The sequence below is a fragment of the Deltaproteobacteria bacterium genome (assembly GCA_021737785.1).
Lineage (GTDB): Bacteria > Desulfobacterota > DSM-4660 > Desulfatiglandales > Desulfatiglandaceae > AUK324.
This window is the reverse complement of the sequence record JAIPDI010000012.1, coordinates 57,672-103,476: the sequence shown is the minus strand read 5'-3', so window position 1 is coordinate 103,476 and position 45,805 is coordinate 57,672. Positions and strand designations below refer to the sequence as shown.

Annotated in this window: 39 protein-coding genes, 1 tRNA gene and 1 pseudogene (1 of these 41 running past the window's edge); 19 read left to right on the top strand and 22 right to left on the bottom strand. The window is 54.0% G+C overall.

Annotated elements, in window-relative coordinates; all coding sequences use genetic code 11:
• Window positions 1–339: 339 nt before the first annotated feature.
• The gene (locus tag K9N21_08240; protein MCF8143891.1) at window positions 340–1,269 is read right to left on the bottom strand and encodes a hypothetical protein; all 930 of its coding nucleotides are present in this window, start codon (window positions 1,267–1,269) and stop codon (window positions 340–342) included.
• Window positions 1,270–1,563: 294 nt separating this feature from the next.
• Between K9N21_08240 and K9N21_08235 the strand changes: the two genes are divergently transcribed.
• On the top strand, window positions 1,564–2,274 hold the full coding sequence (locus K9N21_08235; protein ID MCF8143890.1) for a cyclic nucleotide-binding domain-containing protein: 711 nt from the start codon (window positions 1,564–1,566) through the stop codon (window positions 2,272–2,274).
• Between the two features lie 33 nt (window positions 2,275–2,307).
• On the opposite strand, the gene htpX is transcribed toward K9N21_08235, so the two are convergent.
• The 4 genes from htpX to K9N21_08215 all read right to left on the bottom strand — a co-directional run bounded on the left by htpX (window position 2,308) and on the right by K9N21_08215 (window position 7,416).
• Window positions 2,308–3,240: a zinc metalloprotease HtpX gene (gene htpX / locus K9N21_08230; protein MCF8143889.1), complete on the bottom strand. Its 933-nt coding sequence runs from the start codon at window positions 3,238–3,240 to the stop codon at window positions 2,308–2,310.
• Window positions 3,241–3,297: 57 nt separating this feature from the next.
• Window positions 3,298–4,236 (bottom strand): sugar kinase, encoded by a 939-nt coding sequence (locus tag K9N21_08225; protein MCF8143888.1) that lies wholly within the window; start codon window positions 4,234–4,236, stop codon window positions 3,298–3,300.
• A 131-nt stretch (window positions 4,237–4,367) separates the two neighbouring features.
• A complete protein-coding gene (locus K9N21_08220; GenBank protein MCF8143887.1) occupies window positions 4,368–5,813 on the bottom strand; it encodes a GTPase/DUF3482 domain-containing protein in 1,446 nt (481 codons plus the stop codon).
• Window positions 5,806–7,416, bottom strand: a complete 1,611-nt coding sequence (locus K9N21_08215) for a DUF2868 domain-containing protein (protein MCF8143886.1) — start codon at window positions 7,414–7,416, stop codon at window positions 5,806–5,808. The genes K9N21_08220 and K9N21_08215 overlap by 8 nt, the downstream gene beginning before the upstream one ends.
• Window positions 7,417–7,982: 566 nt before the next feature.
• Between K9N21_08215 and K9N21_08210 the strand changes: the two genes are divergently transcribed.
• Window positions 7,983–9,029 (top strand): tyrosine-protein phosphatase, encoded by a 1,047-nt coding sequence (locus tag K9N21_08210; protein ID MCF8143885.1) that lies wholly within the window; start codon window positions 7,983–7,985, stop codon window positions 9,027–9,029.
• An 87-nt stretch (window positions 9,030–9,116) separates the two neighbouring features.
• Here K9N21_08210 and K9N21_08205 read toward each other — a convergent pair whose 3' ends face one another.
• From K9N21_08205 to selB, 5 genes are all read right to left on the bottom strand, one after another.
• Complete coding sequence (locus K9N21_08205; GenBank protein MCF8143884.1) at window positions 9,117–9,368, bottom strand: cytoplasmic protein; 252 nt, start codon at window positions 9,366–9,368, stop codon at window positions 9,117–9,119.
• Window positions 9,368–10,012 (bottom strand): lactate utilization protein, encoded by a 645-nt coding sequence (locus K9N21_08200; protein ID MCF8143883.1) that lies wholly within the window; start codon window positions 10,010–10,012, stop codon window positions 9,368–9,370. The genes K9N21_08205 and K9N21_08200 overlap by 1 nt, the downstream gene beginning before the upstream one ends.
• A gap of 2 nt (window positions 10,013–10,014) precedes the next feature.
• Window positions 10,015–11,088 carry an XdhC family protein gene (locus K9N21_08195; protein ID MCF8143882.1) on the bottom strand — a complete coding sequence of 358 codons (1,074 nt, stop codon included), beginning with the start codon at window positions 11,086–11,088 and terminating at the stop codon, window positions 10,015–10,017.
• 400 nt (window positions 11,089–11,488) lie between these two features.
• Window positions 11,489–12,262: a putative selenium-dependent hydroxylase accessory protein YqeC gene (yqeC, locus tag K9N21_08190; GenBank protein MCF8143881.1), complete on the bottom strand. Its 774-nt coding sequence runs from the start codon at window positions 12,260–12,262 to the stop codon at window positions 11,489–11,491.
• A gap of 73 nt (window positions 12,263–12,335) precedes the next feature.
• Entirely contained in the window at window positions 12,336–14,240 is a 1,905-nt protein-coding gene (gene selB / locus K9N21_08185) for a selenocysteine-specific translation elongation factor (protein MCF8143880.1), read from the bottom strand.
• Between the two features lie 496 nt (window positions 14,241–14,736).
• Between selB and K9N21_08180 the strand changes: the two genes are divergently transcribed.
• A tRNA-Asn gene (locus K9N21_08180) sits at window positions 14,737–14,811 on the top strand.
• 52 nt (window positions 14,812–14,863) lie between these two features.
• Window positions 14,864–15,145, top strand: coding sequence for a GIY-YIG nuclease family protein (locus K9N21_08175; protein MCF8143879.1), 282 nt, complete (start codon window positions 14,864–14,866; stop codon window positions 15,143–15,145).
• 219 nt (window positions 15,146–15,364) lie between these two features.
• Here K9N21_08175 and K9N21_08170 read toward each other — a convergent pair whose 3' ends face one another.
• From K9N21_08170 to K9N21_08155, 4 genes are all read right to left on the bottom strand, one after another.
• Window positions 15,365–15,925, bottom strand: coding sequence for an acyltransferase (locus tag K9N21_08170; protein ID MCF8143878.1), 561 nt, complete (start codon window positions 15,923–15,925; stop codon window positions 15,365–15,367).
• A gap of 181 nt (window positions 15,926–16,106) precedes the next feature.
• The gene (locus K9N21_08165) at window positions 16,107–16,703 is read right to left on the bottom strand and encodes a class I SAM-dependent methyltransferase (GenBank protein ID MCF8143877.1); all 597 of its coding nucleotides are present in this window, start codon (window positions 16,701–16,703) and stop codon (window positions 16,107–16,109) included.
• A 10-nt stretch (window positions 16,704–16,713) separates the two neighbouring features.
• Window positions 16,714–17,565, bottom strand: coding sequence for a sulfotransferase (locus K9N21_08160; GenBank protein ID MCF8143876.1), 852 nt, complete (start codon window positions 17,563–17,565; stop codon window positions 16,714–16,716).
• Between the two features lie 313 nt (window positions 17,566–17,878).
• On the bottom strand, window positions 17,879–18,616 hold the full coding sequence (locus K9N21_08155; GenBank protein ID MCF8143875.1) for a FadR family transcriptional regulator: 738 nt from the start codon (window positions 18,614–18,616) through the stop codon (window positions 17,879–17,881).
• Window positions 18,617–18,912: 296 nt separating this feature from the next.
• Between K9N21_08155 and K9N21_08150 the strand changes: the two genes are divergently transcribed.
• The 4 genes from K9N21_08150 to K9N21_08135 all read left to right on the top strand — a co-directional run bounded on the left by K9N21_08150 (window position 18,913) and on the right by K9N21_08135 (window position 23,475).
• A complete protein-coding gene (locus K9N21_08150) occupies window positions 18,913–20,409 on the top strand; it encodes an AMP-binding protein (protein MCF8143874.1) in 1,497 nt (498 codons plus the stop codon).
• Window positions 20,410–20,530: 121 nt separating this feature from the next.
• Window positions 20,531–21,556 (top strand): TRAP transporter substrate-binding protein, encoded by a 1,026-nt coding sequence (locus tag K9N21_08145; GenBank protein ID MCF8143873.1) that lies wholly within the window; start codon window positions 20,531–20,533, stop codon window positions 21,554–21,556.
• A gap of 126 nt (window positions 21,557–21,682) precedes the next feature.
• Window positions 21,683–22,180, top strand: a complete 498-nt coding sequence (locus tag K9N21_08140) for a TRAP transporter small permease (protein ID MCF8143872.1) — start codon at window positions 21,683–21,685, stop codon at window positions 22,178–22,180.
• Window positions 22,177–23,475 (top strand): TRAP transporter large permease, encoded by a 1,299-nt coding sequence (locus tag K9N21_08135; protein MCF8143871.1) that lies wholly within the window; start codon window positions 22,177–22,179, stop codon window positions 23,473–23,475. Before K9N21_08140 ends, K9N21_08135 begins: the two co-directional genes overlap by 4 nt.
• Before the next feature lie 243 nt (window positions 23,476–23,718).
• Here K9N21_08135 and K9N21_08130 read toward each other — a convergent pair whose 3' ends face one another.
• Window positions 23,719–24,030, bottom strand: coding sequence for a hypothetical protein (locus K9N21_08130; protein MCF8143870.1), 312 nt, complete (start codon window positions 24,028–24,030; stop codon window positions 23,719–23,721).
• A gap of 375 nt (window positions 24,031–24,405) precedes the next feature.
• Here K9N21_08130 and gpmA point away from each other — a divergent pair, with 375 nt between their 5' ends.
• The 9 genes and pseudogenes from gpmA (at window position 24,406) to K9N21_08085 (ending at window position 33,513) form a co-directional block, all read left to right on the top strand.
• A complete protein-coding gene (gpmA, locus tag K9N21_08125; GenBank protein MCF8143869.1) occupies window positions 24,406–25,161 on the top strand; it encodes a 2,3-diphosphoglycerate-dependent phosphoglycerate mutase in 756 nt (251 codons plus the stop codon).
• Window positions 25,162–25,506: 345 nt separating this feature from the next.
• Window positions 25,507–26,214 (top strand): PilZ domain-containing protein, encoded by a 708-nt coding sequence (locus tag K9N21_08120; protein MCF8143868.1) that lies wholly within the window; start codon window positions 25,507–25,509, stop codon window positions 26,212–26,214.
• Between the two features lie 125 nt (window positions 26,215–26,339).
• A complete protein-coding gene (locus tag K9N21_08115) occupies window positions 26,340–27,293 on the top strand; it encodes an HD domain-containing protein (GenBank protein ID MCF8143867.1) in 954 nt (317 codons plus the stop codon).
• 233 nt (window positions 27,294–27,526) lie between these two features.
• Entirely contained in the window at window positions 27,527–28,213 is a 687-nt protein-coding gene (locus K9N21_08110; GenBank protein ID MCF8143866.1) for a GntR family transcriptional regulator, read from the top strand.
• A gap of 40 nt (window positions 28,214–28,253) precedes the next feature.
• Window positions 28,254–29,276, top strand: a complete 1,023-nt coding sequence (gene dctP / locus K9N21_08105) for a TRAP transporter substrate-binding protein DctP (GenBank protein ID MCF8143865.1) — start codon at window positions 28,254–28,256, stop codon at window positions 29,274–29,276.
• Between the two features lie 161 nt (window positions 29,277–29,437).
• Window positions 29,438–30,013 carry a TRAP transporter small permease gene (locus K9N21_08100; GenBank protein ID MCF8143864.1) on the top strand — a complete coding sequence of 192 codons (576 nt, stop codon included), beginning with the start codon at window positions 29,438–29,440 and terminating at the stop codon, window positions 30,011–30,013.
• A gap of 30 nt (window positions 30,014–30,043) precedes the next feature.
• Window positions 30,044–31,380: pseudogene (locus K9N21_08095) on the top strand (TRAP transporter large permease).
• A 59-nt stretch (window positions 31,381–31,439) separates the two neighbouring features.
• On the top strand, window positions 31,440–32,972 hold the full coding sequence (locus K9N21_08090) for an acyl--CoA ligase (protein ID MCF8143863.1): 1,533 nt from the start codon (window positions 31,440–31,442) through the stop codon (window positions 32,970–32,972).
• Between the two features lie 43 nt (window positions 32,973–33,015).
• Complete coding sequence (locus tag K9N21_08085) at window positions 33,016–33,513, top strand: response regulator (protein ID MCF8143862.1); 498 nt, start codon at window positions 33,016–33,018, stop codon at window positions 33,511–33,513.
• A gap of 123 nt (window positions 33,514–33,636) precedes the next feature.
• Here K9N21_08085 and K9N21_08080 read toward each other — a convergent pair whose 3' ends face one another.
• Window positions 33,637–35,187, bottom strand: coding sequence for a methylmalonyl-CoA carboxyltransferase (locus tag K9N21_08080; protein MCF8143861.1), 1,551 nt, complete (start codon window positions 35,185–35,187; stop codon window positions 33,637–33,639).
• 289 nt (window positions 35,188–35,476) lie between these two features.
• Between K9N21_08080 and K9N21_08075 the strand changes: the two genes are divergently transcribed.
• Entirely contained in the window at window positions 35,477–36,472 is a 996-nt protein-coding gene (locus tag K9N21_08075; protein ID MCF8143860.1) for an ACP S-malonyltransferase, read from the top strand.
• Window positions 36,473–36,480: 8 nt separating this feature from the next.
• On the opposite strand, the gene asnB is transcribed toward K9N21_08075, so the two are convergent.
• From asnB to K9N21_08050, 5 genes are all read right to left on the bottom strand, one after another.
• A complete protein-coding gene (gene asnB, locus K9N21_08070) occupies window positions 36,481–38,409 on the bottom strand; it encodes an asparagine synthase (glutamine-hydrolyzing) (protein MCF8143859.1) in 1,929 nt (642 codons plus the stop codon).
• Entirely contained in the window at window positions 38,387–39,613 is a 1,227-nt protein-coding gene (locus K9N21_08065; GenBank protein MCF8143858.1) for a glycosyltransferase, read from the bottom strand. The genes asnB and K9N21_08065 overlap by 23 nt, the downstream gene beginning before the upstream one ends.
• Window positions 39,614–39,690: 77 nt before the next feature.
• Complete coding sequence (locus tag K9N21_08060; protein ID MCF8143857.1) at window positions 39,691–40,404, bottom strand: class I SAM-dependent methyltransferase; 714 nt, start codon at window positions 40,402–40,404, stop codon at window positions 39,691–39,693.
• Window position 40,405: 1 nt separating this feature from the next.
• Window positions 40,406–41,749: a murein biosynthesis integral membrane protein MurJ gene (gene murJ, locus K9N21_08055; protein ID MCF8143856.1), complete on the bottom strand. Its 1,344-nt coding sequence runs from the start codon at window positions 41,747–41,749 to the stop codon at window positions 40,406–40,408.
• 116 nt (window positions 41,750–41,865) lie between these two features.
• On the bottom strand, window positions 41,866–44,025 hold the full coding sequence (locus tag K9N21_08050; GenBank protein ID MCF8143855.1) for a glycosyltransferase: 2,160 nt from the start codon (window positions 44,023–44,025) through the stop codon (window positions 41,866–41,868).
• A 202-nt stretch (window positions 44,026–44,227) separates the two neighbouring features.
• Here K9N21_08050 and K9N21_08045 point away from each other — a divergent pair, with 202 nt between their 5' ends.
• Window positions 44,228–45,142, top strand: a complete 915-nt coding sequence (locus K9N21_08045) for a glycosyltransferase family 2 protein (protein ID MCF8143854.1) — start codon at window positions 44,228–44,230, stop codon at window positions 45,140–45,142.
• A gap of 190 nt (window positions 45,143–45,332) precedes the next feature.
• On the opposite strand, the gene K9N21_08040 is transcribed toward K9N21_08045, so the two are convergent.
• Window positions 45,333–45,805, bottom strand: partial view of an NAD-dependent epimerase/dehydratase family protein gene (locus tag K9N21_08040; protein MCF8143853.1) — the 3' portion only. It continues 454 nt past the right edge of the window; 473 of the gene's 927 nt are visible here — the last part of the coding sequence; its start codon lies beyond the right edge, outside the window — the gene reads right to left on this strand; its stop codon occupies window positions 45,333–45,335.

Below are 45,805 nucleotides of genomic sequence, written 5' to 3'. Positions count from 1 at the left end.
AGACTGTTCTTGGGGCTGGAACAGACTGTATTGTAAAGCCCTGCTGCCGTCCCCAGGAGCTGTATTCGGTTTTTGTCCCGCCTCCTGGGCGGGAGGCAGAGACCCCCACGGGAAAACTTCTTCGCACGTTGCAGAGAAGGTACAGACAAAGAGTCTAATGGCGCTCATAGCCCTATGTCCGGCAGTTGAAGCAGCGCGGCGTAGCGCATTATTGGCGGCGGTATTGTTCAGGTCTTGAAAGGATACAAGAGAGGGCACCCGCCGAATCTGACGGGGATTATGGATACAAGGGGCCTTTTTGTCAAGAAGGGAGAATAAGAGGCCATTTGGAATGCCATTTCAGCGATCTCCGACATCTTGTTGAGCAACGCCTTTGTCGATTTCCCATCGCGGGGTCAAGAGGGAAAGCCACTGCTCCGGATATTTTCCGACAATCGCCTCGTACTTTTGATTGATCAAAGTCATTATCCTGACACAGTCTCCCTTACGGTCACCACTTCCGGAAAAATGATAGGGCCCGTCAAATGCCATCAAATAGGTCCCATCGGGCTGCCTGATGGAAAAGGCAAACACAATGGGTGATTCATACCACAAGTGGAGCCTGGCGGGTCCGTCGGCCGTTTGGCCGGGCTTCCCAAAAAACGGCACGATGAGAGGGCTGGAAATATCTCTTTGATCCGCCACCAGGGCCAGGATTCCATTCTGTTTCAGGTGAGCACCGATCCGATAGCTCAGTCCCCTGCCGGGATAAAAGCATTTGAACCCCCCCTTTTTTTCACGTATCCCGGCCAACCATCGATCCGTATAAGGGTTGTGCTGGCGCTTTAAAACAGTGGCCACATTATAGCCCAGTCGCGAACCCAGAACGCCCAAATATTCCCAGTTTCCCAGATGGGCGGTTATGATCAGTACGCCCCTTTTTTCACCCAGGGCCTCGACCACCGCCCTGGGGTTTTCTGACTTGACAAAGACCGCCAGGTTTTCTGCATATAATCGATCCAATTGCAGATATTCAAAGGCGAGGGCGGCGATGTTTTTAAAAAGCCCTTTTACAATGCGGGCCTTTTCAAAGGGCGACAGGGGCGCTTCACTGAACATAATATCCAGATTGTGATAGGCCCGTTTCCTGTCCTTCCTGTCGAGTCTAAACAAGACCGTTCCTGAAACAGCGCTCAAGCGACTGACAATGGTTTTTGGCAGTTGGGAAAAAATGGTTCCCAGGGCCATAACCACCACCGCCTCCAAAATAAAAGCGATTGTCCGTGCCAAAGTTTTTTTCCTCTTGTCCATGAGATATCTTTTGAATTCGCTGTCTTGAGTTGACCTCGGATTTCGGTCGCCTCCTATCCCGGTCAGCCTCAGGAAAGACCGCATCCCCGTTCTTCAGTGAGCGTTGAATGATATGTCAGGTTGATTCATTTTTCAAACATAAGGAGAATGGCCGGGGGATCGGCGACGCCGCATTGACACAACAGCTTGATTCCCTTATATTCACTCCCGGAAGTCCAGGGAGCCGGTTCCCGTTTGTTCTGAAAGGCCTGCCGCTATTCTCAGAGGAGACACATGAATTTTACCCCGCTGGAAGACTATATCAAGCAAAATTGCAGTGCCGATGTTGACCTGAAAGATCCCGCCTTTCAAATGCAGCGCTACAGAAAGAATGACGTTATCTTCTCCGAGGGGTCCAAGGGGACTGCTGCCTATGTACTCAAAGCCGGGCGGGTTGAAATATCGGTCAAGGCCAGGGGGAGAAAGGTGGTCCTGACGGTATTGCGGGAGCAGTCCGTATTTGGAGAGATGGCCCTCATTCTTGAAGCGCATAAGCGGACGGCAACGGCAACGGCGCTTGAAGATTCGGAAATCGCCAAGATCCCCAAGTCTGTTTTCGACAACTGCATGAAAGATTCCCCCAAATTTATTTCCACATGTCTCATTGCCATTGCCCGCCGCCTGCAGGACACCACGGACAAGGCATCGACAAACCCGGACATCTTCATGGGCGTAGCCCAGATCCTGAACCTTTTCTGGGAGCATGGCCAACGAGAGCTTTCCTATGAAAAGACCATTATGGCGCTATGGAAGGCCCTGTCAAAAGGGAAGGCGCAAATCACCAGCGTCATCACCATGATGGAAAATCTGAATCTCCTGCGGGTTCAGGACGGCGAGGATGCGGGTAAGACCATCCGCCTTATCGGTGAGAAAAACTTCATGGAAAGGGCGATGAGCATACACCAGTTGCTTGAGAATTATTCGACTGCTGATGAAAACGTATAGGTAACCTCCTGAGACCCTTCACCGGCTGCTAAACTATTTTCCCGACAGATGCCGCCACATGGCCTCTGCCTGTCTTTTACCCCTGTTCTCCTCCCCCGTTTCAACAGGCAGATCCGGACTGCCCCCCCTGAGACGGGCGATCCGTTCCTCAAGGGGCGGATGGGTGGAAAAGAGGTGCATGAGGCTCCCCCCGGACAGGGGGTTCACAATGAACATGTGGGCCGTGGCCGGTTTGGCCTCTCTCATGGGAAGCCTTCGGGATGCGGCCCCCAGTTTTTCAAGGGCGTTGGCCAGACCTTCGGGATTCCCCGCAAGCTGCGCCCCGGTGTCGTCGGCCAGATATTCCCGAGACCGGGAGATGGCCATCTGAACGACCATGGCCGCGATGGGCGCCAGAATGGACATGATGATCAGGCCGACCGTACCCAGCCCGCCGCCCCCCTCCTCATCGCTGGATCCTCCTCCCAGGAAGGCCGACCAGCGGGCCATGGAGGCCAGGATCATAATGGCGCCCGCCATGGTGGCCGCAATGGAACCGATCAGGATGTCCCGGTTCTTGATATGAGACATTTCATGGGCAAGCACGCCGGTGGCCTCCTCGTCATTCATGGTCTTGAGCAGACCTTCGGTAACGGCGATGACCGCGTGCTCAGGATCCCTCCCCGTGGCAAAGGCGTTGGGGGATTGCTCGGGGATGATATAGACCCGGGGCATGGGGAGGCCCGCAGTGTGCGCCAGTCGGCTCACCGCATTGTAGAGGCCGGGGAAATCGTTGGGACCCACCTCCTGTGCCCGGTACATTTTGAGAACGATCTTGTCTGAATACCAGTAACTGAAGAAATTCATCCCCATGGCCAGAACAAAGGCCAGGATCATCCCCTGTTTACCCCCGAAGAGACCTCCGATAAAAACAATAAGGGCCGTCATGACACCCAGCAAAAGGGTCGTCTTGAACCAGTTACCCATATATTTTCTACCTCCTTATTGATATTGACTAAAAAATAAGCTGTCCAATGGGGTTCGTCAACAGAAACGGCCCTCAACTTCACCGGACTCCAAGAAACCTTCGATCTCCCGGTCGGTTGGAATCCCACGCCATCCGCCGCCGTGTCGACATTTCAGTGCGGCAGCCGCAGCAGCAAATGACATACAGCGCGCCATGTCCCAGGCCTGAAGCAACCCGTAGATATATGCCCCGTGATAAACATCGCCCGCGCCCGTGGTGTCCTTTGCGGCCACCGGAAATGCGGGCTGCCGGATAAACCCTTCCCGGCCCAGCCCGATGGAACCGTTGACCCCCAGGGTGATCACCGCCTCCCTCGGTCCCATGGCCCTCAGTTCCATCAGGGCCGTTTCATAGGAGCGGCCGTTGACCAGGGAATCTCCAAATGCCTCCGATGCAATCAGCACATCAACCTGCTTCACCAGATCCAGACTTCCCTCCCTGAGGGTCCCGGCATCCATTACCACGGTCATGTTCCGCTGCCTGGCGAGTAGCGCCGCCGCCTTCCCGGCATCCTTCATCAACCCGTCCAGGTGCAGGATCCGGGCATCGGAAAATGGATCCAGAGACACCTCTTCCGGGGTGAGCTCGGGCGCGCTGCTGCGGTGCCAGAAGATGGTCCGCCGACCTTCTCCCCTGGTGACGGCGATAAACGCAAACTGGGAGGCGAGGCCGGGGGTTATCTTCAAACAGGATGTGTCCACCGCCTCCTTTTTCAGGGTATCGACGATCTGAACGCCGAATGGATCATCTGAGATGCTTCCCAGAAAGGAGGTGGGGATCCCGGATCGCGCCAGGGTGACCAGGGCCGTGGCCGCGGGCCCGCCGCAACTGGTAAACAACCCTTCCAGCTCTGTCTTGCTGTCCTCGGCCGGATACCCTGAGACATGGCCCACATAATCCACGCATGCCTGCCCCAGCCCGACCACCTGAATCCGTTCCGATCTTCTCTCTACCATCCCTGCACCCACAGCTCTTCAATTGTGCCGGATCACGGGAGAGACCCTCGCCTTCCGCATTCCGCGTTCCACGTCCTTCCAGCCCGACCGCAGGGTTCATTCATGCCCTGAGCCTGACATCGGGCCTCATATCACCTCTTTCTGATCACCCCGTACCGCTGTTCACTGCGGGAGATGTCGAGCAACACCTGTTCCAGCATCTCATAGAGGGCCTTCCGTGACGATGTCTTCTGCTGATCGTCACTGCCGCGGATGGCAGCATAAAATGCCTGGCAGATCTTGCGATTTGTGTCACTCCATTCCACCGTAAATCCGGCCTTGTCCGTCCCTTTGGGCCCATGTTCCTCAACGGGCAAATCCCGGCGTCCATGGGCCCAGTTGATGATGTGCGAATAATAGATCAGGGCGCGGTCCAAAAGGACATAAACAAACTGGATGTTTTCTATCGGCCCGATCTGGATCTGCTCACCACCCAGGCTCAGGCCCTTGACTTTGATCCTCGCCAGGCGTTTCCCCCCTCCCAGACCCATCCACCCGGCCCCTAAGAGACCCCCTATTGCGGTAAAGATGCCAAAGGTCAGGCCGGCCGCCGCAATGTCCAGAACCGCGCCCGCGGCGCCTCCTGCCATTCCGGCCGCCGCAATCAGCTGTCTCGGGGCAAGGCCTAAGAATTGCCAGGTTTTTTTGCTGAAAAGGTTTTCGTTCAGAATGGAATGGGCCGGGAGGGAATAATTGAAGATGTTGTGCTTGAAGAGCTTCCGGATCTTTTGATGCGCCTTTTCTTCAATTTTTTCAATGGCGGCTGCATATTCCTTCTGGAGCCTCTCCCTGAGAGATTTTTCGCTGGTGGTTTCCGTGAAAGAGCGGGTAACAGAATAGGTCAGGGCCTTTTCCAGCAAATCGCAGATGATTTGAGCGGCCAGGGCATTGCGCTGTTGCCAGTCCTCCTTGAATGCGGAGATGACCCTCTCCAGCGCCGGTCCCCAATCCTGATCAATTCCCTTCAGGCTTTCAAGGAGTTCGATCCGTTCCGCATAGGTCGCCTTATTGGCATTGAATACCCGAACCGCATTAAAATTTTTCCGAAACTCGCCCTTCCACGTCTCCAGGTAGGCGGTTTCATCCTCCTTGCAGTTGATGACCGCCATGCGGGGGCGTCCGGTCAGGCGAAGGACTTCCATCTCGGCCAGGTCCACGTTCCGGACCGGCCTGGACCCATCCACCACATAGATCACCCCGGCGCCCCCGGCGATCGGTTCCAGCAGTTTGAAATCATCTCTGAAGTCCGGATCTCCGGCATGGGTTTCGAGATAGGCGGGAAGGATATTTCCGGGCTCGCCCCGGTAATCTTTCATCCAGGTCAATGTCTTTGTCGGATTCTGGAAACCCGGGGTATCGATAAAGCGGATGATCTCCTTTCCATCGATGATAACCGGGAAGGCCTGACACGCAACGGTCTCTCCGGGATAGGGGGTGACCCGAACCGTGTCGTCTTCGGCCAGCGTGGATACCACCGCAGACTTCCCTTCATTGGGATGTCCCACAATGGCAAATTCAGGAATACGATCATCACTCATCGGCCGCCAGTCTCTCCACCCCGAGATAGGGATCTCCCAGTGCCGTCAGCTTTCCATGCCATATCTTCCATTCCTCCGCTTTCACCGCAGTGAAAACAGACCCCCCTCTGGGCCTCCCGATGAGGCCTACCCATATCATGGTCGTGTCTCCCGATGCTTTCCGCAGGTCCTGGATAAAGCGGAGGGTCTCCCTGATGGGCGGTTGCCAGGCCTCCTGTACGATCAAGAGGTGGTGCAGCACTCCCTTTTGCCGCATGAGAGAGATCTCCCGGAAGATCTTCTCATCTCCATTGACGTCTTCACCGAACCTGAATGTCTCCTCAATGGAACCTCCCAGGCGTTTGGAAACGATGCTCTCTAGATCGCCGTCCCGTAAGGACTCAAAAATATCGTCGGGAATGAGCGCGACAATAGACTTCCGGACCATGGCTTCTGCAGGATCCGGGGACGGAACCCCGGCCGGCAGGGCAGCATCCGTCACGCCGGGCCCGGATCCCGCAGGGGCCGGAAAACGCCCCTCTGTGGAGACCCGAGGCGTGGTCAGCCGATGCAACAGCCTGGTACAGTCTGCATGACCCAGATCGATCCGGGAAAGCGCCCTTCTTTGAAAGATAAGGCCCATCCCCAGCAGTATCAATCTCGGCGCCAGACCATAGGTAAAAACAGCCAGGGCCAGAAAGGGCCACCAGGAGACCAGATCGAGGGTCGTCAGATGGTAGATCCCCTCTTTCAATACCATGTGACTTCCCTCTATCTGTGAGAGGGACGGGTGGGCCACATCCGCCGGCACAATCCAGGACCAGGGAAGGGCGATAATCTTCACCAGCCTGAACACGGCCTGTGCGCTGAACTGAATGGTCGATTGCCATCCAAAGGCGATATCCGATCCCACTACCTTCAAGAGGGTGGCCGCCAAAGCGCCGACATTAAACCCCACGCCGAATATCTGGGACAGGATAAACACAGGCCAGTAAAAGAGTGCGCCATAAACCTGTCTCTTCCCCCTGATGAGGCCGGTGACCGCTTCGAGGCTGCCCCGTTTTGAGCCTTGAAGGCCTTTGAGCGCATCCTGTTTTATCCTGACGATCAGTCTGGTCATGAGGCCGCTGACCAGGGTGAAGATGACCGAGCCGCGAAAGGGAGATCGGCGCATCCTTCGAAAGATATGGATGCCGATGAGAAACAGGAGCGCCAGGCACTGGGAGAGAACCAGCCCTGCAAGATACAGCGAGACGTTCAGGGGTTCGGTTCCTTGATAGTTCAGCAGCGAAAAGGCCAGTCCCCCCCCTGAAAAAATCCCTAGGATCAGGAATCCATACCCCATGAGGCGGTAGATATCGGCGAACACCTCCCCGGGCAAAGGCCCTTTCTGCTCGCGGGCAGCCGTTTCCATGTCCCTTCGCGCTTGCAGCCACGATCGAATAATTTGTTTCGGAGGCGCCTTCCCCTTTTCCCCGTACACCGGTCTGATCGTCTGCAGATAGATCTCCCGATCCCGTTCGGCGAGAGCGGCCTGGGCAGATTCCTCTTGTTCACGCGCATCGCGCTGAAGGAAATATTCCAGATCGATGAGGTCCTTCATCAACCATGTTGGTTTTCGCATCCGAATCTTTCTCCGCCCGCCGGCTCACAACTCATCCATAAACCTCTCCATGCTCCGGTCTCTGGCATAAGCCGTTGTTTTTTTAAAAAGAACTATAGGGAAATTGTGACCGCGTGTCAAACTGCATAAATCCGGATATCCACTTCCTGGATGAGATAAACGGGATATGAGAATCTAAAGCGGATACCAGCAACCAAAACGGCTCTGTACTGTCCCGTCATTCCGGCATGCCCTTGGCCGGAATCCAGTCCCCCGTATTTCTGGATTCCGGCTGGAATCGTGCCGGAATGACGGAAGGCTGAGCATGCAGTGGAAGGATGGCCATTTTTTCTTGTTTTTCATGACAGAAGACCAGGGAATAAGGGTCTAAGTCTGAAACTTATCTGCGCCATGGGGGAAGTTGGTGCCTTATCCATAAGTGCGTAAGGGTCGCTTTCTCCCGCTCCGGGGCGAGACATTAAAATGGAAACACATTGCTCGGCGCCCAAATACGCTCATGCAGACAATTGGTCTTGACTTAGCGCCTTCTTTGCCTTAAAGCCTGTGTCAACTTACGGGAAGGAAGGGTGCGGAAACACACCTGTTCAGCGGTATTGAAAAAACAATTATCCGTCATATCCGGAATCACCCTCCAAAGGCTGGGGCAGGATTCGGTTCGAATATGCTGGGACACAGAGCGCCCGGAACACGGCGTTGCCGTTTATTCGGCAAGTACGCCTTCTGTACCCGTTTCCGGTTTCAACCCTGTCATCAGGGTTGCCGGGACGACCCGGGCCGAGATCCGCGGATTGAATCCGGATCTCCGCTATTACTTCCGGGTGGTGCCCGACGGCGAAAAGGGACGCGTGATTGCCGAGCGGAAGGTGGACCTGGAAGGGGCTTTCAATTTCCGTGATCTGGGAGGCTATGAGACCACGGACGGCCGGCGCATCCGATGGGGGAAGGTCTTCCGTTCGGACAGTCTGGCAAGGCTCACCCAGAGGGATCAAGCGAAGGTGGAGCGCCTGGGACTGCGGCTCGTAGTCGATTTCCGCACCCTCAACGAAGTAGAAAAATCTCCGGACCTTCTGCCGCAAAGCAGGTCCCTCTCCTACCTGAATCTACCCATTACCCATGGGGAGTTTGATTTTGTGGGTGCTGTGGAGCGGATCAAGAAAGGGGACGATACCTGGCTCACACCGGGCTTTATGAAGAGGGGGTATCTCCAGAACCTGGATGAATTCCCTCATATATGGGGAGAGGTCATCCAGCGCCTGACACGGCCTGAAAACCGCCCTCTCCTCTTTCACTGCACCGGGGGAAAGGACCGGGCCGGGACCTGCGCCGCGCTCATCCTCCTCGCCCTCGGGGTTCCTGAGGAGACGGTGATAGAGGATCACCAGCTCTCAAACATCTTTATCGCGAATCTGATCAAAAAAGTTTATGCGCGGATCGCGGCCTATGGTGTGGACCCTCAAAAACTCTCCCCCTATTTCACGGCCCCCCGGGAATGCATCGTCTCTCTCCTTGGGCATCTCCGCGAGACCTACGGCTCTCCTGAGGATTATCTGAAGAAAGCGGCGGGATTGACCGGCCATAGCCTGAACCTGCTCAGGCAATCGCTTCTGGAATAAGATGAACATGCCCGGCATTTGATCCGATGGCGCACCGGATCTCGCTCCTCTCCATCCGGGGGAGGGCGTCAACCCCGGGCTGAAGAGTTACCTCTTGTCTTTAAGAAAGTAGCGGTGGTATTCCTCCTCACTCAGATAGGTCTTCAATAACCGCGCGAGCAGATCAAAGAGTTCTTCCATATCTTTGTGGGAGATCCGCTCCCTGATAAGGGCCATGAGATCGTCATCGGAAAATTTCTGCAGGTAGCAGATCAAGGTTGATTCATCCAGTTTTCGCTCAAGACCGAACCCCGCCGGACCCGTATATGTTTCCACAAATTGGTGATGATGTGTTGTCATCAGAATCCCAGGGACGCATTGATCAGGACCACCGATATATCGGTTAACATGGGCCGGCGGTGAAGGATTACCGTGGCGCGGCAGATCCGCTGGGGGGCGTTGCAGTCGCTGCAGATACCGGTCTCGGCGCAGGGGGTTTCCATGCCGAGGCTCCTGGCCCGCATCGGGGCGGCCACCTCCTTTATCCTTCTGAGCGCCGATTCGAGGTCCGGCCTCACCTTGTTCATGCCGGCGACGATGCAGACCTTTTTCGGACCGAAGGTCATGGCATTGGTGCGGTTGCCGATGCCGTCCACATTGATGATCTCGCCCGTGACGGATATTGCATTGGCGCTGCAGAGGAAACAGTCGCACCTCCCCTGTTGGAGTCGGATCTCCAGATCCTCTTCCTTGGTCAGTCCCTTCTGCCAGTGGTCATACAGGGTCTTCCCTTTGGCCCTCAGCGCCTCCACGATTCCCAAGGACCGCGTGGTGTCCGACCCGCCGAATCCGAAATCCTCATAGTCTGAAATCATCCTGAGAAGCAGGTCCCTGGCCTCATCCCGCGAAGAGACAAAGTGCGCGTCAAACCCGTGCTTCTTCAGGTTGCTGACGCATTGTCCCCCCAGTTTCTCCCAAAGCCACGACTGGTAGTCATTTTCCATAATTATTTCTCCTTTCCTCTCCTCACCTGGATGAGCTCGGCCACAATGCTCACGGCGATCTCTGCAGGCGTCTCTGCCCCGATCTCGATCCCAATGGGGGAATGGACCCTGTCAAGGTCCTCTTGTGTGAAACCTTCGGCTGACAGGGCCTCATAAATCAGATCCCGCTTCTGCCTGCTGCCGATCATGCCGATATACCGGGCCTCTGTTTTCAGCGCCTGGGCCAGGACCGTCTTATCCCCCATATGCCCCCGCGTTACAATGACCACAAAGGAGGCATCGTCCACGGCCAAACGTTCCACGGCCCCTTCAAAGGGGATACACCGAACCTCCCCTGCCTCCGGGAAATGGCCGGGATCGGCGAAATCCTCCCTGTCGTCAATGACCGCCACATGAAAGCCGACGCCGGCTGCCAGGGGAACGATCTGCCTGGATACATGGCCGGCCCCGAACACATAGAGGAACGACCTGGCTGCAATCGGCTCCATCAAGACCTCTGTCATCAGGCCGGAATCGTCCGGCATGGAGGAAACAGACAGATGCCCGGATGCCAGGATCTTCTTTCGATCGTGCAAAACGGCCTCTGCGATGCCCTGAGCACCTGGCAGAAGCCCTGACACCTCACCGCTATTCCCGAATAAAACCTTGGGTACGGCACCGTGTTGCCATCGTTTTGAATCGAGGAGGGTGATCAGGAGGCTGCTTTGGCCCTTTCGCAGGCCCTCTCCGGTCCTTTGAAACAGGGTGACACAGATTGGATCACCGGCCGCAACCGGTTCCAGAAAGACCTCCACCCGGCCTCCGCAGAGCATGTCGGTGGCAGCCACATCCGTCCCGTCGAGTGAGAAATGAAGACGGGTTGGAAGCCGGGTCTCAAAGACCTTCCTGGCCTCCGCGAGTGTCCGGGCCTCGAGAATGCCCCCGCCGATGGTCCCCACAAACGACCCGTCATCCTTAATCAGACACTTGGTCCCGATCCCCCGAGGCGACGGGCCCGCCTGCCGGATGATGGTCGCCAGAACCCCGGACCGCCCTTCCTTGAAAAGTTTTTCAATCCCCTTATATATCTCGTCCATATGGTATTCCCGAATCGGAATTGCGAATCTATTAATCCCTGAGGCGGTCTCACAGCCGCAACCCAAAAGCTATGGGTGCAGATCCCGGCGATTTTTGAGCGCGCGTGGGGGTCTCTTTCTCCCGCCCAAGGGTGGGACATTAAAATGGGACCATAATGCTCGGCGACCGCCCCAGGGCTTTGAATACCTTTTTGGAAAGGCAGCAAGAACGACCGTTATGTGAAAGCCTGCTCTTGGGGCTGTAACGAACCGCAGTTTAACGCCATGCTGCCGTTCCCACGAGCTGTTGCAAGTTTTTGTCCCGCCGACAGCGGGAGAAAGAGACCCCCACGCGCTGGCTGGTAAGCCACCAACTTCTCCGCATCATGCAGAGAAGTTATCTCCAAAAATTCCAAATTCGTCACTTCACTGTCAGCACCCGGTAGGTACTTTTCACCAACGATCCGATGATGACCCGTTCGATGGGTGCAGGGGAGGGCCGAAGCAGCCGGAAGGCCAGGTCATCCACATCCTGATCCAGACCGAGAAGGTCTGCTTTATTCAAGAATGCGATCCTTCTGGCAGAATCCGGGGTTCCTTTAAACAGACCCATCGGCGACCGGAAGACCCCGGCAAGGGCGGTCGGGGAGAGCGTATCCCCGTCATCAAGGCCTGTCAGATCTCTGAAAAGCCCCGGTCTGAAAATCACTCCAGGATGGAGCGGCATGCCCAAGGCCTCCAGGCCCGTCATGGCGATTACCAGGGTCGCGGAAGCGGGGATGACAGGCTCATGTGCGGCCGGCGCTTTAACCGGCCTGCCTGCGGCCCCGTCCGCCTCTGCAATTAAAAAGTCGACCTCGGGATCTTGAAAGAGGGCGTCTGCCGTGTCACGGTCTATCCCTTCCACCTTGCCGGTGTTCAGAAACCGCTGGGCCACACAGACGTGTCCCTTTTCTCTGAGGTCTTGTTTGAGACGGTTGAAGTCCCGCGAACCGGGAGGGAAGAACACCCGGCAGGGGGCCATTTCGGCTTCCTTGCGCCGGATCTTGGTGGTTGTCGTGGTAACGACGCGATTTCCGGCTGCCAGAAGCTCGTCGGCCAGGGCAAAACAGAGGGAGGTCTTTCCGCCTCCCCCCACAACAGCCACATGTTCCCTCGGCCTGAGACCCAATGCGGCAATCAACCTGTTCATCATGCCATGTTCATGAATTAAGACCGATGAACCGCCTTCCATAAATCTCTCGATCTTTCCCAGTCCCCCGGGTCTCCTATTTTTTTCTGAGCACCCTGCTGTCCCCGACCCTCACCGTGATCTGCCTCAGATCAAAGTACTCGATGAGGGGGATGGTATATTTCCTGGAGGTCCCGGTCATCTCCTTGAACTGCGGCGTCGTGATCTCGCCGTGGGTTTTCAAAAAGGCCACCAGTTTTTCCTCCAATGCATCCACCGCCTTCCGATCAAAATAGAGATCTTCCTTGACCTTCAGAAGGTGTCCATCCTTGACCATGACATCCAGGACCTCTGAGGCCGTGTTCCCGGGAAATTCCTCTTTCAGCTCTTTGAAGTAGGGGGGCTCCAGCCCGCTTTTGGCATAGATCGTCTCCAGCTTCCGGCGTGCCTCTTTCTGGTCCTGGGCCAGGGTAACCTTGTGCGTTTTCAGCCGAACGACCTCTTTTTCCAGAACGATTTCCCCCTCCTGCGAGAGCATATTGACCAGATAATTGAATAATTTCGGGTTCTTGGCGGTTGACGTTCTAGACCGCAGTTCTTCCTTGATCAACCCGGTCTTGAGGGGGAAATTCTTATGGAATGTTGCGATGGTCTCCAACACCTCATCCTTGGCCTTCTGCAGAAAATCGGCATGGATGAGGAGGGCACGTTCTTTGTCAAACTGGATGATGCGTTTTTGGGCCTTCAGGGCCTTGAGCGGCTCTGCCAGCTTTTTCCTGCTCAAATTGGTAAGAAAGGAGAGTTCCGACTCTTCCACGCCATGGAACCGGCCCAGGGCCACAAACAGCTCCACCGACTCCTTTTCCCCCCCGGTATGGAGCGATTTGAGCTGGGACAGGACCGACTCGGAAAATCGCTTTTTCTTGCTCGGCAGGGGATTCAGGATTTCACCGCCGCCGATGGTCTGGACCGGCGAATAACTTCTGAGCACATAGTGGTCTCCCTTGAGGACCGCAGTGGGTGCATCCAGACGGATCTGGGCGAAACAGGTATCGCCGGGGTTCAGTTCATCCCTGTCCAGGAGGATCAGGGTCGAGATAATTTCGGCTGTTCCGGCATGAAAGCGTACCTTTGCCCGGTTTTTCAGCTTGCGCGGTGCACTCGGCAGATGATCAAGGACCACGTCCACCATGTACGTGGGTCTGAGGGAATCCTTGGTGGCCACGATATTTCCCCTGTTCAGCATCATCTTTTCAATCCCTTGCAGATTGATGGCCGTCCTCAGACCTGCTCCCGCCTCTGTGACCTCTTTATTGTGAATATGAAGCCCCCGAATTTTGGAGGAAGTCCCCTGGGGGTAGACGGTCACATCGTCCCCCGTTCGAATCGTCCCTGAGATGCTGGTTCCGGTAATGACGGTGCCGAAGCCCTTCATGGTAAATACGCGGTCGATAGGAAGCCGGAAGAGGTGCCCGGTGTCCCGTTCAGGGATCTGCTCCACCAACCGGCCAAGGGTCCGGGTCAATTCATCCAGGCCTTGTCCGGTGACAGAGGAAACCTCAACCACAGGCGCATCGGCGAGGAAACTATTTGAAAGATATTCCGAGACATCTTCTCTCACCAGATCAAGCCAGTCAGGATCCACCATGTCGATCTTGGTCAGGACAACCACGCCGTGCTTGACTTTCAACAGCTGGCATATCTCCAAATGTTCCCTGGTCTGTGGCATGACGCCTTCGTCAGCCGCAATGACCAGGGCCACGATGTCCACACCCGTGGCCCCCGCAACCATGTTCTTGACAAATTTTTCATGACCGGGCACGTCCACGATTCCGAGGAGTTGGCCCCCCGGCAGTTCCAGATGGGCAAAACCGAGCTCGATGGTGATGCCCCGGGCCTTTTCTTCCTTGAGGCGATCCGTATCGATCCCGGTGAGGGCCTTTATGAGAGAGGTCTTGCCGTGGTCAATATGCCCCGCTGTACCTAAAACAATCTGCTTCATTACAACCCCTTGCCTTAAAATATAAAAACCGCTCGCCGGAAGCGGACCCGATCCCCGGAAGGGTGTTTTGTGTTCAAAATAGTATGGGACAGGCTTTGGTGTCAAGCCGATTAGCAGAGGACCTCTTGAAAAATTTGATTGACTGAAGCGTACAGATTTGATATAAAAAATTTTTTCAGGAATCCTGAGCCATGTCTCCCATAGCGCAGTGGCAGCGTCCTGCTGGCAGCGGGATTAACCATGTGGTCGGTAAAATCAGAAATTGTTCCTCGGTAGTCCCGCTGGGGCGGGATGGTAGAGTCCCGCCGATGGCGGGATTAACCACTTGGTCTTTTAAAATTGTTCCTCGGTAGTCCCGCTGGGGCGGGATGGTAGAGTCCCGCCGATGGCGGGATTAACCACTTGGTCTTTTAAAATTGTTCCTCGGTAGTCCCGCTAGGCGGGATGGTAGAGTCCCGCCGATGGCGGGATTAACCACTTGGTCTTTTAAAATTGTTCCTCGGTAGCTCAGTGGTAGAGCGGGTGGCTGTTAACCACTTGGTCGGCGGTTCGAGTCCGTCCCGGGGAGCCAAAAAATATGAAGCCTGGCCTTACCAAAGGCTGGGCTTTTTTTGATTTAGGACATGCCCTCCTGGGTCTACATCCTTCAGAGTGATTCCACTGGCAGATACTATTGTGGACAGAGCAGCGACCCGGATCGCCGCCTCCGGCAGCACAATGATCCGGAATACCAGCTATCCAAGACCACCAAGCGCTTTCCCGGACCATGGAAGCTGGTCTGGAAGCAGGAATGCCTGGATAGGGGTGAGGCAACTCGATTGGAGCGAAAAATCAAAAAGAGAGGTATCTCACGTTTCATTAATTCTCAGGGAGTCGGTAGAGTCCCGCCGGAATGGCGGGATTAACCACTTGGTCGGCATGGTCGAAGCGAAGCTGAGATCCCGCTGACAAGCGGGATTCGAGTCCGTCCCGGGGAGCCAGAAATGCCAAGGCCCAGCTTTATTGGAAGCTGGGCCTTTTTTTCACAATTTCAATTTGACGGTGGAGGTACGTTTGCCTGCTGAATGCCTCATCCGATCGTTATAGGCTCAGACTTTTTGGAATGTTGAGCTCAACAGGACATTTTATGCTATCTTGAAGTGTTCCTTTATGATCTTTTCTCTAAGGTCAGGCGGCAGATTGAGCGTATCAAGACGATCGGGATGGTGAAGAAGGACCTCTTTTAGCTCATGGGTTGTCTTGATGACCCTGGCTGGATTTCCGGCAACAACCGAGTTGTCCGGAATCTCTCCTTTGACCACGGAGTTTGCCCCCACCACGCAATCCGACCCAATGGTCGTGCCCGGCATAATAACAGCGTTCATACCGATAACACAGTTATTCCCGATTCTGATCCTTCCCAGGATCTGGGCATTAGGACACTCATCACGTATGACCCATGCCTCCCCGACATGGGTGATGAATTGGACCCCGCCCGCAATCCCCACGTGATCTCCAATCTCGATGAGGTATGGTTCAGTAGAGAAATTTTCAGTGAGAATAAGGCAGTCACGGCCGATCGATACGCCTCTGGACCGAAGTTTTTGAATCCGCCGACGATTATGGTCTTTCCAATCCTGTTGCAGGCCGCCCTTTCCCTTGAGCCAAGCGACCAATGTCTTTGATATCACATCCGGTATCTTCATAAGGGAAGACTGCCTTCATCGAGTGAATCATGCGCCTGATAGAACACGGGCATAACCATCGTAAGAATAATCAAAAATGGTTGCTATTAGTTTTAATCTACACAAACAGCGTGTTCCCCAAGCCATAAGACACAAAGCGCATTCCCATGAACCCCTGAAGGGCGTACCGCGACCATAGCGGTTAAGGCATGATGCCGGAACCGATGAAGCGGGGTGGGTTCAGGATGCTTCGCAAGGTGGTTCTCTCAAGCCCCTCGAGAAAGACTTCGCGGAAGGCCTGTTCGCTGAAGCGATAGTAATCCCCAGGATAATTGTGCAGCCCCAGCGTCAAGGTCGAATGCTGCAAAGCCCACCCATCAGCCGGATGCAGCCACCGGGGAAGTATCGCCAGCCAGCGGCGGATTACTTTTTCATGACGTCCCTGGCCATAGCCGGGGGCGCCAATCACGATAAGGGCCCGCGGACGGGCCACCCGGCGCATTTCAGTCAGCGAACGCCAGAAGAACGGGTCGTGCTCCAACACGGAATTGGACAGTACCGCGTCGAAGTGGCGGTCGGGAAAACAGGTCATGGCATTGGCATCCCCGGAGAGAATGGTGAAATTGCCATAGCGGGAAGCCCCGGCTTTGTTGATGCCGATTTTCTCGGTCGCACGGGCCAGTGCGGGCAGACTCAGCAGTGTCGATGCGTCAGGGGTAGCTCCGATCTCCAGGACGCGTCCGCGAATAGCGTGTGCACGGCATATCTGGTTGAATGCATGAAATATTTTCTGGTGCATAGGGACGCAATCAGCTGCCGAAGGGAGTTGCAACCTTACGGAAAAGACTCTTTCCCAGTACCCGGATGCGACTATTCGGTTTCTTCAGCTCATATCCATACTCTCCAGCCAGGCGGCTGACAAGTTCCGAACAGGCCACAGCGGATGCTCCTTTCGAACCAGGACGCGTTTCCCTTACAACGACTCCGAGGATGTGGGCATCGGCCTCTATTTCGAGAAAGCCGAAAATCGCTTTCGCCTCCCTTGCAGGATGGGCGCATAAATCCTCATAGCGCAATGTATGCATCCGTCCGTTGATGCGCCGCTTCAACCGCTGGACCTGCTGCTCGTGAAAAGCCCAGCGCTCCACCTTTTCCCGGTCCGAGAGGCCCAGCCAGAAGTCGCCGTTGGGCGTGCGATTGAACCGGTTTGAACTCGCCGCCACGGCAAAAGGATGCCGTACGATGTGCAAAAAACGGGCATCCGGAAAATGCTCCAGAATGAAAGCGATGATCTTCGGATCCGTGTGCTGAAACGGCTTTTTGTCACCCAGCCACTGCAGGTGTGGTTTGCGCATCGAGGGGAGCCATGGATTGCCTGTTTGCATGACGTTATGCTGGACAACCTCGAAATTCTCCTGTGGCGGCCGATCCCTGCGGAGCAGATGCCCACAGGTCTCCAGTGTGATGCGCATCCCCCGGTCGGAATCCCAGGGGTGCGCCTGCATAGGTCGACCCAAGTGAAGCTGATAAAGTATCCAGGCGATATCGGACTCGTGGGACACAAACACCCTGGGATGCACATTCAGGATGCGCACCAAATGCGAAGTACCCGACCGTTTGTTGCCGATGATAAATACCTGGCGGGGGCTTGACGGGTGCATGGACGTTCTCTATCCCATTGTCAGGTTCGTCAGGGGGAATGGCCTTTTCATTGGCGGAGTATAGTGGGATGTTCCGTATGGGGCAAGGAAAATCTGAGCGTTCCGCATCGCGGGATTGTTGATCTGATCTGCAGGCCTGGAATGCGGAATCAAAAAAACACCTAAGGCGGCCTAACAGCCGCAACCAAAAAGATGTTGGTGCAAATCCCGGAAATTTTCAGAGCGCTTACCCATAAGGCACCAGCTTCTTCGCATGGTGTCCCGCAAGGCGGGATTACAATCAAAGATTCTGATATCTCTCGCAGCGGCCCATTCACGGGGCCTTTTCAAGAGAAAATCTCTCCCGGTAGATTTTTTCCATTTCGATCAGGCTATCGGAAAGCCTATTGAGATGCTGTTTCATCTCCCGGGATGCGGCCTCCCCGTCGCCCTTGATGACGGCATCGATGATGGCGCGATGCTCTCCGGGGTTATGCAGGGCCTCATGGTCGGGTTCCACGGCAAGGACAACTTCTGCGGTGAGCTTGAGCATGGATCTGACAATCGCCTCAAAGAAATGGTTGCCGCAGATCTGGGCCAGGACATGATGAACCTCTGTAAGTCTGGCGATTCTCTCCGCGTAGGATATGGGGGTTATGAATTCCTCTTTCTCTGCCTTCTCCAGCAGTTTCTGGTACGCAGGGGTAATGTGGAGCGCGGCCAGTTGCGCGACCTTGGGTTCGACATGGGACCTGACCTGGGCAACCTCTGCCATGGAAACCGTGTTTGCCAGAAACAAATCAAGAAAGGCGTTTCCCACCTGACTGAACGACAGATCGGTTACAAAGGCGCCCCCTGCAGGCCCCTGGCGCATGACAACAAAACCGCTGAGTTCCAGGGCACGAATTGCCTCCCGAATCACGCCTCTGCTGACCTGAAATTGCAAGGTGAGTTCACGCTCTGAAGGCAGTTTATCTCCAGACTTAACAGCGCCTTTGAGAATCGCCTCTTTAAGCTGAATCAACACGTCCTCGAAGACCCTCGAAGTCTTTATAGGCTTGAAATTGGGCATTCTGTACCTGAATATTCGGGAAAAATAAAAAAAAGATGTTGAAATAGCAAGTTTGGCTTGACATTAAATGTTAGACCATATAAGCTCCGATCCTGTCAAGATGATTTTCGTAATTTATTTCTTTTTCCCAAGCTTAGTTGACTCACAACTTTATTACTTGGCCTCATCAGCCATTCTTTTGAATTTTTTATAATTTTTTGCGCCAATAATCCAGCAAAAATTCAAACCTTCCCATATGTCTACGTTTCAAGGTCATCGTCTCCATGGGAGGTCCGTGGCAGGAAGGCTTTTTAACAATGAATATCGCAAGAAATCTGGAGCGTTCGGCACACTTTTTTCCATCCCGTCCGGTTATCAGCGAGGGCGACTCTGATATAAGCTTCGCCCGCCTCAATGATCGGGCAAACCGCATCGCAACGGGGCTGATCCGCCTGGGAATCCAGCCTGGGGACCCCGTCGCCCTCTGCGCCCCCAACTCAGGGGACTGGCTGGCCTTTTATTTCGGGGTGTTGAAGGCGGGTGCAGTGGCGGTGACCATGTCCAGTCTCCTTAAAGCGAGTGAGCTGGCTACGTCCATAAACGACTCTCTTCCGAAGATCATTTATGCGCACGAAAATAAGCTGGATGATCTGAAAGGAATGAAGCGGCCCGGTGTCCTGGAGAAAATTATCTGTCCGGGCGGAGATCTGGACCTGGCCGGCTTGGCTGACGCAGGTTCAGGATCATTCAAGGCCTTGGAACGGGATAGGTCGGATACCGCAGCGATCCTCTTTACCGGCGGTACTACAGGAATTCCCAAAGGGGTTCTTCTCAGCCACGAGAACATTTACACGGCCATCCAGAATGTGGTTTTCAATGAACGGTCCAACGAAAACGACCGGGCCCTCTGCTTTCTTCCCTTCAACCATGTATTCGGGCAGATGCACATCATGAATGCCACCATATTGAGCGGGGGTTGTCTGGAACTGCTCCCATCATTTGATATGGAGAAGATCTTGAATGCCATGGCAACCGGACGGGTGACCAAACTTTTTGCGGTGCCCACGGTGTATGTCCGTCTTCTCTCATTGGATCGTATTAAAGAGAAATTGGGATCCGTCCGCTACTGCTTTTCAGCAGCGGCCAGCATGGCCGCAGAAGTCGTTCGTCACTGGAAAGACGAGACAGGGCTGTCGATTCATGAGGCCTATGGCATGACAGAGAGCGCGTCCATGGTTACCTACAACCATTATTTACGTCATGTGGTCGGTTCCGTAGGAACCCCTGTTTCCGGGGAGGAGGTCCAGATACGAGATCTTGAAGGAAATATCAAAGAAACAGGGGAAGAAGGCGAGATCTGCATTCGCGGGCGGAATATCATGAAGGGGTATCTGAACAAGCCTGAAGAAACCGCCTCTGTTTTCTGGGACGAATGGTTCAGGAGTGGTGATCTCGGCCAGATGGACGATCATGGATACCTGTATATCGTAGACCGGTTGAAGGATATGATCATTACCGGCGGTGAAAATGTTTATCCCCGGGAAATCGAAGAAGTTCTCTATACCCTGCCGGAGGTGGAAGAATGCACGGTGATCGGACTTCCGGACAATGAATGGGGGGAACGGGTTACCGCCGTGATCATTCCCAAGCCCGGCATGAAGATCGATGCGGCCGAGTTTTCGTCCCGGTTAAAAGCCAGGCTCTCCCCGTTTAAGGTTCCAAAGGAATATCGTATCGTTAAAGAGTTCCCCAAGAGCGCAGCCGGTAAAATATTGAAACGGGAACTCAGAAAAAAATATCTCAAGGAGAATTGAGTTATTGAAAAGCTGAGGAGTTCAGGAACTTGGGAGCGTTTTCAATCTTAGGGAGTATTGGGTCTCTTTGTGTGGGCATTGCGGCGATGCCGCTATGAAAAAAACAAAAGGAGGGTGCAAGATGAAGAAAACAACAGTATTGGCGGCGTTTATGGTGGCGGTTTTTGGTATCATAGTCGTTCTACCCCCGGCGCTTGTCGGGGCCGAGACAATAGAACTGAAGTTTGCCACGGCCTTTTCCCCCAAGCATACCATGCAGACAAAGGTATTCGAACCCTGGGCCGAAAAAATCAGCAAGATGACGAATGGACAGGTCAAGGTAACCTTCTTCCCCGGCGGCGCCCTGGGAAAGACCCCGGATCATTATGCGCTGGCGGAAAAAGGGATCGCGGACATCGTCTATATCCTGCATGATTATACCCCCGGCCGGTTCCCCATGACCTCGGTGTTCGAGCTCCCCTTTATGGTTCCCTCAGCCCAGAAGACCTCAGTAGCCATGTGGAAGGTTTATGAGCAGTTTCCTGAGTTTCAAAAAGAGTATGGGAAGGTGAAACTCCTTGCGCTTTTCTGTCACGATCCCGGTGGATTCAATTCGGTTAAAAAGCCGATAAAAACCATCGAGGATTTCAAGGGGATGAAATTCAGGACCGCAAATCCGCACGTGACCAAGGCGCTCAAATTGTTCGGCGCAGTCCCGGTCAATATGCCGGTAACCGATACCTACACGGCCCTTGAAAGAGGCGTCGTGGATGGGACCGTCCTTCCGTGGGAGGGCAATTTTGTCTTCAAACTGGCCGAGCTCTTAAAATATGGGACAGAGGCCGATTTTTACACCATGACCATGATGGTGGTCATGAACAAGAAAAAATATGATTCCCTGCCGGATGATGTAAAAAAAGCGATTGACCAGACAACGGGAATGGTCATGTCGGAAGAGGCCGGAAGGGTGTACGATGCGGTAAGGCCTGTCATGAAAAAGCTCTGCATGGATAAGGGGATGGAAGCCATTCAGCTCTCTCCTGAGGAAAGAAACCGGTTGAAGGAGTTGTCCTTGCCCCTCAGGGCTGAATGGATAGAGGATATGGATAAAAAAGGTCTTCCGGGAAAGGCCGTATTGGATGCCGCGGTGAAACTGACCGGCGAATAGGCGGCCCATTGTCAAGCAGATAGGGTGCGGGATGCAAGACGATCCGGGAAGAGGGCAATCCAAAGAATTGTCCTCCTCTCCGGATCGTTATTTCGCGCCGGAAAGGGGGACTTAAGAGGCATGAGGATGAAAGCCGTTTCCGACAAATTGGGGCGAATAAGCGCCTCCCTTGCCTATGTGGGGGCCTGCTCGCTGTTCGGCATCATGTGTCTCACCACGGCCGATGTGATAGGCCGATATTTCTTTAATGCGCCGATCCTGGGCGTCTTTGAGCTGACCGAGTTTATGGTCCTGATCCTGATTTTTTCTTTTCTTGCATATACCCAATTGAGCAAAACCCATGTCTCCGTAGACCTGTTGATTTCCCTCTTTCCTAAAAAACTTCAGATATATATCGAGCTGTTCAACCATTCCCTCTGCCTGATCCTTATGGGCCTGATTACCTACATGGGTTTTGTAAGGGCCCTTGAGCTGGTTGAATTCGGAGAGGCCTCCCCCAATCTGGGCCTCCCCATTTATCCCTTTGTTTTCTTTCTTGTCCTGGGATGCCTCGTAATGTGCATTGAATATGTACGGGATCTGCTGAGATTATTCGGCGATAGAAAGGAGACCGTCGATTCATGAGCCCTGAAATGATAGGCATGATCGGGATTTTACTGATGTTCATCCTCCTTGCCATGGGGATGTATATCGGCATTGCCATGGCCTTGGTGGGGTTCCTGGGTCTGTGCATCATTGTGGGGTGGGATTCCGGCATGAGTATCCTGGGGATCACGCCCTTGGCTGAGGGATCGTCCTATACCCTGAGTGTGATACCCCTTTTCGTCCTCATGGGGCAGTTTGCCTTTATCTCAGGCATCAGCACCGATATTTACAAGACCGTATATGCATGGATGGGCCGGTTTCGAGGGGGGCTGGCCATGGCGACCGTCTGCGCCTGCGCCGGCTTTGCCGCAGTCTGCGGGTCTTCCCTTGCCACCGGCGCCACCATGGGCATGGTGGCAATCCCTGAGATGGACAAGTATAAATACAACCAAAGGCTCTCCACAGGCTGCGTGGCCGCGGGCGGGACATTGGGAATTCTGATTCCGCCGAGCATCGGGTTTGTCATATACGGGATTCTGACGCAGGAATCCATCGGCAGATTGTTTATGGCGGGAATCGTGCCGGGGATACTGCTTGCCGTCTTGTTTATTCTGACGATTTATCTGCAATGCAAGCTCAACCCGGAGATGGGTCCCCGTGGGGAGTCAACAACATGGGGGGTGAAAATCAGGTCCCTGTCCGGTACGTGGGGTATCCTTCTCCTCATTTTCATCGTCATGGGCGGGCTGTACATGGGCATCGTCACACCAACCGAAGCGGCTGGTGTAGGCGCCTTCGGGTCCTTTGTTATCGCCTTGCTCAAGGGGAAGTTAAGCGTGCAGGGCCTCATTCAATGCCTCCTTGAAACGGGTAAGACCACGGCCATGATCTTCTTGATCATCATCGGGGCAAACATCTTTTCCTCTTTCCTGGGATTGGCCAGAATTCCGATGGGTCTTGCGGACTTCATCGCCGGACTTGCCCTGCCAAAAATCGTCATCCTGATGGCCATTATCCTGATTTATGTCATGATGGGGTGTGTGATGGATTGCTATGCCATCATGATCCTCACAGTCCCCATCATCTTCCCTGTAATAGAGGCCCTCCAATTCGATCCTATCTGGTTCGGCGTTTTGATGGTGATTGTCCTGGAGGTGGGGTTGATAACGCCCCCCGTAGGCCTGAATGTTTTTGTCTTGAAAGCAGCGGCCCCCAATGTCCCCCTGACCGTCATTTTCCGGGGAATCCTGCCCTTCCTGGCGGCGGCCCTGCTGTTGATCATTCTGTTAATCCTTTTCCCCCAGCTTGCCCTTTTTCTGCCGTCGCGGATGTGATGAAACAGGCTCGCTTTCCTGAAGAGGCCGCAGGGAATTTTTCCTCGGCCTCCTCCCGTCTCTTCCACCCTGTACAATCGATCCTCAAGGTTTCCACTTAAACAGGTCTTCTCTTGCGGTCACCCCTTGGCTGGCCGCCAAGGGACTCCCAAGACGGCCTATCGGCCGCAACAAAACATTTTAACAAGTCGACAAAGACACCAGACTTCTTTATTTATCGCGATGAAGATTACTTCGGCGGTCTTAACCGGGTGAGGTGAGAAAATAGATCACGGATGTGATATAGACAATGAGGAAGAGGACGTTCAGGGTTAACCCGGAATAGGCATAATCCTTGTCCCCCAGTTCTTCAATGAGCGGGATCGATTTGAGGGAGAAAATAAATCCTGTCAGAAGGACGACAGGGACGATGATCAGATAGAGAATCGAGACCGGGAAGGATGTGACATCCTCCTCAAACCCGAGGATCAGCGTACCGATGATCCCGGCCGCGGCAAAGGGGGTCAGAAATCCGGCAATGGCCAGGTTATTCGGTTTTTGAGAACCCCGGGACATTATTTCGACTCACTATATAAAAAGCGTTTTTCCCGGCGCTTGTAGGCCCCGGCGACTTGGTGTATAATTGATGTGTTCTGCTTCGGATGAAACATGTCGTGCAGAAGACCTGAAGACACCATACATAATCAGATGGCCGCGTTCAAGTCTTTCCTAAGGCGGCCGGACGGCCGTAACCAAACAGGTTTCACCCAGGTCCCGGAAGCATTCTGGACGGCAAACCTCAGAGAAGTTACAGATAATGAGTCCAATAGTCAGTCATCCGGCATTGAGAACTTTCCGGCCGAGGAAAGACCGGACATAAGGATCATGACAACAGGAAAGTCCGATCCTTCAGAAAAGAGATCCTGATCGATCATTATCAAGGAGGAAACCATGCACAAGGTCGTCCTGCTTCGCCACGGCGAAAGCATATGGAATAAGGAAAACCTGTTCACCGGATGGACGGATGTGGATCTTTCCGAACACGGGAAACAGGAGGCAGAAGATGCCGGTCACATACTGAAACAAGAGGGCTATACCTTTGATATCGCCTTTACTTCGGTTTTGAAAAGAGCCATCCGGACGCTCTGGATCGTCCTCGATGAGATGGATCTCATGTGGATCCCTGTCCACCGGCACTGGCGCCTGAACGAACGCCATTACGGCGCCCTTCAGGGCCTTAATAAGGCGGAGACGGCGAAGCGGTTCGGCGAAAAGCAGGTCCTGATCTGGCGCAGGTCTTATGATACGCGGCCCCCGTCCCTGGAAAAGACGGATGAGCGATACCCGGGTAATGACCCCCGATACAAGGATCTGTCCGAAGCAGAACTCCCTGTTACGGAGTGTCTCAAAGATACGGTGGAACGGTTTATGCCGTACTGGAGGGAGAGCATTGAGCCTGTGATCCGGTCCGGTCAACGGGTGATCATCGCAGCCCATGGCAACAGCCTGCGTGCCCTGGTCAAATACCTGGATCATATTCCCGATGATGACATCGTGAGCCTCAACATCCCTACGGGCATGCCCCTCGTCTATGAGCTGGACAATGATCTGAAAGCGGTGGATCGCTACTATCTGGGAGACCCGGAGCTGGTAAAAAAGGCCATGGCCGCGGTGGCGCGTCAGGGGAAGTCAAAACAACCACAATAAAATAAGACTTTCGGTTGACATGTATCATCCCGATAAAATTTGCGAACATTTTTTGTGCCGGGGACCATTTCTGAAACATCTCCAAAACACCCTCCTTTTTTTGATCGCTTTCGTGGTATGATATGAATTTCGGGACCGGCTTCCATGTCGCCGGTTTTGGGGACGGTCAGGGCAACCCAGTTTCTTCCCCAAAGCCATAAATTTGACAGAATCAGGTCATCGGAGTATGGGCGCAACATATTGAAATAACCAGGATAGCTCGAATGTCAGGTTTGGCACGATTTCTGCTAATCTACCCCAGATGACACACACATCGTACAGGCCGGCTGTAAAAAGGGTTCATCGATGACAGGGACAAAAGATCATATCCGGGGTAAGGACATCCTAAATCTGATCGAACAGCTCCAAAGGGAGAGGACCCTCGTCAATATGCGGCTCCGAAGGACCGACATGGAATTGCTAACCCTGATCGACGACATTCAAGCATCAAAAAAGGGGGAGGTATTCGCGGTGGACCTGCATGCGGATTTGAGGGAGGGGCTCAGTTCCTTGGATGATGCATCTCTGAAATTCGAGTTCACGGATTCCAACAAGGTCCCCTGCGAATTCACTGCATCGCCGGCCGAGATATCGGACGACCGGATCTGGGTCCTGTTTCCAGACGTCATCTATCGGGAACAGAAGCGTGAACACTTCCGGATTGAGGCCCCCCTCGGCACCAGGGTCTGTTTCGAGAAAAACGGAGAAACGTATCGGTTGAATGTGAGCGACATCAGCATGGGCGGCCTCCTTGTGACAGTTCGAATCAGAGAGAGGCATCAGGAGATTCTGAGTGTTCGGGAAAGACTGCGGGACATAGAAATCGTTTTTCCATTAGATCGCGTCCAGATCCGAGAATCCGTGGTGGTAAGGCAGGAGGAACGCGCTCCAAATCATACCGTCCATTTCGGACTCCAGTTCAAGGCCATAGACGGAAACGAAAAGCGTGCACTGAAGGCAATCCTATACAACCTCCAAAGGGAGTTCCTTGCAAGGAGGGCCGGAACGGTATGACGGTTGAGAACGGACATCACCGCATCTCTCTAATGGCCCGCTTTGGTTCACCGGCCAGCCTATTTGTGCTGCCCGGGGCACGGCCCTAATCTTGACAATATCCCAGTAATGGCGTGGTAGAATCAATGGTTTCCAAACACCGACTTATGGAGATAAGGAAGGAGCGCCTGGTCGAAGTCTCCGGAAATATAAGAGATTATAAAGATTTTGATGTGTATTATCTGGACCCGGGCCTGTGCAAGTTCCTCCTGTACAAACCCAGGGGCGTCGACATCGATCGGGTCAGAATAGAGGAGGGCAAAATTCCTCCCAAACTGTACGTGTCCTTGTCTGACAGGATTCATCATGTCTCCCGCCATCAGCAGAGGTACAACGCCGAACTGAAAATGGTCCTAAGGGCCAATCCCGCCAAGTCAAAGCTATTGTTGAAAAAGGCCCTGGATTTGAGTCTGGCAACCCCGGCGCCCGAGATCTTCCATTCCCTGGGAAAGACCCTGGATGTGATTGTGGACGGCTATCTGGCAAACCCGGAGATTGTCAAGAACATGCTCGACATCGCAGCCAAAGACGATTCAACCTCAGCCCACTCTGTAAACGTTATGCTGTATTGCCTGGGCTATGCCCGCGCAGCGGGACTTTCCCTTGAAGAATTGAAACTGTTTGGCCTCATCGGATTGCTTCACGATGTCGGAAAAATACGGGTCCCCGACACCATTCTGAAAGCCCCCCGCAAATTGAGCCCTGCCGAGTTTGAAACCATCACCCATCACCCGGACGATGGATATGGTATTCTGTCCCAGACGAGATTGGATCACAAGATCCGCACCGTGGCCCTGCAGCATCACGAGAGACTGGACGGATCAGGTTATCCAAGAAAACCGCCCCGAGACAGACTGCTGCCAGAATCCATGGTCCTGGCAGTGATCGATACCTATGAGGCATTGACAAACTGGCGGCCATACAAGGATCCGATGGATCCTATCGAGGCGCTCCAGCTCATCAAGGAAGAGGTCGTGAAAGGGAAGCTTGACCCGGAGGCATTTGGAATCTTTGCACGGAGTCTCATAGGCTCCAAATAAGCGACCCCCGCTGCCTCGAAACACCCGGCCAGCCTTTCCTGGTACCCCTTCCCCCCATCACACCCATTATTCCTCAGGCGTCGCTGCAGGCCTGGGCCGCGAATACCCCTTTCCTGATGCCAATTTCAGCAATTCTCCATCCTGCACAGAGAGGGCCGCGCTCATTTTTTTCCTTGACAAGGGTTTTTTGTATACTTTATAAAGTATACAAAATAGAATTTTAAAGGCGCCCGATGCAAAAAATCCATGCCACGACCCTGCACCAGGAAATCGTCTCCCGAATACGGAAGATGATCCAGAAGGGGATCTTGGTCAGGGGCCAAAAGGTGAGCGAAAAGGACCTCTGCGAATCCATGGGGGTCAGCCGAACCCCTGTCCGCGAGGCCCTCCGACAGCTCACATCAGAGGGGCTCATCCAACTCATCCCCCACAAGGGCGCCTTTGTCAGTCAGCCCTGTATTGAAGAGATCAGCGATCTGTTCGAAGTCATGGGCGTGCTGGAGGGGGCATGCGCCCGGCTCGCCGTGATCCGCATGAAGGAAAGAGACCTTCAGAAAATCGAAGCCCTCCACGAAGTACTCGAAAGCCACTTCCGAAACAGGGACCATGAAGCCTATCTGAAGACCAATCATATCATTCATGCGTTTATACAGGAATTGACCGGAAACAGGGTGTTAAACGACCTGATCAACGGCCTGAGGCAGAAGATCCTCCTCTATCGCCAGCGACAGCTTTACCAGCCGGAGCGCTTTGACCAATCCATTCAGGAACATCGGAACCTGATTGGGGCATTTCGGACGCGAGACTCCGATTCAGCGGAATCCTTGATGAAGCACCATCTCCTCATGCAGTGCAAGGCCCTTGTCGGGCTGTATGCCAGCAAGGAGGCGGAAGAAGGAAAAGTGGCGGCGGCACGATAACGCGCCAAACCTGATAACCTTAGCGGATAAGGAGGTCGCAATGAGATCAAGAACCACAAGATTCGGAATCCTGGTTGTTACTTTATGCCTGGCAGGTGCCTTTCTGGCCTGGGGCCAACCCGCGGAAGCCCGTCCCGTGATGCTCAAGGTCTCCCATCAGTTTGCGTCCGGCGATGTCCGGGACCTGATGGGGCGGGTGTTTGGAGACATGGTCACCAAGAAGACCAACGGCGAAGTCACATTCCGCTATTATCCGGCCAGCTCCCTGTTCAAAGCGAAAGAGCAGTGGGATGCCATGCGCAACGGCGCATTGGACATATCCATATTCCCCCTGGATTATGCCTCCGGAAAAGTACCTCAATTCTCGATCACCCTGATGCCCTGTTCGGTTGCCAATATCAAGCAGGGGTTGAGCTGGAGAAATAAGCCGATCGGCAAAAAAATCGAGGCCCTGATGGAAGAAAACGGCGTCAAAAACCTGGTATGGGCATGGTTCGACGGCGGCATCGGCAGCTCCATCAGACAGATAAAGCTCCCGGAAGACGTGAAGGGAACCAAGATGCGGGCGGCCGGCAAAAAATTTGAATACATGATGCAACAGGCCGGGGCCTCCATCACCAGCATGCCTTCCTCAGAGACCTATCATGCCTTGTCCACCGGGGTCCTGGATACCATGCTGACCTCGTCCGCCTCTTTTGTTTCATTCCGGCTCTATGAGGTCCTCAAGTATATCAATGCCCCGAAGGACTATTCCATCTGGTACATGTCTGAGAATCTGTGCATTTCCACGAAAACATGGAACCGGCTCACGCCCGAACATCAGAAGGCCTTTCTTGAAACCGCCGAATGGATGCACGAAAACTGGATTTACCAGAACTTTAAAGGTCTTGTAGACAAACTTGTCGAGGAATATACCAAGGCAGGGGTCGAGATCCATTACATGACCGAAGCGGAATTCAACTCCTGGCTGGCATTTGCGAAACAGACCGCATGGAAGGATTATGCCGAGACCGTGCCGGGGGGGCAGGAATATCTTGATATGGCCCTTGAGGCGATGAAATAGAAATGGAAGTGAGCTAAAGCGTCCAAAGTGACTAAAGTGAGCTAAAGTTAAAGACGGCATTTAAAACACGAGGTCGCGTCTTCCCCCCTGTTGGACAGGGCATACTTTAAGCACTTTAGATCACTTTAGACACTTCAAGATTAACAAAGAGGTGTCCGATCATGAGGGTATTCGGAAGAGCATTGGCATGGTGTATTGACGGATTGACCCACCTGAGCGGCTGGATCGCCGCATTATCTCTGGTGGCGGCGGCCGTGATCGTAACCGAAGGCGTCGTTATCAGAAAGGTATTCGGCATTTCCACGATCTGGCAGATTGAGGCATCTGTGTTCCTCCTGATATTTACGGTCTTTTCAGGATCTGCCTTTGTTCAGAAAAACGAACATCATCTGAATGTGGATCTGGTGGTCATCCATCTCTCTCCCAAGTCCAGGGAGATCACCCTTATCGTGGTTTCCATCCTGTCGTGTATAATCGCCGCGGTATTGGCATGGTATGCCTGGCCCATGTGGTGGGAGACCGTGGTTCGCAACGACCACTCGGAATCGCTGTGGGGCCCGCCCCTCTGGATTCCATACTTCTTTCTTCCACTCGGGATGACGCTCCTTTTTTTCCAGTACATCCTGTACATACGCAACAAGATCATCGCCCTCAGAACAGGGGAGTACAATGAAGAGGCGGAGCTGTTTGAACTGAGAGATATCGACATCCCCAAGACTGATTCAGACCCGGAATAACCGATACGGTCCTGGAAAGGAAAACTGAGCATGGATGAGCTGTCGATTGCGATGCTCCTGTTTGGAGGGGCATTTGTACTGTTGATCTCCGGCATTCCCATATGGGCGGGACTGGTCGGTATCTCCATGATATTCGTTCTCATCTTTTCTCCCCATCTCATCCCCACAATCCCCTACGTGCTCTACAGCAGCATGGACAACTTTGCCCTGCTGGCGATCCCCCTCTTCATTCTGCTCAGCGCGCCCATCGCCGAATCCAATGCCAGCAAGGATCTGTACGAAACCCTTCATAAATGGCTGTACAAAATACCGGGGGGCTGGGGATTGCCAACATGATCGGCTGCGGCATCTTTGCGGCCCTGTGCGGCTCCAGTCCTGCCACGGCCGCAGCCATCGGAGGGATCGGTATCCCGGAGATGAGACGCCGCGGCTACTCGCCTGCATTGAGCACCGGATTGATCGCCCACGCCGGAACCTTCGGCATCCTGATCCCGCCCAGCGTCACCATGATCCTCTATGGTGTCGCCACCGAGACATCCATCGGTAAGTGCTTTATCGCGGGTATTCTACCGGGGATGCTCGAAATCCTCTTGAGCTGCATCTGGGTGGGCGGGGTGTTTTACTATCGAAAGATCGTGCCTGCCAAGGCCGGCGCCATGTATTATATCGAAGACCGGGGCATCATCGAAAGCTTTACCTGGAAGGAACGCTTCGAGTCCCTCATCAAGATCCTGCCGTTTGTCCTGATCATATTCGGGATCATGGGGTCGCTCTATGGCGGCTGGGCAACGCCGAGTGAGGCCGGGGCATTGGGAGCGGTGTTGTCCATCTTCTTCGTCATCACCATTTACAGAATTTACAGACCCCGGCAACTCTGGAAAATCTTCATCAAGGCCCTAAACGAGAGCAGCATGATCCTGATGATCATGGCCGCCGCCGTGCTGTTTGCCTATGTCTCTTCGGATCTCTATGCCACACAGGCCATGGGCGAACTCATTTTGAGTCTCCCTTTTGGAAAATGGGGGATCATGTTCCTCATCAATATACTTCTCCTGATGCTGGGCTGTTTTATCCCCCCGGCGGCCGTGATCCTGATGATTGCGCCCCTGTTGGTTCCCATTATCAAAGGACTGGGATTTGACCCCATATGGTTTGCCGTGATCATGACGGTCAATCTCGAAATCGGCCTGGTCACTCCGCCCGTAGGGCTGAATCTCTATATTGTAAAGAGCATCGCGCCGGACGTCCCCATGTCCCATGTCCTGTTGGGCGTCGTGCCTTTTGTTATCATCGAAGGGCTCGTGATCCTCAGTGTGTGTATCTGGCCTGAACTGGCCACATGGCTCCCTGACAGGATGATCGGGTGAGCAAGGCGTTAAGTAAAAATCTTCAAGCTGTTCAATTAATCCAAGCAGGGATAACGCGAATGACCCATGAAAAAACATTGAAGGCCTCCTTCTTGAATGTCTTCTCAGCCCGGGCCAGCGAGGAGGCCATTGCCTTTTTCCGTGAGGGCGTTGTTGAGACGGAATTGACATACCAAGACCTGGACCGGGATTCAAACCGGATGGCCAACACCCTGAAAAACCTGGGGGTGAAAAAGGGAGACCGGGTCATCCTCTTTCTTCCCAAATCCCTCTTGTTTGTGGTCGCCCACCTGGCCCTTCAAAAAATGGGGGCCGTCGGCGTCCCCTTGAACCCGGGATTCAAGAAGTCGGAAATGGAATACCTCATTCGCGATGCCGATGCAACACTGGCGTTTGCAGGCCCTGAGCAGGAGGAGATTGTCCATGATCTCGCCCCGGGGCTTACCTCCCTCACCATTGATACAAAAAGGCCTTACCAGGACCTGGACTTTTTCCGTTCCGCCTCGGACGACCGGGTAGAAGAAGACGTCGGCCCGGATGACCCAGGCCTCATCATCTACACCTCGGGCACCACCGGGAGGCCGAAAGGGGCGATCCTCACCCAGGGAAATCTGACCCATGATGCAAGAAATATTATCAACATATGGGAAATAGCGGAAACCGACGTTTTATGTCATGCACTCCCCCTCTTTCATGTGCACGGTCTCTGTTTTGCCCTCCATACCGTCCTCATGGCCGGGGCCCGTGTCCTGATGCTGGATCGATTTTCCCCCCGGCAGGTCTTGGATCTGCTGACGGAAAAAACCGGGCAACATGCCTGCACTCTCTTTATGGCCGTGCCCCCGATGTACGGCAAGCTCATGGACCATGCGGGGGATAGGAAGCTGGACTTCGAGCACATGCGTCTGTGGACCTCCGGATCGGCCCCGCTTCTGGCAAAGGACTTTGAAAAAATAGCCGGGGTATTCGGAAAAGAACCCGTGGAACGCGAGGGGATGTCAGAGACCGGGATGAACTTTTCCAATCCGGTCAGGGGGCTGCGCAAGCCCGGTGCCATCGGTCTGCCACTTCCGGGCCTGGAAGTCCGGATCGTCGATATTGAGACATTCAAAGACGTGGTTCCCGGCCACGAAGGCGAGATCTGGCTCAGAGGTCCGGGAGTGACCCCGGGGTACTGGAACAAGCCAAAAGAAACCGCCCAGGCCTTTGAAAAGGGATGGTTCAGGACCGGCGATCTGGGAAAGGTGGATGCGGACGGTTATTATTACCTGACCGACCGATGCAAGCATATTATCATCTCCGGGGGCGAAAATATCTCCCCCAAAGAGGTGGAAGGGGTCATCAATGCACTGGATGATGTGCGAGAGTCATCCGTGGTAGGCATTCCTGATGCCCAATGGGGAGAAAAGGTGGTGGCCGCAGTGGTCAAAAAACCTCAGGCGGATATCACATCCGGTGAGATTCAGGCCCATTGCAGGACGCATCTTCACGATTGGAAATGCCCCAAAGAGATTCTTTTTGTAGAGGAACTGCCGAAAAATACCATGGGAAAGGTGTTGACTCGAGAGGTGAAACAGCTTTTTCACTCCTGAAGGGAATTCCGGCGTTACCGCAACTGATCGGAGAACCATTAAAATGGAATATAGAGAGCTCATCAGCGGCAAGAGAGTCCTTATCGTAGACGACGAGCAGGATGTCCTCGATACCTTGGCAGGCCTGCTGGACATGTGCAAACTCGACACGGCGACCACGTTCGAGGAGGGGAAAACGCTCCTTGAAAACAATCTGTATGATGTGGCGATCCTTGACATCATGGGCGTCCAAGGATTTGATCTTCTTGCCGTCGCATCCAGACGGGGAATCCCCGCACTGATGCTTACGGCTCACGCCCTGTCGGAGGAAAGCCTCAAGAAGTCGGCGGAAAAAGGGGCCTATTATTTTGCGCCCAAGGATGAAATCGATCGCATCCATGTCTTTGTTGCCGATGTATTGGAGGCAAAAGAGAAACACAAGAGCGCATGGATCAAGGTATTTGAGAGGCTGGGGCACTTTTACGACAAAAAATTCGGCGGCCCTGACTGGAGAGAAAAGGAGAAGGAATTCTGGGAGAAGCGGACCCGGATGTTGCGCTGACAACCTGTTTGGCTGACAGAATGAAACAAAAGAGGCATCTCCCCTGGCCAGGGGAGATGCCTCTTTTTTGAGATTTTTTCTTTGTGGGCTTTGCGGTGTTGTGTGAGAAAAAAACCCGTGCGCCTACAGGGGGATATTTCCGTGCCGCCTTTCGGGAATCGACTCCTGTTTGTCCTTCAGCATCATCAGGGCATGGATCAATCTTGGCCGGGTGTTTTCAGGAAAAATGATATGGTCCGTATACCCCAGTTCCGCTGCCTTGAACGGACTGGCGAAGTTGTCCCTATACTCCTCAACCAGCCTCTCCTTCACCGCGGCCGGATCATCCGCCTCGGTCAGTTCCTTTCTGAAGATGATGTTGGCCGCCCCTTCGGGACCCATGACCGCAATCTCGGCCGTCGGATAGGCAAAGTTGATGTCCCCGCCCAGGTGCTTGGCCGACATGGCGATATAGGCCCCTCCGTAGGCCTTTCGGGTCACCACGGTGATTTTGGGGACCGTGGCCTCTGAATAGGCAAAGATGATCTTGGCCCCGTGTTTAATGATTCCATCATATTCCTGCTGTACCCCGGGAAGGTATCCGGGCACATCCACAAAGGTAATGGTGGGGAGATTAAAGGCGTCGCACATCCGGATGAACCGGGCGCATTTGACCGAGGCCTTGGTATCCAGACACCCGGCCAGAAATTTCGGCTGATTGGCGATAATGCCGACGGAGAGGCCGTTCAACCGGCCGAAGCCCACCACCATGTTCTTTGCAAAGTGCTTCTGTACCTCGAGGAACCGTTGGTTGTCCAACACCGTTCGAATAATCTCCGTCATATCGTAGGGGAGCCTGGGATTGGTCGGCACCACGGTATTGAGAGATCTTTCCGTCCGGTTCGGGTCGTCCGCACACTCCACCGCAGGCGCCTTTTCCCTGTAATTCTGAGGAAGGTACGACAGGATCTCCCGGACCCTGTCCAGGGCCGCCTGGTCCGAGTCCTCGGCAAAGTGGGCCACCCCGCTCTTGGTGTTGTGGGCCATGGCGCCCCCCAGTTCCTCGGCCGAAACCTCCTCCGAGGTGACCGCCTTGATGACCTGCGGCCCCGTGATAAACATGTTGCTCGTCTTCTTGACCATGATGGTCAGATCCGTGAGCGCAGGGGAGTATACCGCGCCCCCGGCGCAGGGGCCCATAATCACGGATATCTGGGGCACCACCCCTGAACTCCAGACATTTCTCTTGAATATCTCGCCGTACCCGGCAAGGCTCATGACCCCCTCCTGGATCCTGGCCCCCCCGGAGTCGTTCAGACCGATCATGGGGGCCCCGTTCTTGAGGGCCAGATCCATGACCTTGCAGACCTTCTGACCGAATGCCCCGCTCAGGGAACCCCCGAACACAGTGAAATCCTGAGAAAAAAGAAAAACCCGACGGCCGTTAACGGTTCCATAGCCGGTGACCACCCCGTCTCCCGGGATCTTCTTCTTATCCATGCCGAAGTCCTGGCATCGATGAACCACGAATTTATCCAGCTCTTGAAAACTCCCTTTATCCAGAAGGCCGTCGATCCGCTCCCGTGCGGTCATCTTCCCTTTCTTATGTTGGTCGTCGATGCGCTTCTGCCCCCCCCCCAACTCCGCCTCAAGATTCCTGCTTTCCAGCTCCCTGATCTTGTCGTCAATGTTCATTCGGATATCTCCAGTGTTAAAGGTCGATTAGGATGCGTGAGTCCTTATCCCCGGGGATCGTGCGGATTTTACGGTTGAATAAAGATGAAAAGACTGATATGAAGGATATTCAATCATGCGGCACCATCATATGTGAAATGCCCTCATTGTCAAGAATAAACAGTATGAGGCGTAAGGCACAAGGCGTTGGGAGCGAGGGACAATGCCGCTGAATAGATCAATGGCAACCGATGACGTGAAGCACAATTCTAAGAATTCATTAACCTTCAAACTGCTGAAGCAAGGTAAGATGACAAAACGCAAGAGAACCATTCTGATTTTTCCGGGCCAGGGTTCCCAGTATGTGGGCATGGGAAAAGACCTGTACGACAGATTCCCGCTGGTCAAGGACATCTATAATGAGGCCAGTCAGGTACTCGGGTATGACGTCGCCGAATTGTGCTTTCAAAAACATATGTTCGGAAAATTTATCCACAGGGCCGACCTGAACAAGACCCTTTACACCCAGCCCTCCATACTCACCATGAGCTATGCCTGCTACCGGGTCCTGGAGGAAACGTGTAGAGAACGCGGCATTGTTCTGGACGTCTCTCTGATGGCCGGACACAGTCTGGGCGAATATACGGCATTACTGGTGGCTGAGGCCATGGATTTCAGGACAACGCTCTCTTTGGTCCACAAAAGGGCAGAGCTGATGACCGAATGGGGCACCTCCTATCCGGGCGCAGGGCTGATGGCCGTGGTGAACAAGGGAAAGGAAATCGATAACGCCAAGATATGCGCCATGTGCAAGGACTTCGGGGTCTTTATCACTCTCAACAATACCCCGAGCCAGATGGTTGTGGGCGGCTCCAAAAAAAGGCTGGCCGAGATGGGGGATCAGCTGAAAAAGGAAGGGCTTCTCTCAACCATGTTGAAGGTGGAAGGTCCGTTCCATACGCCCATCATGAAGCCTGCCGCGGATAAATTCAAGCAGCACCTGGAAAGGTGCGAAATAGAGATTGCCTCAAAACCGGTCCTGGCCAACGTGACCACAGAGGCCATTGTAGACCCGCTCCATATCCGACAGGAACTCTATACTCAGATCTTCAACATCGTCAACTGGCGGGGGACCATCGAACGGCTCATCCGCAAACCTGACAATCTCTTTATAGAATTGGGACCCAAGCAAGTCCTGAGCAACATGATCAAGGATATTGACCCATCCGCTTCGCGAATCAACATGGAAGACATCGATTCCCTGGAAAGAACCGTAGGCCGACTGGCACAACAGATAGAAGAGTGATTCGGCTGTCACCCAAGCCATTGCTCCCGCCACATCTCCCACATGAGGAGTGCCCAGAGTCGATACTGGTGATTGGCCTTGAAGGAGAGATGCTCCTGGATCTTTTTTTCAACCTCGGCACAGTGGAACAGGCCTTCTCCTCTAAGCCGTTCGGTCGATAGATAATCCAGCAGGAGTTCCTTCAACCCGCCTCGAAACCAGGTGTCAATCGGCACTCCGAAGCCCATCTTGGGCCTCTCGAACAACGCTTCCGGAACATACCGCGCAAGGAGCCTTCTGAGAAGATATTTCCCTTTTCCCTCCCTGTACTTGAGGCTGTCCGGGATCCTGGAGGTAAATTCCAGGACACGATGATCCAGGAGAGGCACCCTCACCTCCAGGCTGAAGGCCATGCTGGCACGGTCCACCTTGGTGAGCATGGCATCCGGGAGATAGGTCTTCTGATCCACCCGCATGAGCCGGGAAAGGACGGGCCACTCCTTTGTCTCCATGAATGTCTCTTCGAACCGGGTTGGGGCAGGCCCACTGCCGCACAGGGCCCGCAGGTCATGCTCTGACCAGAGGCATATGGTCATCCGGTACAACTCATCGAGTCTGACCCGGCCCATGAGGCTCACCAGCTTTTCCCATTTGTCGGGAAAATTGGTCACGCAAAAGCGCTGCGGTAATATGTCCCGCCAAGGCATATAGCATTTCTCGATCCAGGAAACCGGGATCCTTTCAAGGACCCGGCCCAGCGATTTTCTCACCCTTTCAGGGAGCCGTTGAAAACCGGTGGCCATGGCCCGGGCGCTCCAGTAGCGGACATATCCGGCGAATTGTTCGTCCCCCCCGTCCCCTGAAAGGGCCACCGTGACCCGGGTCCGGGCCAGCCTGGAAACCAGGCATGTGGGCACAGCCGAGGCATCGGCAAAGGGCTCGTCATAGATCTCCGGCAGCCGGGGAATCACGTCGATGGCGTCCTGGGGTGTGACATAGAACTCGGTATGATCGGTCCCTAGATGCGCCGCCACCCTGGCAGCCCAGGGGGCCTCATTGTAACCGGCCTCATTGAACCCGATACTGAAGGTCCGGACCGGTGCATGACTGACTTTCTGCATCAGGGCCGCGACAAGGGACGAATCGATCCCGCCGCTGAGCAATGCCCCTAACGGCACATCGCTGATGAGCCGGCAGGATACGGCCTCGCTGAGGACCCGGTCCAGGGCGTCCACTGCATCTGATTCATTTCCTTCAAAATCCTCTTCATCCGCGGGCCCGGGAAGGTTCCAATAGGCCCGTGTGTCCAGGTTCTCTCCGTCATAGGCGAGATAATGCCCCGGAAGGAGCTTCCAGGTGTCCTTGAATATGGTCCTCGGGGCGGGAACGTATTGATAATGAAGAAAAAGGGGCACTGCCTCCGGGTCTATGTCCTTTGGAAACCCCTCAAGTGCCATCAGGGCCTTGAGTTCGGAAGCGAACAGGAGCTTGCCGTCAATAAAATAATAATACAGGGGTTTGATCCCGATGCGATCCCTGGCCAGGAAAAGCGTTCCGATCTTCGTGTCCCAGAGGGCGAAGGCGAACATCCCGACAAAATGCGTCAGGCATTCCATGCCCCATTCCAGATAGGCCTCAAGGATCACCTCTGTGTCGGTTTCGGTCCGAAAGGAGTGACCCACGCCCTTAAGTGTCTTGCGGATCTCCTTAAAATTGTAGATCTCGCCGTTGTAGACAATCTGGACCCTCCCATCGTGTGTGCCCATGGGCTGATGCCCGGCCGCAGACAGGTCGATGACCGAGAGGCGCCTGTGGCCCAGCCCCACCCCGGCCTTTGCATCAAAAAAAATCCCCCCATCATCCGGGCCCCGATGGATCATCCTTGAGGTCGCCTCCGAAAGGGACTCCCGCAAACCACCCACATCCCGGCGCGCACTAAAACCCACGATGCCGCACATAACCATTCCCCTCGGTTGGTCCATCCCCTGAGAACAGACTGGTCGCTGAGACAACGCCCCGGTACAGATTCATATGCGCCTCGACCATTCCGTCAATGGTGAACACTTCCTTTACCCGCTCCCGGCCTTGTCGCCCCCAGGCCGCAGCCCTTTCCTTGTCGCTGAGCAGATCCAGAATCCGATCAGCCATGGCGTCCGGGTCCCTGGGAGGCACCAGCCATCCGGTAATCCCATTCATGACGGCCTCCCTGTTGCCCCCGACATCGGTGGCAACCACCGGCAGGCCCGAGGCCATCGCCTCCAGAATGACGTTGGAAAAACCCTCCTCGTGAGAAGACAGGGCCAGAAGGTCGCCGGCCGCCAGAAGTTCGGGAACGTCCAGTCGCTGGCCCAAGAACACGATCTGTTGAGAGAGGCCCATGCGATGCGCCTTCTCTTCCAGTTGTTTTTGAATTCCGCGATCCTCGCCGATCAGCAGAAATTTCACCTCCGGCATTCTCTCCCTCACCGTTGCTGCGGCCTCTATCAGGTCCGCAAGACCCTTATATGGGATAAGATTGGCGATACTGACAACGACCTTTTCCCCGGGCAGTATTCCCAAGGCCCTGCGTACCGGCGCTCTCTCGGATCCAGCAGACTCGAAGGGAAGCGCGTCAATTCCGTTGTAGATGATTCTGACCTTTAAGGGATCCCCCAGATCGCGGATCAGGGAATCCCGGCCCACCGCCCGGGAATTCACCGTCACCAGATGACTCAGGCGAAAGCTCAGGATGTCGAAGATGCGCCACCCCTTATACCGGTCCTGATGGGTCCCCAAGGCACGACGGCTGGTGATGACCAGAGGAACGCCTGAGAGCCTCCCTGCCAGCGCTCCCATGAAATTGGTCAATGGGAGGTAGGCATGGATCACATCAGGCCGGAGCTTTGCCAGAACACGGAACACCCTGAATTGGGCGCGAAACAACATCACCACTTTTTTCACCAATCCGCTTTTTCTGCGGTAACCCCCATCATGAATCTCCAGATCAATCCCCTTAAGGCTGTCATATAGAGGTCCGGGAGACTCCAACACGAACAGACGGCAGTTCACGCCCCGGCCGACCAGGCGTCCGATGAGCGCGGCCATCTGTCCTTCGGCACCGCCCAGTTCAAGGGAACCGATCAGAAAGAGTATGGTCAATTTCTTCTTTCGTCTTTTTAACATGGTATATTACCGGCGCAGCCGGAAGATACGATTCACCGATGGGTGGGCGTATCAACCCTGACTTGATGACCCTTTCCTTACTTTCTGGCGGCAAAATAGATATTCGGCGAGGCGATTTGCGCACCGTAATGAGCTAAGATGAGCCGGACGACGCTCTTGAGTTTTCCCATAAAGCCTCGTCCCCGAAACAAGACAAATCCCTTCCGCTTAACAAGGGTCTCATCAAAAAAACGAGAGAGTTCAGTGCGCAGGGTAAGGAGGTCAAAAGATCTTTGGTGACCCCATCGATGGAATACCTCTTGACACCTCGGACATACCACCTCATTTAAGGCCAGATTCTCACAGTAAGGGACGGTCCCCAGGAACCAGGCGCCTCTTCGCATGACTCTCGCCACCTCTGCAAGTCCCTGGTCAAGTTGTTCAGCCTTCAGGTGTTCAAGCACCTCAGAGGCCACCACAAAATCAAAGCTGCCATCGGCAAAGGGCATATTTTCCATACGGCCCGGACAGGCCCTTATCCCTTTTTCAAACAGCGCTTTGGCTATTCCCTTATCAGGGTCCAAGGAGAATATCATCCACCCCAGCCGTGTTGCCGACGCTTCCAGGTATCCATTACCTGCCCCGATATTCAGGACCTGCGGAATAGAGGCGGCCTTTCTACGGGAGATCTCCCTCACCACAAAGTCCATGCGGGGCGTTGCCCCTTCAAAGACCTCGGGATGCCTGTTTTGGAAATGTCTCCAAATCGTATCCTGACGGCTCAAGCCGGTGTTCATTATCCGATTATTCATTTTAAGCGCCCGTTCTCAATCCTGACCTCAGAGATAGATAAATCAATATCATAGAGATAAAATAAACCACACTGGTCGACAAGCTGATCCCCGGCAGCCCCCAAAAATGCATAAAGACATAGTTGCCGACAATGTTGGTCAGGAGATTTGCCGCCGATATCCCCATCAGTACATGGTTCTTTTTCAGGGCGCTCAGCAGGCGGACCCCCATGATTCCCAGGAAATAAAATGGGGCCTGGAGCAAATAGAGGGCCTGAACCCTTCCCACCAGATGCGCGTCCCCTGCAGTAAAGGCGCCCCGTTCAAATAGAAGGGCGATAATAGGATGCGACAGATAGACCAGAAAAAGTGTCATCGGAACGGTGGTCAGGATAATCAGGCGCGCATATGTCTTGACCGTAGTCCGGATCCCGGTCCAGTCGTTGGCAGCCACCATGCGGGAAAAGTGGGGGAAAATGGCCGTGCTCAGGGACAGAGAGCCGATGCCGATGATCAGGGATACGACTTTGTTGCCGTAGCTCAGGGCGGAGACGCTTCCCGGACCCAGCATGGCAGCCATGGACTGGTCTATCACCTCGGTGCCGCTCATCAACAATGCCCCCGCGGCCATCGGCGCATACTGTCTGGCCACCTGCTTCACAGCAGGGGTCAGGCCATGCCACCTTGGAAGGAGGTAAAATCCCCGGCGCCTGAGCCCCCTTCCCAGCAGCACCGCTTCAAAAAGCCCTCCCCCCACCGTCCCCACGGCCAGGGCGTAGATCCCCCAGACCCTGCCCAGGAGCAAAATGGCAATGACCGCCGCTACAGGCGTTATGACAGGGGCAATAGCCGCCAGTGCAAATCGCTCTTGTGCATTAAGGATGCTGGCCCATATGGCGGCCAGGCCGCTGATGATCAAGAGCGGCAGCGCAATAAAAAAGAGAGAGCGGGTCAGTGCCTGTTTTTCGGGACTGAAACCGGACCCGATGATCCGTATAATGGTTGGAGAAAATGCCGCCAGAATGCCCGATATGGCGAGGATCAGAAAAATACTCAAGACCATCACACTGGAGAAAAGGCGCTGGGCCGCATCCTGTCCCTCCCGTTCCCTTACCTCTACAAAGGTCGGTATGAGTGCTGCGCTGAATGACCCTGCGGCCACATTGATGGCAAAGGATGGGGCCAGAAACGCTATTAGAAAGGCATCCAGCGCGTCGCCCGTGCCGAACCGGCCGGCGATAACCAGTTGCTTCGCAATAGCCGCCAGCTTCACCAATATGGTAAAGCCGCCGATGCTGATAATGGCGCCGAAAATACGTCTATTGGTCGATCTTAAACACCATCCTTTCCATCGTTCAAAACCCATGCTCAAGGAATTCATCCTTTAGATCCGGCGTGGTCAGCAGGCCAACCCTGTTCTAAGGCAGCGCAAGTGAGCCCTCTGTGACGAACGTCAGGACAACAGATTCGACCCATGAATCTTCATTTCCGGCAGCGCCTTCCCTGAATTAATTCCAGATACAGCGTTTCAATATCCTTCAGCAGCCGCCCCTCCGAAAACCGCTGTTGCACAAAGGTCCGTGACTCTCTGACCAGGGCCTCTCTCTTGCCGGCATCCATATCAGCCAGGTATGCCAGTCCCTTGGCAAATCCTGCGGCATCTTCTTTCCGGCACAGGATACCCCTGGTGCAGACGGCAAAATCTCCGGGTGCGGGGTGACCATCTGTCGGTCCCAAGAGATCAGACACGCCACCCGCGTCGGTGGCGATCACCGGGGTGGAGGCGGCCATGGCCTCGATGATGGAAACCGGGGTTCCCTCATTCACCGAGGTCAGTCCCAGGATATCCAGGCCGGCATAGACCTCGGGGAGATCCCGGCGCCAGCCGCAAAATCGGACATATTCGGAAAGCCCTTTTCGCTTGACATGCCTCTCCAGCGGTTTCCTCAGTTCACCGTCGCCCACCACCACAAAGTGCACCTTGATGCCGGGATGATCCTTGAGAAAAATCCCGGCTGCTTCGAAAAACAGTTCATGCCGTTTTACCGGCACCAGCCGGCCGACGATGCCGACCAGAAACGCATCATCGCTTATCCCGAGGCTTGACCTGAAATGACCCTTCACTGCGTTACTGTTTAGGAATGGTCTTAAATCAAAGCCCAGTGGAATGGTCTTGATCTTGCCGGCCGGGGCAATCCGGAATTTTTCTGAAAGGTCCTGTTTCTGTGTCTTGCTGATGGACACAACCACATCGGTCCACCTGGCCAGGAGCCGTTCGATCCAGATGAACATGAGCGATGTTGTGGGGCTGAAATACCCCTCAAACACATGTCCATGAAAGGTGTGCACCATCTGGATGTTCTTCCCCCTGAAAAAATTGTACAGGATGGCAGCAATCCGGGCGCTTGTTCCGGCCTTGGCCGTGTGGGTATGGACGATGTGGGGATCTTCCTGACGAAGAATCCTGAGGATTTGGAAAAACGCCTTCAAATCCATGGCCGGGCTTATTTCTCTCTGAAATTCCCTGATGATGATCGGTTTTGTTGACCGTGAAGGCTCATCAAAGAGATAGCTCATATCCCCTTCCTGGGGAGAAATCTTGCCGGTGACGAGGATGGAATGGAATTTGTTTTCGTCAAGACCCGTCGTCAAGAGATGCACGTGGATGGAAGGGCCGCCTATGTTGAGGCGGGCTATAAACCGGACCACCTTTATCCGGTCGTCCGAGCTGCGCACCCTGACAGTCCCGGCCAGAGGGGCGGGCCTTTCAGGAGGCTGAAACAGTCTGCCCACAGATTGAAACGCCAGAACGAATAGAAGACGATAGACAAGCCCCCAATAGACCACCGGGGTTAAGAATAAATCGGGTTTTCGGGAATGTTTTTTAAAAAGACGATAAATACTCCTGTGAAACTCAACAACAGAACGCACCGCATTTTTTCCACTGCTCACCCCTACATAATGAACAACAGAAGGCCGGGGAAAATAAACCACGCGCCATCCCCCCAGCCACATCCGCCTGCACCAGTCCGCATCCTCCCAGTACATAAAAAAACGGGCGTCCATAACGCCCACATCGTCTATGGCCTGTCTCCTCACCAGCATGCAGGCCCCGGAGACCCAGTCCACTTCCATGGGGGTGATGCCGTCTGATCTTCCTGTCAGGATGTTTTCCCGGGTAACCGGATTGTTGGGAAACATCTTGGTAAGGATGGACTTTCGGCCGAACAATGCGGTCATCAGATTCGGAAACAACCGCGCCGATCCCTGGATGGCGCCATCGAGGTCCAAAATCCTGGGTCCCATGACCCCTGTTTCGCCATGGCTTTCCATGTACGCCACGGCGTTCTCAAAAAATCCTTCATTTACAAGGGTGTCGGGGTTCAATATCAATATATAAGGGGAAAAACTCTCATTGAGCGCCTGATTAACGGCCCTGGCAAATCCCAAATTGCGGTCGTTCTTCGTCAACCTCACCTGTGGGAACGCCCTGCTGACCCGGTCCACGTCATCCCTTGAATGGTTGTCCTGGACCCACACCTCCAGGGCAAGGCCACGGGCCTTATCAAAGATGGATTTGAGACAGCGCAACAGGTGATCGGTGCTGTTGTAGTTGACGATGATAATATCGATTGATTTCATTGATCAGCACCATGGCAGAGAATTATCGGGGCTTTGACATTCATCTGACTTTGGCTTATGTTTAAATACAGGATGGATTTCATACGCTTTGCGTAGAGCCTCTGTGGTGTTCAAAAGAAAGTTTTTGTGATTCCGGCAATGTACCCTTTTGCTTTCAAGGCGTTATTCAATCAACAATCATACATCGACAATCATATCCTTTATGCCTATGCATGCCGCCATTATTGTTACGTATTTCCCGGACCAAGATGCGCTTGGGAATCTTGAACGCCTTTGCGATCTGTGCGACACGGTGATTGTGATTGATAACACACCGCGACCGGAAATGGAAAGGTTTCCACCCCGGTCCAATCTCACGGTGTGGAATTGTGCGGCAAATATGGGTCTGGCCTCGGGGCTCAATACGGGAATGGGACTGGCTGCGAAACAGGGGATCGAAAATATATTTCTCTTTGATCAGGATTCGCGACCCTCCAGTCAATACTTTCAAACCATGATGAAATTCAAATCAAAGGCCGATAATGCCTCTCCGCGGTATGCATTCTATGTCCCGAATTTTTATGACAGAAACAGCAAGACCTTCGCAACCTTCCCCCTCATCGGCCGTCTTTCTTTAAGACACGTCACCTGCAGGGATATGCCGGCCATGGCCGACAATTCCGCGTTGATCGCAATCACCTCCGGGATGCTCATCACCTTATCGGTTTACAATAGGATCGGTCCTTTTCGGGAAGACTATTTCATCGACTTCGTAGATAATGAATATTGTCTGAGGGCCGGCCTGTTGGGATATTCAATCGCTGTCAATTGCGACCTCATACTGGACCATGCCGTGGGTCGCCGCTCTGTTAAACGACTCTTGGGCCTGACCATCAAACCCAACCATCATGCGCCCGTTCGAAGATATTACATCTTTAGAAACGGCATCCGAACCACCCTTGACTATTTCCGGTCTTATCCTCTCTACGCCGTCCTCATGACCGCAAGGCTGAGCCACGAGGTCCTCTCTATCTTTCTGTATGAAAAAAACAAATGCAGCAAAATAAAGGCCATGACCTTTGGAATCCACCATGCGTTCACCGGAAGGATGGGGAGATGTCCCAGGACACGGTTGTAGCAGTACGAGTTCGGCAAGTCCTCACCGGAGATTCCGGGCATCACACAAAACCGCGCAGGATATCTTTCAACCCCTCAACTGTTGAACCATTACAGAAAACCCTTGTGATGCCTGCCGAGATTGTGTGAAGATTTCTGGATTCCGCTTTTTCCGGGTGGAACAGGTTCATAAAAAGTAGGCTTATCCAGGCTTACAGGCTTTTCAACCAGGGCAACAGGCTTGCAATCCCCTTGGCCAGAGGGGTCTTAGCACTCCAACCCAACTCCCGGTTTGCCTGGCCTGGGTCAAGGATATTCTGGGGAACATCCCAAACCCGGCCCGGTAGACTGACGCACTCAACATCATGTCCGACCGTCTTACTGATGATCTGGATCAGATTATTGAGGCTATGCCCCTGGCCGCTGCCGATATTGAATATGCGCTCCGGTCCTCTGTATTCCATGGTTGCCAGCAAGGCTTCACAAAGATCCCCGATGTACAGATAATCCCGCACAACATTGCCGTCCCCCCATAGCTTAAGTGGCAACCGATTCAACGCCCTAAAAAGAAAAATAGGGATAACCCCCTGGTTACGGGTCAAGGATTGATTGGTCCCGTACACGTTTGATAAGCGAAGTATACAATACTCAAGATCATATAAGTGATTATAAACACATAGATATT

Bases quoted from the DNA above. Each gene is read 5' to 3' on its own strand.
- K9N21_08235 (MCF8143890.1), top strand. From the start codon at position 1,564: ATGAATTTTACCCCGCTGGAAGACTATATCAAGCAAAATTGCAGTGCC.
- htpX (MCF8143889.1), bottom strand. From the start codon at position 3,240: ATGGGTAACTGGTTCAAGACGACCCTTTTGCTGGGTGTCATGACGGCC.
- K9N21_08225 (MCF8143888.1), bottom strand. From the start codon at position 4,236: ATGGTAGAGAGAAGATCGGAACGGATTCAGGTGGTCGGGCTGGGGCAG.
- K9N21_08220 (MCF8143887.1), bottom strand. From the start codon at position 5,813: ATGAGTGATGATCGTATTCCTGAATTTGCCATTGTGGGACATCCCAAT.
- K9N21_08215 (MCF8143886.1), bottom strand. From the start codon at position 7,416: ATGCGAAAACCAACATGGTTGATGAAGGACCTCATCGATCTGGAATAT.
- K9N21_08205 (MCF8143884.1), bottom strand. From the start codon at position 9,368: ATGACAACACATCATCACCAATTTGTGGAAACATATACGGGTCCGGCG.
- K9N21_08200 (MCF8143883.1), bottom strand. From the start codon at position 10,012: ATGGAAAATGACTACCAGTCGTGGCTTTGGGAGAAACTGGGGGGACAA.
- K9N21_08195 (MCF8143882.1), bottom strand. From the start codon at position 11,088: ATGGACGAGATATATAAGGGGATTGAAAAACTTTTCAAGGAAGGGCGG.
- yqeC (MCF8143881.1), bottom strand. From the start codon at position 12,262: ATGATGAACAGGTTGATTGCCGCATTGGGTCTCAGGCCGAGGGAACAT.
- selB (MCF8143880.1), bottom strand. From the start codon at position 14,240: ATGAAGCAGATTGTTTTAGGTACAGCGGGGCATATTGACCACGGCAAG.
- K9N21_08175 (MCF8143879.1), top strand. From the start codon at position 14,864: ATGCCCTCCTGGGTCTACATCCTTCAGAGTGATTCCACTGGCAGATAC.
- K9N21_08170 (MCF8143878.1), bottom strand. From the start codon at position 15,925: ATGAAGATACCGGATGTGATATCAAAGACATTGGTCGCTTGGCTCAAG.
- K9N21_08165 (MCF8143877.1), bottom strand. From the start codon at position 16,703: ATGCACCAGAAAATATTTCATGCATTCAACCAGATATGCCGTGCACAC.
- K9N21_08160 (MCF8143876.1), bottom strand. From the start codon at position 17,565: ATGCACCCGTCAAGCCCCCGCCAGGTATTTATCATCGGCAACAAACGG.
- K9N21_08155 (MCF8143875.1), bottom strand. From the start codon at position 18,616: ATGCCCAATTTCAAGCCTATAAAGACTTCGAGGGTCTTCGAGGACGTG.
- K9N21_08150 (MCF8143874.1), top strand. From the start codon at position 18,913: ATGAATATCGCAAGAAATCTGGAGCGTTCGGCACACTTTTTTCCATCC.
- K9N21_08145 (MCF8143873.1), top strand. From the start codon at position 20,531: ATGAAGAAAACAACAGTATTGGCGGCGTTTATGGTGGCGGTTTTTGGT.
- K9N21_08140 (MCF8143872.1), top strand. From the start codon at position 21,683: ATGAAAGCCGTTTCCGACAAATTGGGGCGAATAAGCGCCTCCCTTGCC.
- K9N21_08135 (MCF8143871.1), top strand. From the start codon at position 22,177: ATGAGCCCTGAAATGATAGGCATGATCGGGATTTTACTGATGTTCATC.
- K9N21_08130 (MCF8143870.1), bottom strand. From the start codon at position 24,030: ATGTCCCGGGGTTCTCAAAAACCGAATAACCTGGCCATTGCCGGATTT.
- gpmA (MCF8143869.1), top strand. From the start codon at position 24,406: ATGCACAAGGTCGTCCTGCTTCGCCACGGCGAAAGCATATGGAATAAG.
- K9N21_08120 (MCF8143868.1), top strand. From the start codon at position 25,507: ATGACAGGGACAAAAGATCATATCCGGGGTAAGGACATCCTAAATCTG.
- K9N21_08115 (MCF8143867.1), top strand. From the start codon at position 26,340: ATGGTTTCCAAACACCGACTTATGGAGATAAGGAAGGAGCGCCTGGTC.
- K9N21_08110 (MCF8143866.1), top strand. From the start codon at position 27,527: ATGCAAAAAATCCATGCCACGACCCTGCACCAGGAAATCGTCTCCCGA.
- dctP (MCF8143865.1), top strand. From the start codon at position 28,254: ATGAGATCAAGAACCACAAGATTCGGAATCCTGGTTGTTACTTTATGC.
- K9N21_08100 (MCF8143864.1), top strand. From the start codon at position 29,438: ATGAGGGTATTCGGAAGAGCATTGGCATGGTGTATTGACGGATTGACC.
- K9N21_08090 (MCF8143863.1), top strand. From the start codon at position 31,440: ATGACCCATGAAAAAACATTGAAGGCCTCCTTCTTGAATGTCTTCTCA.
- K9N21_08085 (MCF8143862.1), top strand. From the start codon at position 33,016: ATGGAATATAGAGAGCTCATCAGCGGCAAGAGAGTCCTTATCGTAGAC.
- K9N21_08080 (MCF8143861.1), bottom strand. From the start codon at position 35,187: ATGAACATTGACGACAAGATCAGGGAGCTGGAAAGCAGGAATCTTGAG.
- K9N21_08075 (MCF8143860.1), top strand. From the start codon at position 35,477: ATGACAAAACGCAAGAGAACCATTCTGATTTTTCCGGGCCAGGGTTCC.
- asnB (MCF8143859.1), bottom strand. From the start codon at position 38,409: ATGTGCGGCATCGTGGGTTTTAGTGCGCGCCGGGATGTGGGTGGTTTG.
- K9N21_08065 (MCF8143858.1), bottom strand. From the start codon at position 39,613: ATGTTAAAAAGACGAAAGAAGAAATTGACCATACTCTTTCTGATCGGT.
- K9N21_08060 (MCF8143857.1), bottom strand. From the start codon at position 40,404: ATGAATAATCGGATAATGAACACCGGCTTGAGCCGTCAGGATACGATT.
- murJ (MCF8143856.1), bottom strand. From the start codon at position 41,749: ATGGGTTTTGAACGATGGAAAGGATGGTGTTTAAGATCGACCAATAGA.
- K9N21_08050 (MCF8143855.1), bottom strand. From the start codon at position 44,025: ATGAAATCAATCGATATTATCATCGTCAACTACAACAGCACCGATCAC.
- K9N21_08045 (MCF8143854.1), top strand. From the start codon at position 44,228: ATGCCTATGCATGCCGCCATTATTGTTACGTATTTCCCGGACCAAGAT.